Source organism: Pseudarthrobacter sp. RHLT1-30-1 (genome assembly GCF_059383415.1).
The window spans coordinates 452,088-508,105 of sequence record NZ_JBWZCG010000001.1 but is presented as its reverse complement, the minus strand read 5'-3'; the positions used below and the strand labels follow the sequence as shown (position 1 = coordinate 508,105).

Genomic DNA, 56,018 nt, shown 5'->3' with positions numbered 1-56,018 from the left:
ATCGCATCCCTGCTGATCGGGATCTTCGCCACCTGGCTGTTCATGTACGGGCTGGTTCCCGCAATGCAGGGACCCATCGCCGTCGCCCTCGGCGGCTGGGACCTCTCCTGGCTCGCCGGCGGCCTGACCAGCGCCGCAGCCTACGCCATCATGGGACCGCGCTTCCACCGCAAATTCCTGCACCTGACCAGCGCCGATGCGGGCACGGTCCCGGCCCCCGCTGCCGCCCCCGAGGCAACCGCCATTGGGACGGCCCACGTCCCCGCCGTGTCCGCGTCCACCTCAGGTCTCTGACCGGAAGACCAGCCGCCGGCGGGGAATCATCGGATTCCCCGCCGGCCCGGCCCGCACCACCGTCAGCGCCCAACACTCGGCGGCTGCAGCCGCCATTTGTACACTGAACTTAACGAGGAGCACCACCAGCATGGACAAGTCAGTATTTCTGGAAGACATGGATGCTTTCGCCTACCGCGAAGTCCTGGCATCCGGGGACGCGATCGTCCTCATTCCCGTCGGGTCCCTGGAGCAGCACGGTCCGCACCTTCCGCTGGGAACGGACACCATCCTGTCATCCCACTTCGCGGAGGGTGTTGCCCGGCGGCTGGGTGGACTTGTTGCCCAGCCAATCGCGTACGGGTACAAGTCGCAACAGAAGTCCGGCGGCGGCAACCACCTCTCCGGTACGACCAGCCTGGATGGCGCCACCCTTACCGGCGTGGCCCGCAACCTGGTCAAGTCCTTCCTCAACCAGGGCGTCCGGCACGTGGTATTCATCAACGGCCACTTCGAGAACTACCAGTTCCTGTACGAGGGAATCGACCTTGCCCTAGAGGACTTGGGCATCAAACCCGGGGCAGAGCAGAGCGTGCTGCTGCTGTCCTACTGGGACTTCGTCAGCGAGGACACGCTGAAGCAGGTCTATCCGGGTGGCTTCCCGGGCTGGGACATCGAGCACGGCGGGGTCCTGGAAACCTCGCTCATGCTCCACCTTGAAGCGGCCCGGGTGGCCATTGACCGCCTGGTCGACGGTCCTGCCGCGGTCCTCCCGCGCTTCGACAGGCTCCCGGTGGTTCCGGCGCGGACACCCGCCACCGGTTGCCTGTCATCGGCGGCCGGCTCCAGCGCAGCCAAGGGCGGGCTGCTGTACGACCAGGTTGTCAGGGATCTCGTCGTCGATCTCGGAAGTGAACTGGTCCGTGAACCCGCGACGGCGGTTGTATCGGGGTAGGGGTCAGCGATCCCAGAGGGCAACGCGGTTGACCCAGTGAACCGATGGCGCCGCGGGGAGACTTTCCCGCGGCGCCATCCTGTCATGGCACTGCCCGCATCGATACGCCACCGTGCCGCCCAAACGACACCCCCCAACCAAAACCCCAACGCGGAGTCACTTCGCGCCCATCGGCGGCCCCGGCATGGGCGCGAAGTGACTCCGCGTTGCTTGGTTTCCGGACCGCGCGGCCAGGTGCCGGCAGTTGCGGACTACACTCGATTCCGGGCGGCCCAACGGCCCGCTACGGCCCAGCCGGATAACGAAGCTGGCATCAGGCCCGCAACGAGGAGGTCATGATGGCCGGCGGCAGCCGCGAACCCGGCAGGTCGGTGACCTCGAAGGTCCTCGCCATCCTCGAAGCCTTCGAAAAGTCCCGGGGCGCCCTCAGCCTCACCGATATCGCCGAAAAATCCGGGCTGCCCTTGAGCACGGCCCACCGCCTGGTCAACGAACTCACCGACTGGGGCTTCCTCTCGCGCGAACCCAACGGCCGCTATCAGCTCGGCATCCGGCTGTGGGAGCTCGCCCAGAACACCGGGCGGCAGCTTCGCGATGCGGCGCGGCCCTACGTCCAGGACCTGTTCTCACTCACCGGCGAAACCGCGCATCTGGCGGTCCGCGCTGGCCACGAGGTGCTCTACATCGACCGGGTCTACGGCTCCAAGCGGGTGCCCCGCGCCGGCCGGGTCGGCGGCCGGCTGCCAATGCACGCGACCGCCGTGGGAAAGGTCATTCTCGCCTTCGAGGAGGACTGGGTCCGGGACGCGTATCTGAACCGGCAGCTGGAGCGGCACACTGCGCACACCCATGTGGACCCCAAAAAGCTGGCCGCAGAGCTGTCCCAGATCCGCGAACAGGGCTACGCCACCACCCTGGAGGAAGTCCGGCTGGGCTCCTGCTCGATCGCCGTCCCGGTCTTCCATACCGGCAGGATCGGCGCCTCGATCGGCCTTGTGCTGCCCACCAGCCAGGCCGCCACGATGACCCGGCACCTGCCCGTGCTCCGGGGCATCGCCGCCCAGATCGAGCGCGCCACGGCCCGGATCCCACTCCAAACGCTGCTCGGCAGCCACGTCGCCGGCACGGACTGACAGGCACCGCCCCCGCTGTGGTCTAGCAACGCAACGCACTCTGCCGGCTGCCCGGGCTGCCGGCAATCTTGCGTTGCGGCCCGGTGTCGTCCGTTCGGGGGCACTTTGAGGGGCAATAGTCGACGTCGGCGGCTTAGTTGGCGGCGTGTCCGTGTCGAAGTGCCCCCGGACCGCCGCCGGGGCGCCCTGAGCCTGGCCGGACGTTGTCAGGGGGGGTAACCGGGCGATTGGGGCACGGTGGGCGGAGGAGTGGCTGCCGGGCTGCCCGGGCTGCCCGGCAATCTTGTGTTGCGGCCCGGTGTCGTCCGTCCGGGGGCACTTTGGTGCCAATAGTCGACGTCGGCGGCTTAGTTGGCGGCGTGTCCGTGTCGAAGTGCCCCCGGACCGCGGTCAGTGCCCCCGGACCGCGGTCAGCGCGCCCGGACCGCGGTCGCCGGAGGAGGGGCTACCCGGCCCCACTGCAGCCGCGGAAAAAACGGCTTCCGCCCAGTGGAAGCAAACCCTGCGTTCCCGGAGTGATCGGGACCACACTGGTGAGAAGAACCCCGGCATGCACTGGCGCGGCCGGCGGTACCAACACCAAGGAGCTTAGATGTCATCGTCGACGGATACGGCCGGCCGCTGTCCCTTTGGACACGGCGCCGAGGCACCCGCAGGGCACCACGGCTACGAGCCGTTCCAGATGAAGGATCCCTTCCCGGCCTACGCAGAACTCCGGGCCGAGCAGCCGGTCATGTTCGACGAGCGGGTCGGCCTCTACGTCGTCTCCCGCTATGACGACATCAAGGCCGTCTTCGAGGACTGGGAGACCTTCTCCAGCGAAAACGCCCAGGCCCCCGTCCGCGAACGCGGCGCCGCAGCGAAGAAGATCATGGAAGACGGCGGCTTCACCGCGTACTCGGGCCTCTCCGCCCGCCGCCCCCCGGAGCACACCCGCATCCGCGCCGTGGTCCAGAAGGCCTTCACGCCCCGCCGCTACAAGGCACTCGAGCCCTTCATCCGGCAGAACGTCGTCGAGCTGCTCGAAAAGATGCTGGCCCGCCCGGACCGCCACGGCGACATGGTCAAGGATCTCGCCTACGACGTCCCCACCATCACCATCCTCACCCTGATCGGCGCCGACGTGTCCCAGGTGGACACCTTCAAACGCTGGAGCGATTCCCGGGCGGCCATGACCTGGGGCGACCTCAGCGACGAGGAACAGATCCCGCACGCCCACAACCTGGTCGAGTACTGGCAGGAGTGCCTGCGCCTGGTCAAGATGGCCCACGAGGAAGGCGGCGACAACCTCACCGCGGACCTCGTGAAGTCCCAGCAGGAGGGTGCAGAGATCTCCGACCACGAGATCGCCTCCGTCCTCTACAGCCTGCTGTTCGCCGGCCACGAGACCACGACCACGCTGATCTCCAATGCCCTCCGCGAGCTGCTGGCCCGGCCCGAGCAGTGGAAGCAGCTCATCGAGGACCCCAAGAAGATCCCCGCCGCCATCGACGAGGTCCTGCGCTACGCCGGCTCGATCGTCGGCTGGCGCCGCAAGGCCCTCAAGGACACCGAAGTCGGCGGTGTCGCCATTGAGGAGGGCGCGCAGCTGCTGCTCCTGATGGGCTCCGCCAACCGCGACGAGAACAAATTCAGCGCCGGCGAGGACTTCGACATCACCCGCCCCAACGCCCGCGAGCACCTCTCCTTCGGGTTCGGCATCCACTACTGCCTGGGCAACATGCTCGCCAAGCTCCAGGCAAAAATCGCCCTCGAGGAAGTGGCCCGGCTCGCCCCCGGCCTGCAGCTGGAGAACCCGGAAACCATCGGCTTCCGGGAAAACCTCTCCTTCCGCGTCCCCGAGACCGTCCCCGTCAGCTGGAAGGCCTGAGAAATATGCAAAGCAACGAATACATCCAGTTTTTCGACGGCGGCATCGAACCGAAGCTCGAGAACCTCGGCGGCAAGGGCGCCTCCCTGGTCACGATGACCTCCGCCGGTATGCCGGTCCCGCCCGGTTTCGTGGTCACCACGGCGCAGTTCGACGCGTTTATGGAAGAAGCCGGCATCACCCGGCATATCCACCAGCTCCTCGCAGACCTGGACCCCGAGGACATGGGCCAGGTGGACGAGGTGTCCGCCGCCATCCGTGAGGACATCTGCTCCCGCCCGGTGCCGCAGGCGATGCGTGAGCTCACCGTCGGCGCCTACGGTGCCCTGATGTCCCGCTTCGACGCGCCGGTCCCGGTGGCCGTCCGTTCCAGCGCCACCGCGGAAGACCTGCCGGACGCCTCCTTCGCCGGCCAGCAGGACACCTACCTGTGGCTCGCCGGCGTCAAAGCCGTCACCGAGCACATCCGGCAGTGCTGGGCCTCGCTCTTCACCTCCCGCGCCATCATCTACCGGCTCAAAAACAACATCCCCAACGAGGGCCTGTCGATGGCTGTGGTGGTGCAGAAGATGGTCAACGCCCGCGTCTCCGGCGTCGCCATCACCATGGACCCCACCAACGGCGACCGCTCCAAGATCACCATCGACTCCTCCTACGGGGTCGGCGAGATGGTGGTCTCGGGCCAGGTCACCCCGGACAACATCATGCTGGACAAGGTCACCCTCACCGTCATCAACGAACACCTCGGCGACAAGCACGCCGAACTCGTCCCGGACGCCGTTGCCGGGCGGCTGGTGGAGCAGGAGGTCGACGCCGAACGCCGCGGCCGCCGCAGCCTCTCCGACGCCGAACTGACCGCCGTCGCGCAGATGGCCAAGCGCGCGGAAAAGCACTACAAGTGCCCGCAGGACATCGAGTGGGCCCTGGATGCGGACCTGCCCGACGGCGAAAACCTCCTGTTGCTGCAGTCCCGCCCCGAAACCGTGCACTCCTCCAAGCCGGCCGTCCCGTCCACAGCCACCGCCGGCGGCTACTTCAGCGGACTCAGCCCCGCCGCCCCAGCGGCCGCACCTGCTTCCACGACGCCAGCAGGCACAGCGACAGCCGGCCCGACGCCGTCGTCCACCGCCGGCTTCAGCCTCGGCAGCATTACCGCGTCCCTGCTGAAGCCCTCCGTCTAACAAGTTTTGACCCGCTAGTCCGCTCCCTCACCCAGGCTCACCGCCGAGCCCGTATTGAAAGGACCGCCATGTCCCTGAAGTCCTTCCCGAAGCCCTCCGAGCTTGCGGTCCCCGCCGGCGCCGAGGGCTGGGAAAAGATCTACCCGTACTACCTGGTCTTCCAGGACAAGCTCAAGGACCAGGAGGACGCCAAGTTCTGGTTCTGCGACAGCCAGCACTGGCCCACCGTGTTCAAGCCCTTTGAGACCATCGGCGGCGAATTTGCGGTCAAGTGCCTGGGCCAGTACAACGCCCGGCACCTGATGATCCCCAACGCCAACGGCATCGAGTTCCGCGTCCACCTGGGCTACCTCTACATGTCGCCCATCCCGGTGCCAGAGGACCAGATCGCCGCGCGGGTGCCCCTGTTCGAACAGCGGGTGGGCCACTACTTCCAGAACTGGGACGAGCTGCTCAAGCAGTGGCACGTCAAGGTCAAGGGCACCATCGACGAGATGGAAACCATCTCCTTCCCCAAACTCCCGGACGTGGTCCCGATGGAGGACATCCTCTCCGGCAAGGGCAAGGACGGCTCCGAGAAGCTGCTGGAGAGCTACGACCGGCTGATCCAGCTGGCTTACCAGAACTGGCAGTACCACTTCGAGTTCCTCAACCTTGGCTACATCGCCTACCTGGACTTCTTCAACTTCTGCAAGCAGGTGTTCCCGAACATCCCGGACCAGTCCATCGCGACCATGGTGCAGGGCGTGGACATGGAACTCTTCCGCCCGGATGACGAATTGAAGGGGCTGGCCAAGCTGGCCGTCGAACTCCAGCTGCAGCCGCATTTTTCCAACACGGACGACGTCGAGGCCACCCTGGCTGCCATCGCGGCCGCCCCCGGCGGGGACCGCTGGACGGCCCAGTACGAGGCCGCCAAGGACCCGTGGTTCAACTTCACCGTGGGCAACGGCTTCTACGGCCACGACAAGTACTGGAACGAACACCAGGAAATCCCGCTCGGCTACATCGCGGACTACATCCGCCGCGTGGACGAGGGCCAGGAAATCATGCGCCCGGTCGAGGCCCTGATCATCGAACGCGACCGCATCATCGAGGAATACCGGGACCTGCTGGAAGGCGAAAACCAGGGCCTCTTCGACGCCAAGCGCGGACTCGCCGCCACCGCCTACCCGTACGTGGAGAACCACAACTTCTACATCGAGCACTGGACCATGGGTGTCTTCTGGCGCAAGATCCGTGAACTGTCCCGGATGATGCAGGCCGAGGGCTTCTGGACCGAACCGGACGACCTGCTTTACCTGGGCCGCAACGAGGTCCGCGACGCGCTCTTTGACCTGGTTACCGGCTGGGGTGTCGGCGCCAAGCCGATCGGCCCGGACTACTGGCCGGAGGAGATCGAGCGCCGCCGCGGGATCGTGGATGCACTGAAGACCGCCCGGCCGGCCCCGGCGCTGAACACCCCGCCGGAAATCATCACCGAACCCTTCACCCGGATGCTCTGGGGCATCACCACCGAACAGGTCCAGCAGTGGCTGGGCGCCGGCGAAGCGGTCGAGGGCGGCGGCCTGCGCGGCATGGCAGCCTCGCCCGGCGTCGTCGAAGGCCTGGCCCGCGTGATCACTGACGCCGACCAGCTCTCCGAGGTTCAGCAGGGCGAGATCCTGGTTGCCACCGTCACGGCACCGTCCTGGGGTCCGATCTTCGGCAAGATCAAGGCCACGGTCACCGACATCGGCGGCATGATGAGCCACGCGGCGATTGTCTGCCGGGAATACGGCCTTCCGGCCGTGACCGGCACCGGCTCGGCGTCGACCACGATCAAGACCGGGCAGCGGCTGCGCGTGGACGGCACCAAGGGCACGGTCCAGATCCTCGACGCTGAGGAACCCGAGCTCCAGGTCACCGGACCCGGGGCGCACAGCCACAGCCATGTCTGAGCAGCGGAAGACCGAATCAAATATGCCTGTTGCGGAATATGACGACGAAGGCGGGGCCGGCCCGGGGGGCAGGACCGCCCGCACCGTCCTGATCACCGGTGCCGCCGGCGGGCTGGGCCGGGCGTTCGCGCTCGGCTTCGCCCGCCGCGGCTACCGCGTGGCGGTGGCGGACGTGAATCTCGAAGGTGCGGAGGAAACCGCGAAGCTGGTCCGCGACACCGGGGCGGACGCTGCCGCCTTCCACGCGGACGTCACGAGCATCGAGTCCACCGAGGCCCTCGCGAAAAGCTGCGCGGACTTCGGCAACGGAAGCATCGACGTCGTGCTCAATAACGCGGCGGTGTACGCGGGGGTGACCCGCAGCCCGTTCGAGGACATTGACCCGGCCGAATGGGACCTGGTGATGAACGTGAACCTCAAGGGGCCCTGGCTCGTTACCCGGGCGGCCAGCCCGTACCTGCCCGACGGCGGGCGCGTTATCAACCTTTCCAGTGCCACGATCTTCAGCGGCTCGGAGCAGTGGCTGCACTACGTCGCCTCCAAGGGCGGGGTGGTGGCCCTGACCCGGGTGCTGGCCAAGGAACTGGGCCGGCGGGGGATCACGGTCAACGCGATCGCCCCCGGCTTTACCCTCACCGAGGCCAGCTACGGGCTGATGGAGAACGCCGAGAACTACGGCGTGGACCGCGGCGCGATCAAGCGGGCCAGCCAGCCGGAGGACATCGTGGGCGCGGCGCTCTTCCTGGCCGGGCCGGACAGTTCTTACTACACGGGCCAGACCATGGTGGTCGACGGCGGCCGCCAGTTCGTCTGACCCGCTTTATGACTCAATTTTCAGCTTTCAAACCCCAAGGAGGACCAATGCCAACGGTTCATTTCACCGACGCCGAAGGCGCCGTCCGCGATGTCCAGGGCAACCCCGGCGACTCCGTCATGGAAACCGCGGTGCGCAACGGCGTCCCCGGCATCGTGGCCGAATGCGGCGGTTCGCTGTCCTGCGCCACCTGCCACGTCTTTGTCCGCGAGGACTGCCTCCCGCAGCTCCCGCCGATGGAGGACATGGAGGACGAGATGCTGTACGGCACCGCCGTGGACCGCGAGGACAACTCGCGGCTGTCCTGCCAGCTCCGCCTGACGGACGAGCTCGAACTGTTCGTCACCACCCCGGAAACCCAGGTGTAGGAATGGGCACCCATGTTGCCGCGGCCGAGCAGACCTCCGCCGGTGCCGCCGCTCAGCCGGAGAGCGCTACCCGCACCGGCCTGCTGATCATCGGCGCAAGCCAGTCCGGCGTCCAGCTCGCGGTGTCGCTGCGGGCGCTCGGCTTCGCCGAGCACATCACCCTGCTCGGCGACGAGGACCACCGCCCCTACCAGCGGCCGGCCCTGTCCAAGGAGTTCCTGCAGGGCACGGTGGAGAGCGAGTCCTTGATTTTCCGCTCCAACGCGTACTGGGCCGAACACAACGTGGACCTCGTCAAGGGCGAATACATCGCCAGGATCGACAAGGAGGCCGACGGTTCCGGCGTCGCACACTCCTCCTCGGGCAGGCAGTTCCCCTTCAAACGCCTGGCCCTCACCGTGGGCGCCCGCGCCCGGAAGCTGGAGATCGACGGCGGGGACCTCGACGGCGTGCTTTACCTGCGCAACGCCGACGACGCCCTGGCCCTCAAGGACCGGGTGGGGGACGCGCAGGACGTTGTGGTGATCGGCGGCGGTTTCATCGGCCTTGAAGCCGCGTCCAGCCTGCAGAAGATGGGTAAGAACGTCGCCGTGCTGGAATTCGGGCCGCGGCTGGTGGGCCGCGCCGTCGGCGAGGAGACCGCCGAGTACTTCCTGCAGGCCCACCGGGCCCGCGGTCTGGATATCCGGCTGAACACGAGCGCCACACGCTTCACCGCAGGTGACGCCCCGGGTGACGCCCCGGGTGACGGCCGCCGGGCCGTCGCCGGTGTCGAACTCCAGGACGGGACCGTGCTGCCCGCGCAGATTGTGCTGGTCGGCATCGGGGTTATTCCCAACACCCAGCTGGCCGAACAGCTTGGCCTGGCCGTGGAGAATGGGATCGTCGTGGACCGCTTCGCGTTGGCCTCGGATGGCACGACGGTGGCGATTGGCGACTGCGCCAACATGCCCAACCCGGTGCCCGGCTCGGAACCGGGAGAGCGGATCCGGCTCGAAAGCGTCAACAACGCGATCGAACACGCCAAGGTGGCCGCCTACTCACTCACCGGCCGGCGGGAGGAATACGCCGGCATCCCGTGGTTCTGGTCCAACCAGGCCGAGCTCAAACTCCAGATCGCCGGACTCTGCAACGGCTACGACCAGACCGTGCTGCGGCGGGACGAGGAACGCGGAAAATTCAGCGTCCTCTACTACCGCCAGGGCCAGGTCATCGCCGCGGACTGCGTCAACGCCCCGCTGGACTTCATGGCCGTCAAGAACGCTCTCGCCAAGGGCCAGAACATCCCCGCCGACGCCGCCGCGGACCCGGCCACCCCCCTCAAGACGATCACCACGGACAGCTAACTCCACTCAGACAGTGAGTCGGCCCCACCCGAAGGAGCATTATGACCACCCCCAAGACCCCGGTTACCGAGACCGGCACCGCGAACCCGGCTCCCGAAAACCCCGCGGCCATCCACCCCGCGGCTGTTGATTCCGCGACTGTTGATTCCGCCACTGCGGAGTTCGCCGCCGCGTACCCTGTCCGGCCGGTCCCGGCGCAGGGACCGGTGGACACCGCCCCGATCGCCACCACCCCGGCGGCGCTCGAGGAACTCGACCGGCTCTGGCAGGCCGTGGTGCACGAGACCCGCACCCGCGGCAACGACATCCACCTGCCGATCTCGCTCGCCTTCGCCGAGCGGCTCTGCCGGGCCTACCCCGACGCCGACGCCGAACTGGTCCGGGTCGCCACCCTGCTGCACGACACCGGCTGGGCCCACGTGGACGAATCCCGCATCATCTCCGAGGGCTTCGCGGGCGACTGGCGCAAGGCCGCCATCCGCTACGAACACGAGAAACAAGGCTGCGACGTGGCCCGCCGGGTGCTCCCGGACCTGGGCTACTCCGCGGAATTCATCGAGCGGGTCTGCGCGATCATCGACGGGCACGACACCCGCCCGCTCGCCCACTCCCTGGAGGACGCGCTGATGCGCGACGCCGACCGGCTCTGGCGCTTCGACCAGGCCGGAATCGCCCTGGCCTCCACCTGGTTCAAAATGGACCCTGCCACCTACACCGACCGGCTGGCCACGGAAATCGTGCCCGAACTCATCACCCAGGCCGCCCACGACATGGCCACCGCCGACCTGGACCGCTCCACCGCCCTGCTCAAGACGGCCGTGATCCGATGACCGCCGCGACGCACGACGCCCCCGCCCTGGCCGCCCGGGCAGCCCTGAACCTGCCGTACACACACGTGGACGACGTCTTTCTCAACGGCGCGTGGACCCCGGCCCGCGGCACGGCCCGCAACCCGGTCACCGACCCCGCCACCGGCGAGGTCTGGGGCTCCGTCCCGGACGGCAGCGCCGACGACGTGGACGCCGCCGTCGCCTCCGCCCGTCAGGCGTTCGACGACGGCGCGTGGCCGCGGCTGGCGCCCTCCGAACGGGCCGCCTACCTGCTGCGCATCGCCGAGGAAGTGGAGAAGCGGGCCGGGGAACTCTCGCTGACCAACACCCGCGAGAACGGCTCGCCGGTGTCGGAATCCGCCGGGGCCGCGGCCAACGCCGCGGGCATCTTCCGCTACTTCGCCTCCCTCGCCGGCCATCTGGAGCGCGAGGACGTCCGGGCTTTCCCCCGGGGCGGCGGTGAATCCGTGGTCCGGCGCGAACCGATCGGTGTGTGTGCGCTGATCGCGCCCTGGAACTTCCCGATCAACCTTGTGGTCATCAAGCTCGCCCCGGCGCTGCTGGCCGGCTGCACCGTGGTGATGAAACCGGCGTCGCCCACTCCGCTGTCGCTCCGGGTGATCATCGACGCCGTGGCCGCGGCCGGCGTCCCGGCCGGCGTCGTCAACCTGATCACCGGGTCCGGCCGGCTGGGTGATGCACTGGTGAAGCACCCCGGCGTGGACAAGGTCGCCTTCACCGGGTCGACGCCGGTGGGCCGCAAGATCGCCGCGGCCTGCGGCGAACTGCTGCGCCCCGTCACCCTGGAGCTCGGCGGAAAATCCAGCGCCATCGTGCTGCCGGACGCGGACCTGGACGCGATGTCCGAGGTGCTGATCCGTTCCTCGATGCGCAACACGGGGCAGACCTGCTATATCTCGACCCGCATCCTGGCCCCCGCCAGCCGCTACGAGGAAGTTGTGGACATGGTCACCCGCACCATCGCCGCCGGAAAACAGGGCGACCCGCTGGACCCGGACACGGTCTTCGGCCCGTGCGCCACGGAGTCGCAGTACCGGACCGTGCTGGAATACGTGGACTCAGGCCTGGCCGAAGGCGCCCGCGCCACCACCGGCGGACGCGCAGCGTCACTGGGCGGCGGGCTGGAAGGCGGGTACTTCGTTGAGCCCACCGTGTTCGCCGACGTCACGCCGGACATGCGGATTTCCCGTGAGGAGATTTTCGGCCCGGTCATCTGCATCCTGAAGTACAACGACGCCGGCGGCAGCGTCGATGAGGCCGTTGCGCTGGCGAACAACACAGAATTCGGTCTCGGCGGCCTGGTCTTCGGCGCCGACCCTGAGACGGCGCTCGCCGTCGCGGACCGGATGGACACCGGCTCGGTGGGCATCAACTTCTTCGCCTCCAACCACGCCGCTCCGTTCGGCGGCCGGCATGATTCCGGCCTCGGCACCGAGTACGGCGTCGAGGGCCTCAACGCCTACCTGAGCTACAAGTCGATCCACCGGAAACCCTAACAACCCCAACGCGGAGTCACTTCGCGCCCATCCCGGGGTCCCAGACCGGCGCGTAGTGACCCCGCGTTGGTTGGTGGGGGTGGCGCCGTCGGGTAATCCGGCCCTACCGGCCAGACGAATGCCGGGCCGATAATCGGGGGTATCCACCCCTTGCAGACTACGGAGGCGATCGACGTGTCGGTTTATACGCTCGGAATCTGGCTGGTACACCCCGGCCGCGAGAATGATTTTGTGCAGGCTTGGCGGGATCTGGCCCGGAAGACCCAGGAGGACTTCCCGCACGCGAAGGCGGTGCTGATGCATGATCGCGACGTGCGGAACCGGTTCATCAGCACCGGCCCGTGGGAATCCCTGGAACAGGCTGAAGTGTGGCGGGCGTCCGAAATGTTCAAGCAGAGCATGGAGGGCATGCGCGAGATGCTGGAGCATTTTGAGGCTCGCACGCTGGACGAGGCCGCCAGCATCGGCTGGGATTCGCCCTAGCTTGTTTCCGCGCCGGCCAGTGCCGTGAGCACTGCGGGCAGGAGGGCCCCGTTTCGGCCCCAGACCGGGTCGAAGACCTCCACATACCAGGACTCTGCGAGCAGCAGGGCGAGGGATTCGTTGGCCTCCTCGGACCAGTCGCGGAGCTGGTCGTCACCGGCCGGGCTTTCGCTGCTGCCCAGAACGGTCACCACGTCGCCGTCCCGCAGGGTCACGGGAATGGAAGCCTGGCTGGCTTCGCCCGGGGCGTGGGCCACGGTCACCAGCTCGGTCCGGCCGGACAGCTCCAGAAGCGCGGCCGCCGACGCCGCACTGCAGAATCCCGTCACGTAGGCGCGCTGCGAGTGACCTTCGGCGAGCAGGCCGGGCTGTGACTCCTTGGTGAAGAGCCCGTTCCGGTTCAGGGCCGCGAGTTCCCCGGCGATTGCCGTCGTCTCGTCGTCGAAACCGGGGGTGAAAGTTCCCGGCTGGTACTGGCTCCGGCCCTCCAGCCAGCGCGCGGTCAGCTCGCCGGCCGCCGGGATGGTGCCCGCCTGCCGCCAGACCTCGCGGTCCGCCAGCAGCCGCCCGAAGCTGTCCCGTTCGGTGGTGTATCGGTCATCTGCCAACGGATCTAGGCCTTTCTCGTGGTGCTGCCGGCGGCGCTGCCGGCGGGGCCGGCCGCGGAGTGCTGGCGCAGCAGCTGGGCGAGGCGTTCGCTGCTCAGCCGTAGGGCCTCGAGCTCCCGCCGGCTGAACTCGTCGATCGTGCGGTGGATCTGTTCCGGGAGCTCCGCGGCGTCGTCGTCCACCTCGAACTCGTGGTCCAGCGTGACCTCGGAGGATCCTTCCGCCGGGCGGACAGCCCAGCCGCCGCCGAGAGTCATTAGCGGATGTTCCAGGCCGAGCTGCCGGAACTCGGCGCGGTGTCCTGCAGCATCAAAGATCCGGTGGCAGTGGCTGGAGTTCAGTGTCCCGTTCGCCACGACCGAGGTCCGGAGTTCGTGGTCGGTGTCGTCGCCGCTGACCCGCTCGGCGTAGACGGTCAGGCCGTCCAGGTAGGGCCAGTGCGAGGAGTCGCGCAGCATCGCGAAGATGAGGTCGGCCGGGGCCTCGATGGTGAGCCGGTGGGTTGTCCGGCGCGTGGTCAGCGACAAGTCCGACACCTCCTGTGATCTGCGGGCTTTCTATGCAATCTAGGCGAGCCGGGCCGGGCGGCCTAGGTTTTTGTCCCACGGCGTCACGGCAGGAAATCTGGGGTAACACTGGATCCCCGGTGGTTGATTCACCAAGGACCTCCCCACCGCAAACAAACACCAACGCGGGGTCACTTAGCGCCGATCCGGAGGCCCAGGATGGGCGCAAGCTGACCCCGCGTAGCCTGGGGTTTTAGAGCGGGCCGAACTCCCGGTAGCCCACCGGATCCTTCCACACCGGCGACATGGCCTCAAGGGCGCCCCGGAGCTCCGGGTCCGCCAGGATCGCGGCCCGGAAGTCGCGCCGGGCATGCTCCATGAAGTAAGCCGGCAGTGCGAACACACTGCTGGTCGCCACCAGGAACAGGACATACATGGCGACGACGGCGGTCATCCCGCCGGGGCCGTCCGCCAGGAGCAGCGCCGCCGGAAGCAACAGCACGCCCAGCGCCAGGGACAGGAACACGGTGAGGCCGATGCCGGAGCTCAGCTTCCCCGGCGCCCGCGAGGCCATCACCGGCCGCACGCTGGGCACGCGGCGCTTCACCCGCCGCAGCAGCAGTACCCCGGTGGAGACGAGGGCGGCACCGGCAATGAGCAGGCCCAGCAGGACCGCGACGGCGGCCGGGCTGGTGAGCAGCGTCAGTCCCGCCCCGCCCAGACAAGCAGCCCCGACCCCGATGCAGGCGGCGGCGAGCCCCCGAAACTGGCCGTAGTTCCAGGCCATCTCCCGCAGGGCGCTCGGCGTCCGTGCCTGCGCCGACGAGGGGACCTCCCCGGAGATCCAGTAACTGAGCGGAAGCTGCCGGGGGGTGGAAGGGCTGGCGTAGGGCGGGTTGGTCATTCCGGCTGGGCTTTCTGGTGTGCGATCGGGCAGGCCTTCCGCGGACGGGTCCGCGGACGAATCAGAACGTGAGGGCGGACTCGAAGCTCCGGAACGCGTCCGCGGCGTCGATCGCCTCGGTTTTGTCCGCGCCGTCGTCGCCGGTCGCAAGCGTCCAGGACTTGTCCGCCTCCACCTTAAGGTGTGCGGTCAGCGGCGAGCCGGACAGCCGGTAGTGCTTGATCATGGCCGCGGCAGGGTAGCCTTCGGCACCGGATTCAAGGTAGTGCCGGGCAATCTGCAGCCCGAGCTGCAACATTCCCGCGGCCGGATCGACAGGCTGGACCTCGTGGACGCCGTACCGGCTGAGATTGAGCAGGAGCGCGCCCTCCTTGGATCCGGCCGTGAACAGGACGTGGTCCGTTTCCGGGGTGACCAGGGCGACCTCTAGCCACTCGTCGGCAGTGGAGACCACGGCGGCCACAATGGCGCCCTTCTCGACCGGCACGATGTCGTCGCCCGAGACCTCTGCCAGTCCGCGGACCAGGAGAGTGGTAATTCCAGCCTGCTCCAACAACTCGTTGTCCGCAACAGGAGCGAGCCGGAACACCTCCCGGGTGATGCCCGCCGACGGCGTCTGGCTCACGGCAAGGAGGGCAAGCAGTTCGTGATCCGTCAGGCGGAGCGGCGTCTCGTCGTTCATTCTTTCCTCACGTTGTGTCGTCATCATTCCGGAGCCTTGGTGGGTGGCGGGGCTAGCCGCCCAGCCAGCCCCACACCTTCTTGGCACCGTCCGCGACGGCGTCCGCACCGTCCGCTATGACACTACCGACCTTCTGGGCGCCATCCACCACCATCTCGGAAGTGGAACCGTAGCCAAGGTCCTTGGCGAGGAAACCCATGCCCGCCCAGGCGAGACTCGCCCCGGCGAAGAAGGGCCCGACGACGGGGAAGAAACTACCGGCGGCAAGCACGGTGGAGACTCCGCCGTCCCACATGGCATTCGAATCCCCGCTGATCACGCCGTCAGCGAACTGGGCCGTTCCCCCGATAACGCTCAGCACGCCGGCAGCGCGGCCGACCATGGACAGCCCGTTCAGCAGCTGGGTTCCCTTGAGGTACCCCAGACCCGGCGCCTGGCCGTACTGCGCACCGAGCACACTCCACGGCATCTTGGTCAGCAGGCCGGCTTTGTTCATCTGGTTTAACAGCACGTCGGACGCGAGCCCGGCGCCCGAGGCTGCGGCGTTGGCGCCCTGGTAGACCGGATTGCCGTTTGCGTCCAGGACGGGGTCCAGGACCGGGGCCAGCAGGGGGCCCAGCGGAGAACCGGGCGCCGCGCCGCCTCCGCTTCCGGCCCCGGACCCGGTGGAGCCGCCGCCGGAGGAGCCGCTGCTGGTCTTTTCCTGTTCATCCGCGTGCGCCAGGAGGCTCTTCGCCTGGTCGCGCAGCGAGTCGCTCGATTTACGCAGCAGCGGACGCAGGGTGGAGGACCACTCGCTGCGGAACCGTTCGCCGTCGGCGCCTTTCCAGACAGCAGACCCGACGACGCTGTTGACGGTGGCCTCGATGCCCTGCAAAGCATTGCCGGACTGCCCGATGGACTTGGAGAGCGACCTTAGCTGCGCAATGTCAGCGCCGTAGATGCCAGGTGCCATGCGTTTCCCCCAAAGTGATGTGAAGACCGGTTTCCCGAAACACTATCGGCAAACGGGTGCCCGGGCGATGGAGAGTCCTGCCCATCTGGACCTCCACGCATGCCCTCGGCCAGGGCCAGCCACCCCACAACGCGGGGTCACTCTGCGCCCGTCCTGAAGCCGCGGATGGGCGCAGAGTGACCCCGCGTTGGGGTGAGGCTAGAGTTCACAGGGGGTCCACCCCAGGACGACAGTTTCAGCAGCGCCACGGATCCGCGGCGGAGAACCACCCGGGAGTCATCAGTGCGGCACGGAGCCAAGCCCACCATCCGCGACGTCGCGGAGGCCGCCGGGGTGTCCCTGACCACGGTGTCCTACGTGCTATCCGGCCGCCCCGGGGGTAACACCCGGATCAGCCAGCCCACGCAGGACCGCGTCCATGCCGCGGCCAACGAACTGGGCTATGTGCCCAACCGGGCCGCCCGCGGGATGCGTCGAGGGCGCACCGACGTCGTGGCCGTGGCCATCACCGACCTCGACGACGACTGGGACCGTGCGCTGGCCGCCGCCGCCGCCGGTATCCTGCCCCGGCACGGCTACCAGCCGGTCATCCTGGTCGGCGACAGCTGGCGGCCGTTTGTGCTCTCCGGGGGCGCCGACGGCGTTATCCTTGGCTCCGTTCCGGCGGACCGTTCGCCCGAAGAGCTGCAGACCATGGCCGAACTCGTCGAGCGCGGCGTGGCTTTGCTGGTCTTTTCGGACACCCTGCGGCCGGATGGCTTCGATGTGCTGGCACCTGAGACTGCCGCGGCCTCCGGGGCGGACGGTGCCGCGGACGGCGGGGTCGCACCCTTCGAACGCGCGGTTTCCCTGCTGCTCGCCCGGCTTCGGGATTAGGCGCCGGCGTTTACTCGTCCTGCAGCGGACGCCGCGCCAGCCAGGCCGCGACAATTGCGCCGGAAACGTTGTGCCAGAGCGAAAACACGGCCGACGGCAGCGCGGTCAGGGGGCTGAAGTGCGCCGTGGCCAGGGTGGCGGCCAGGCCGGAGTTCTGCATGCCGACCTCGAACGCCAGCGCCCGGCGCGCCTTGTCGTCCAGGCGCCCGAGCTTGCCGGCCAGGTAGCCCAGACCGAGGCCGAAGCCGTTGTGCAGCACCACGGCAAGGAACACGATCCCGCCGGCGGCGACGATCTTGCTGGCGCTGCCGGCCACCACAATCGCCACGATCAGGGAAATGACGACGGCGGAGGCCCAGGGCAGGACCGGAAGCACCCGGGCCACAATCTTTTTGAGGAACAGGCGGGCCAGCAGGCCGGCGATCACGGGGAGCAGCACGGTCTTGACGATGTCCAGCACCATGCCGCCCGCGTCGATCTTCAGGTAGGAGCCGGCCAGGAACAGCACCAGCAGCGGCGTCACGATCGGCGCAATCAGGGTGGACACGGAGGCGACGGCGACCGACAAGGCGACGTCGCCCTTGGCCAGGAATGCCATCACGTTGGACGCGGTGCCCGACGGGGCGCACCCGACGAGGATCAGACCCACGGCCAGTTCCGGCGACAGGTTCAGGCCGACGGCGATCAGCCAGCCGGCACCGGGCATGATGACGTAGTGCGCGACGATGCCCAGGACCACGGCCCAGGGACGCTTGGCCACGGAGGCGAAGTCGGGCGGCGTCAGGGTCAGGCCCATGCAGAACATGATGATGCCCAGCAGGTACGGCACGCTGGGTCCCAGCGGCTTGAAGGCGCCCGGCAACAGGTACCCGGCGACGCCTGCGAGAACGACCAGCAGCGGGAAAACGGTTACCGCAATGCGCGCGATCTTGGCCTCGGCGGCGAGGGCGGGATTTTCCGGGACCGCGCCAGTGCTGGTCTCCGGGACGGACTGTGGGGTTTTGGTTGCCTCAAGCATCCAAGAATGGTGCCATTGCGGGCGCCCTACAGCCAGTTCGTGAACGCTCCGCGGGCAAATATGTCAGATTTATTTGCGGTGTGTGCGGCCCCCGGGCCGTGGCCCGCTCGGCCCCCACGGTAAAGTTGCCCTGCCCGTGCGAGCCGCGGCGCGCCTTCCCGAGATTGAACGGAGCCAGCAATGGCCACCAAAACCACCGGAGCTGTTCCGGTTCTGACCCCGGAACAGCTCCAATCCGTCCGCAGCACCCTGCGGTCCCCGCGCCGACTCAAGACCGAGGTCCTCGGCGGGCTCGTCGTCGCACTGGCGCTTATCCCCGAGGCCATCGCGTTCTCCATTATTGCCGGCGTCGACCCCCGGATCGGGCTCTTCGCCTCCTTCACCATGGCGGTCACGATCGCCGTCGTCGGTGGCCGGCCGGCAATGATTTCGGCCGCCACCGGGGCCGTCGCCCTGGTGATTGCCCCGCTGATGAAATCCCATGGCCTGGATTTTCTGGTTGCGGCGGTGATCCTGGCTGGTATCTTCCAGATCATCCTGGGCCTGTCCGGGGTGGCGAAGCTGATGCGTTTCATCCCGCGCTCGGTGATGGTGGGATTCGTCAATGCCCTGGCCATCCTGGTCTTCCTGTCCCAGGTCCCCGAGCTGATCGGTGTCCCCTGGCTGGTCTATCCGCTCACCGCGGCGGGCCTGCTGATTGTCTTTGGCCTGCCGAAGCTGACCAAGGCCGTGCCCGCGCCGCTGGTGGCGATTGTGGTCCTCACCCTTGTTACGGTGCTGGCCGCCGTCGCCGTTCCCACCGTGGGTGACAAGGGCGCGCTGCCGGATTCGCTGCCCTCACTGTTCCTGCCCAACGTCCCGTTCACGTTCGACACATTGCAGGTCATCTTCCCGTTCGCCCTGGCCATGGCGTTTGTGGGGCTGCTCGAATCCCTCATGACCGCGAAGCTCGTCGACGACATCACGGACACCCGCTCCTCCAAGACCCGTGAGGCCTGGGGCCAGGGCGTCGCGAACATTGTGACCGGGTGCTTCGGCGGCATGGGCGGCTGCGCGATGATCGGGCAGACCATGATCAACGTCAAGGCCTCCGGTGCGCGGACCCGGATCTCGACATTCCTCGCCGGTGTTTTCCTGCTTCTCCTCGTGGTGGTCCTGGGCGACATCGTGTCCCTCATCCCGATGGCTGCCCTGGTTGCCGTGATGATCTTCGTCTCCGTGGCCACCTTCGACTGGCACAGCATCCGGCCGTCCACGCTGAAGGCGCTGCCCAAAAGTGAAACGCTCGTGATGGTGGCGACGGTGGCCGTTGTGGTCGCCACGCACAACCTGGCGATCGGCGTCGGCGTCGGGGTGCTGGTGGCAATGGTGCTGTTCGCCCGCCGGGTGGCGCACTTCGTCACGGTGGACCGCGCCGTGGCCGACGTCGACGGCGGACCGGTCGCCACCTACACGGTCGATGGCGAACTCTTCTTCGCCTCCTCAAATGACCTGTATACCCAGTTCGACTATGCGCTGGATCCGGAACAGGTGGTCATCGACATGCACGCCTCCCACCTGTGGGACGTCTCCACCATCGCCGCGCTGGATGCCATCACCGAGAAGTACCGTCGCCACGGCAAGACCGTGGACGTGGTGGGCCTCAACGAGGCCAGCCTCCTGATGCGCGAACGGCTCGCCGGAAAGCTCGACGCCGGCGAATAGGCCGCGCTCCTGCCCGGTTGCTGTTGTCCGGACACACAAGAGCCCGGCGTGTCCTTGGGAACACGCCGGGCTTTTGAGTTCCAGCGGGGGTGCAACTGGGCGGGAGCGCGGTGGCCCCCGCCCAGGCCAGCTGCCTGTTAGGCGGAAGGCATGGTTGCCGTGGTGGTTGAACCGGTGCGCGCCGCTGCCGTCGCGCCGGGTTCTGCCGGGGTTTCCACCAGCGGGTCGACGAAGGCTTCGGCGGAGGGGTGGGTGTCCTTGACTCCGTGCAGGCCGATCAGGGTGAGCAGGGCCGCGGCGGCTGCGGCAACCGCGCAGACGATGAAGGCCTGAGAGAAGCCGTTGCCCAGGGCCTGCCGGGCGAGCTCGTGGGCCGCGGACCCGGGCGCTCCCGGCGGCAGGCTGTTGAGGGCGATCGGACCGCCGGCCTGGAAGATGACGTTGGCGGGTCCGGCCTGATCGGCGGGCAGGGTGGCGGTCTGCAGCGAAGCGCCGAGGCTGGCGCCCGCGGTGCTCAGAGCCACCGCGCCGGCCAGGACCGGACCGAGAGCGAAGCCCAGGTCACGCAGCAGGTTCGTGGTGGCACTGGCCATGCCGGCCAGGTGCAACGGCACGGTGTTCAGGGCGATTGCGGTCATCGGGCTCAGGGTCAGGGCGAAACCGACGCCCAGCAGCAGGGCTGGGGTGATGAACGGGGTCATGGACATGTTGGTCACGTCCAGGCCGGAGGCCATCAGCGCGCCAACGGCCATCAGCAGGAAACCGGCGGTCAGCAGCCAGCGCCCGGCCACCCTGGTGAGCAGGCGGGAGATCAGCGGCACCAGCACGAACGTGGGGCCCTGGAGCAGCAGGAAGAGCAGCCCGATATTCAGCGGGTTCTGGTGCTGGACCGGACCAAGCCACATGCTCAGCGAAAACAGGCTGCCCAGGAACGCGAACATGCCGACGACGGCGACGATCGAGGAGATGGTGAACCCGCGGTTGCGGAACAGCCGCAGGTCCAGCAGCGGCGACTCAACCCGCGGTTCGATGAGGATGAACGTGCCCAGCAACAGCACCCCGGCGAGGAAGGAGGCGACGACGTGCGGGGCAGCCCAGCCGTCCTCGGGTCCCTGGACCAGGCCGAAAAGGACCAGGATCAGGCCGAGGGCGAACGTGGTCTGGCCCCACCAGTCGGGTTTGCGGCCCTGCGCGGCCTTGTGTTCGGCCGCGACCAGGACGGCCAGGACGACCGTCAGGACACTGAGGCCCGCAACCACACCGTAAGCGCCGCGCCACACGCCCTGGCTGGCGAAAATACCGCCCAGCAGCGGGGACAGCGCCGCACCGACCGACAGGAAGCCCGCCCACATGGCGATGCCCCTGGCCCGTTCCTTGGCGTTGTGGGTGACTGCGGCCACCAGGGCCAGGGAAGCCGGGAAGATCGCACCGGCGCCCAGGCCGTTGAGCGCCGAGCCGATCCACATCATCTCAACGGTCGGGGACAGCGCGCATACCAGCGAACCGAAGGCCAGCAGCAGGGCGCCGCCGATGACGAGCTTTTTGTGGCCGAGCTTGTCGCCCAGCAGGCCGAAGGTCAGTTCGAAAACCACCACCGGGATCATGAACGCCGCCGTGATCCAGGTCAGCTGCGACCCCACGGTGTTGAACGTCTGCTGGAATTCGCCGTTGAGGGAGCCGGGCAATGCGTTGGCGATCTGCGCGACCATCACGGCGGCGGCGGCGGTCGCCAGGGTGCCTTTCACCCGCAGCCGCGGCAGCGCGAGCTGGGCGGCATGGGGTGCGGCAGGCGAGGGCTGTGTGGTCGGGGGCGGAGCGGTGCCTGGATCTGTGCTCATGGGAAACTCCTTCGTTTGATGCGAGCGATCGGGAGGGGCGGTTTCGACGTCGGCCCGTCCGCCGTGGGCTGTCAGCGCCTGGGGACTGTCGAAGTCGTGCGATGTGGCCGGGGCCAGGGCTCCCCGGTGCGGGTCTGGGGAGCAGGGTGTTGTTCACGCCCGGTCCGGACGGGAAGTGTGATGTTGCTAACAGCATAGACAGTCACTATACAGAGTGTCAAGTGAATGAATGCGGCGGAAATCTGCACTAATCTGGGGGCGTGGCAAGCATCCGAGAAGCTCAAAAGCAGATGACCCGACGACTGCTGCTCGAAAAGGGTCTGGAGCTTTTTGCGGAAAAGGGGTTCGCTGCAACGACGGTGGACGACATCGCCGCCGCCGTGGGCACCACGCGGGCCACTTTCTACGCGCATTTTCCGTCCAAGGCCCGGCTCATGCGGTCGCTGGTCGAGCGGTCCAACGAGATGCTGACCGAGGCGGATGTCCCCCCGCTGCATTCGGTGGTGGAATCGGGGGACCGTGAGCTGATCCGGGCCTGGCTCGCCCGCAAATTTGAGCAGTGGGCCGAAATCCGCCCCTACGTGGTGGCGGCGCACCAGGCCGCGGCCAGTGAGCCGGACATCCAGGCGGCACTGGACCAGTGGTTCGACACGGCGATTGACGCCATGCAGGCGGGCCTGGACCGGGCCGGGCGGTTCGACGCTGCCGGCCGCCGCGTGCGGTGCGCGCTGGCCTTCGGCGAGCTGGAGTTCTTTTCCCGGCGCTGGATGCGGCTCGGCTGGACCGTGGACCGCGATGTTTCGCTGGATTTGATGGTCGACAACTGGTGCTTCCTGCTGGCTGAATGAGCAGGCAGCACCAGAGCACGCCCTAAACGCAGCCTCAAACGCCGTCGGCCGTAACGAGCAGATTCCTGAACGTTACGGCCGGCATTGTCTTTCGCCACTGAGCTGGGGTCAGTCCGCCTGCTCCGCCGGCTTGCGCGTGGTGAACGGCAGGAGCAGCCGGGACGGGTGCGCAACGTCGCGGTAGATCTTGTGGGTGACGGGCCGGCCCACCGGGAGGTGGAAGGCATCCGGCGGGAGCAGCGCGTTGTGCTCGTCGGCCAGCGGCTCGCCGTTGGACAGTTCCACCGTCAGCTTGTGACCGGGCTTGAAGGTGTTCGCGAACGGGTAGAGCCGCAGCACGTACTCCTCGATCTTCCCCGGTTCCACCGGCACCACACGGTTGTGCGGGTGGTGCGGGCTACCCTCGGTGCTGCGCTCGTCGAGCTCGCGGTGCGAGGCCTTAAGGTAGCCGCTGGTGATCAGCTGGCGTTTGCCGTTGGGGGCGTAGTCCCACAGGCGCAGGATGAAATTGGTGTCCGGCTGGTCGATCTCGGCGAAGATGTGCGCGGCGCCGGTGCCGATCATCTCGGTGTCCTCCTCGAAGACAGGGGTGGACCAGCTGATGATCTCGACCTTGTCCGTCACCGTCAGCGGCGCCTGGTAGAAGCCGTCCGGGGCTGCGTACTCAGCGCCCATCGGTTCGGGTTCGGTCGAGAGCTTGTGCCGCGGGCGCAGGTAGAGGGCCTTGTGTTCGACGTCCTTCGGCGGCCACGCCTCGCCGGTCACGAGCCCGCGGGAGCCCTCCACAAAGACGCTGACGGCGGGTTCGTCCATCACACCGTTGTCGACGCCCTTGATCCAGTAGTCGTACCACCGGAACATCTTGTCGTGTTCCTCAATGAAGGGGCGGGACTGCATCGGCGGGTAGGGTCCGATGTCCAGCTTCCTGGGGCCCTTCAGCGAATCGAACAGCTCGATCGTGCCGTCCATGGTCCAGCCGCGGCCCTGGTCGATCTGCAGCCACACCGGGATGTCGATGTTCGGGGCCAGCGTGATCGGGTTGCGCTCCTTGTACCAGTCGCCGTCGAGCTCATTCATCACGATGTCGAACCAGGCTTCATGGTTCTTCGGGTAGTTCAGCACGTGCACCAGGTTCGGCCAGGCGGCGACGTCGGGATCCTCGAGCCGCTTGGCGACAAGCTTCTGCAGCTCCCCGGGGGAGTACTTTTCGATCATCCGGGACTTGACGCCGTCGGTGAACGCCCAGCCGGAGTCACCGCCGCGGCCCTCGCGGGCCGCGCGCGGCATGAACCACATGATGCCGCCGTGGTAGGTCGTCTCGTAGAAGTCGTAGTGGCCGCCGGAGACGAAGATCGCCTTCAGCGACGGCGGCCGCTCGGCTGCGGCCAGCACCTGCATGGAGCCGAAGTAGGAGATGCCGACCATGCCGACGTTGCCGTCGCACCACGGCTGCCCGGCGACCCACTCGATGAAGTCGTACGCGTCCTGGCCCAGCGAAACGCCGCCGGCGTTGTAGTTGCCGATGTGCTCGCCGCCGGAATGGCCGGAGCCGCGCAGGTCGCCAATGACGTGGACGTACTCCTCCTTGACAATGCGGGCGATGTCGCCGGCCTCGATGCAGCCGTCCCACATCGGGCTGGGGCGCCGCTGCGGCGGGGTGGTGAGGGCCAGCGCCTGCAGCTCCTTGCCGTACGGGCTCAGCGCCACCAGTGCCGGGCGCGGTTTGTCCTCGGTGCCGTGGTAGGCATCTGCGGCGAGCTCGACGCCGTCGCGCATCGGGACGCGGAGGTCCTTGCGAACGGCGATCTGCTGTCCGCCGGAGTCGATTAGCTGATACTCATCCATGATTGCGAAGCTCCTCTGCTAGGAAGTCTGGTTGAACTGCGTGAGATGACCGTGCAGCGTGATGAAGAACGGCGAAGGCTCCAGCGTGGGGTCCCCCGTGTAGCCGAGCTCCCCGGCCACCGGAGCAAACGGGGAGTACACCGAGTCGGTTTCCTGCAGGCCGCCGCGCAGGTACCGGCGGGCGGCGTCGTCGATCCTGGCCGCAAGGTCCAGGCTCCCCTGCAGGGCATTCCGGGCCGCCTCGCGGTCCAGCTCGACGCCGCAGGGCACGCCGTCCGCGCCGCGGTACGGGTGGCCCAGGTACAGGTGCTCGGGCTGGACCTCGTCGCGCAGGTACTGCAGGCTCGAGCGGTAAGCGGCCGGATCCTCGTAGCCGGGGAAGCCGTTGGCGGCCCCGTGGATCTGCACCGCGTCGCCGACGAAGACCGACTGCTGGCCGTCCACGACGTAGGCCACGGACCCGGCCGTGTGGCCCGGGATGTGGTGCACGGACACGGTGACGTCCCCGCCCAGGGAAAGTTCCTCGCCGCCCTTCACCAGCATGGTCGGCTCCATCTCGCCGGAGATGACATGGTTCGCTGCCGCCAGCTGCTCCTCGACGGCGTTCGGATTGTCGATGTACTGCTGGCGCACGTCCACGTACTGGTCAACGTGCGCGCGCCGGGAACGCAGCAGGTGGGCGTCGGCCTCATGGATCACGACTTTGGCGCGGCGGCCGGTAAGCTCCCACAGCGCGTGCGCGCCGCCGAGGTGGTCGATGTGGCCGTGGGTCAGCAGGATCCAGCGCACGTCCTCGATGTTGCGGCCGAGCTTCTCAAGCGCGGGGATCATGCCTTCGGCGGGCGACGAGGCGATCCCAGTGTCGACGATGGCCGGTTCGGGAGCGTCGATAAGGAAGCTGTAGAGGCCGAATCGGCCCCAGGGCGACACCAGCGGATGGATAGCGACTGGCTCGGTCATTGTGAAGCCCTCGCGTTCAGGAACTCCGCCGTCTCCTGGAAGGCCCGGTGGAACTCCGGGATCCAGCCGAAGTTCTGAACGAAGCCGTGGTTGGCTCCGGCGTAGCGGCTGACCGTCGTCTTGACGCCGGCCTCCGTCAGGCGCTGGCCGTAGCGTTCGCCCTCGTCGCGCAGCGGGTCGTGCTCGGCCGTGATGACCAGGGCGGGCGGCAGCCCGGCGAGGTCCCCGCGCTTGATCGGCGAGACGAGGGGATCCGCCGGATCCGCCCCGCTCTCAAGGTAGAAGGAGTTGAACGGCAGCAGGCCCGCCGTCTCCAGCCCGTAGCCTTCAGCGTTCTCCCGCATCGAGGCGTAGCGGTCGACGTCGAAGTCCAGGTCCAGGGACGGGTAGAACAGGACCTGGTGCGTGACCGCAACGAACCCGTCGTCGTGGGCCTTCGCGGCGACGGCGGCGACGAAGTTGCCGCCCGAGCTGTCGCCGGCGAGGGCAAGGTTCTTCCCGTCCCATTTGAGGGACTCACCCTGCTCGGCGGCCCAGCGGACCACCCCGTAGCAGTCCTCGAGGCCGGCCGGGAAGGCGGCCTCGGGGGCCAGCCGGTAGCCGACCGAGATGACCTTGTGGCCGGTTTCCTTGGCCAGCGACCGGGCGACGTGGTCATGGCTGTCCAGGCTGCCCATGAAGAACGCGCCGCCGTGGAAGTACACCAGCACGCCGTACGTGTCCTCCTCGACCGGGGTGTAGATCCGCACCGGAACGTCGCCGGCTGGCGTCGCCGCTGTCAGGTCTTCGACCGCGTGCAGCGGCAGCCGGTCCTCGGGCGGGGGGACCTGCGCGGCCTCGCCGGCGCGCATGGCCGCCGGATCCAGCGGCGAACCGTCCGGTGCCGGCAGGGTGCGGAGGATCTCGGCGATCTGCGGGTGAATAGTCATCGTGGGACCTCCTTACTGGTGGGCCGGGAAGGCTGAGTCCACGGCGTCGGCGTGCCAGCCCTGGCGCGACACCCGCTGCAGCTCATCCGTGAGCGGTTTGCGGGTGGCCTCGTAGATCGCGAGGGCGTCCTTCACGGAGTCGCCCTGCAGAAGCGCGTCGGCGAGGCCGCCGGCGTCGAGGATCGCCGAGTTCGCGCCCTGGCCCTGGTGGTGGAGCATCGCGTGGGCGGCATCGCCGAGCAGTGCGACCGAGTCGGTGTGCCACGAGTCGATGGAATCGATGTCGAAGACCGAACGGCTGGTCACCTGGCTCAGGTCAAGTTCCTTGGCGACCTGGACGATCCGCTCGTCGAAGCCGGCCAGGATCTTCACCAGATACTCGGTCGAGATCTCCGGCGCCCACGAGCCGTCCTCGGACGGGGCCGTGATGTCGAAGGAAAGCTGCCCGCGGTGGCGCAGCGGCAGGTTGTAGGCGATCGTGCCGTTCTGGCCCATGTAGAAGCGCGGGTTGTCGTCGGTCACGAGTCCGTGGGCGTCGTCGATCGAAATGACCGCGCGGTAGGCGTGCTCGCCGGAGAAGACCGGCTCCTTCTGGGAGAACAGCTGGTTGCGCACCGTTGAGCGGATACCGTCGGCGCCGATGACGAGGTCGGCGGTGACGACCTCGCCGTTCCCGAAGGTCACCGTCGCGTGGTTGCCGTTGTCCTCGATGGTTTCCAGCTTGTAGCCGAGATGCACCATGCCCTCAGGGAGCACGCCCAGCAGGGCGTCGATGAAGTCCCCGCGGTGGATCATGCGGTTGTGGTTGACCTGCTCGTAGGCGTGCAGGAAGGGCCACTCCTCGTTTGCGAGGACGTGCTGGCCGTCCGCACTGAGGATCTCGAGGTGGTCGCTGGGCGAGCTCACCGCGGCGATCGCGTCGAAGATGCCCCACCGGCGGAACAGCTCGACCGACGGCGGCCGCAGCCCGATCCCGGCGCCGACCTGGGCGAGGGCGGACGCCTGCTCGTAGACGTGGACGTTTTCTGCCCCGATGCTCTGCAGGGCCTTGGCCAGGGAGGCCCCGCCGTAGCCGCCGCCGATGATGGCAATCCTGAGGTTCTTGATCTCTGAAGTCTTCATTAGGTGGTTCGCTTTCTTGACCCAGGGCGGACCTGGAAAATTTGTGGGTGGGGTTGACGTGGATCAGGCGCTGAGCGACAGGAAGTCGGCCGGGTTGTCCTCAAGCAGGAGTTTGAGGGTGGCGTCGTCGATGCCCGCCGCGCGCATGTCGGGGATCATGTCCTCGAAGATGTAGTTGATGGTGTGGCCCTTCACGCCCGGCCAGCCCAGCGGGCTGCAGTTGGCGTCGGCCGAGACGAGGAGCTTGTCCGCGTAGCCCTTGTTCACCAGGTTGACGAAGTGCGCCATGCGTTCGGCGCGCTTGCGGCCCCAGAACGGCGGATCGGGCAGTTCGAGATCGTAGCCGAAGGTGTCGAAGCCGATCCGGCCGCCCTGCTCGTAGATCCAGTCGTGCGGGGTGATCGGAGCGTTCAGGCCGTCGTCGGCGTGGCCGAAAAGCACACGGTCCAGCGAGAGGCCCTCTTCGTTGAAGATGCTCACGGCCGGTTCGGGATCGATGGCCAGGTGGGTCAGGATCGGCGCTCCGGTGACGACGGCGGCGCGGGCCGCGGCCCGGTAGATGCGCTTGTCCAGGTCCGTCATGCGTCCGCCGCGGCTCACGCCGACCTTGATGACGCCGGCCTTGGCGCCCGTGTTGCCGATGCCGACGGTGATCTCGTGGATGAACACCTTCGTGAGGTAGTCCACGGTGGCGCGGGAGAAGTGCGGCAGGGCGGTGTCGCCGCCGACGAAGCCGGTGCAGGCAACGATGTGCACGCCCGTCTTCCGGGACAGCGATTTGTAGTAGTCGACGTCGCGGCCGTTGCAGATGCCCGTGGCGTCCACGAACGTCCCGCCGCCGTATTCGCGGAATTTCCGCAGTTTCGGCACGGTTTCCTCGTAGGCCTGCTCAGGGGTCTTCCACCACCTGGTGTCCAGTTCGGACCCGGGCATGCCGTACCCGATGTGTTCGTGGACCGCCACGATTTCCAGTTCTTCGGCCGGGATGGTTCCCAGCACGGTGTTAACTTTTGTCATTCGTTCACCTCAGGGGTTCGAAAGCTTGTTGTGTGGGCCGACGCGTGCTTAGCGCACGGTCAGCAGGTTGCGCGGGTTGTCCACGAGGATGCACCGGGCGTCTTCTTCGCTCAGGCCGCGGGCCTTGAGGAAGGGCACGAACGTGGACACGACGTAGCTGAAAGGCAGGTCGTAGTCCGGCTGTCCCTTGGCGACGCCGATCGAGTTGCCCGAAAGGATGATCTTGTCGGCATGGCCGGCCTCGACCAGCTCGAGCACGAGGTCGGCGCGGTCATGGTCGGTGAGATACCCGGCGTCGTCGTTCAGGCCCACGTGGTCCAGGCCGACGAAGGCTCCCCGGCCGGCCACCATGAGGGCGGCGCCGGCGGCGTCCTTGCGGTCGAGCCCGCCGACGAGCACCCGGTCGCCCGGGAGCTTCTCGTCCAGGACGATGTCGAGGTCGTGCAGCGCGTCGGCTCCATAACGGATGGACAGCGGGGCGCCGGTGTTCAGGGCGGCCCGAGCTGCGCCCCGGAACAGGCTCTCCTCGGTAGGCGTCATGCCGGCCCGGTCGGCCGTGGTGGTCACCAGACCCGCGGCGGCGCGGCGTTCGACGCGCGGTACCACCATGCCTTCCGTGACCTCCTTGGAGAAAAGGTCGGCGAACTTCTCCGCGGGCCACGGCGTCGGCGGGTTGGTTTGCGGAGTCAGGAAGTAGCCGCCGAGTGTTTCCTCGGGTCCCATGCCCGTCGAGGCGACGATGTTCACGCCGGTGGAGCGCGACAGTGCCTCATACAGTTTTAGGTCGCGGCCGTGGAACATGCCCGTGCTGTCCACGATCGTCTGTCCGCCATGGTCGCGGAAGTCGTTCAGCTTTCCGGCCAGGATCTCGAAGATCTCTGCGCGGTCCATGCTGATGTCGGGGGCATACTGGGCGCCGGGTACCACCGAGAGCAGTGCCTCGTGGACGGCAACCACACCCAGTTCAGAAGCGGGGATGGGGCCAAGGACCGTATTGACGGTCTTGCTGGCGACAGTCGTTGTAGCCGTCATTGGCACAACCTTTCGTCGGCGTCACGCCATCGTTGGCGCAGCGCGGTGGAAGGATCATGCACCGCGCGACCTCTGGATAGATTCCTCGCCGAACTCGGTGCAGGCGGTGGTAACCAATGAAGCCATGCGCCGGGGAGCCTGACGTCCGCCCGTGGGCCGTAGTGCACTGCCCGTGCATGTGACCTTGATTACCTGTCTACTAGATTTACACGTTGTATAGCCAAAGTCAAGGATTCCAGAATGATGGCTGTCGCGGTGGGCTCCCGGCGCGGCGGCGGCTGGAGTGCGCGCTCCTGCCCAGTTGCTTCAGTCCGGACCTACGAATGCCTGCCGCGTCCCCTGGATCCGCCGGGCTTTTTCGGCTGCGGCCGGAAGAGCCCGGGCCTGGACCCGGGAGCAACTGGGCTGAAACGCGGCCGGTGCGTGCTGCCGGCGGAAGGACTACGCTCGGGAACATGACGCAGACCTGGGATCCGGGCCAGCCGGGAGTCCTTGAGTTTCCGTCCGGCCGGCTCATCCGCGGCCGCGCGCTGCTCCGGCCGGTTCCCGCCGGCCAGCGGCCTGAATTTGGCCTGTACCTGTTGGGGCGGCGCCCCGCACCGACGCCCTGGGATTCGCGCTGGGTCCGCTGGCGGGACCTGCGGATACCGGCCGACGACGCCGACACTCTGGACGCACTCCGGGAAGCCTGGCGGCGTGCCGAGACCGAGCGGGTTGAAGTCGCCTGCTGGGCCGGCCGCGGCCGGACCGGGACCGCCCTGGCGTGCATGGCGGTCCTGGACGGTGTGCCGCCTGCCGAGGCCGTGGCCTTCGTCCGAGCCCGCTACCGACGCGGCGCCGTTGAGACACCGTGGCAGCGGAAGTACGTCGCCCGGTTCCAAAACCCGGACGCCTGAGCGGGCGTTGGGTAGTCTCGAGTGCTAGAACGTATTCCCTGACCCAGGAGAACCTCCGCATGGCTGCTGAAAGTCCGACCATCCTTGCCACTTCCGGGGGCTACAAGCCCGGCGCGAGGACACGTCTGGAATTCAACAAACTGGTCCATCACGCCGTGGACTTGTCCGGTATCACCGGGCGGGCGCCCAGGGTCGCCCACCTTGGTACCGCCAGCGGCGATCAGCGCTGGTTCAACAACGAGATCAGCGAAGCAGGAAACGTCGCCGGCTTCCAGCTGACGCACCTGAACTTGTTCACCATGCCCAACGTCGTCAACGTCGAGGAATACCTGCTCGGCCAGGACGTCGTCTGGGTCAATGGCGGGTCCGTGGTCAACCTGCTCGCCGTCTGGCGCGCCCATGAGCTGGACGAGATCTTCCGGCGGGTCTGGGAGGCAGGAGTGGTGCTGGCCGGAGTTTCGGCCGGTTCGATCTGCTGGTTCAAGGGCGGAACGACCGATTCGTTCGGCCCCGAGCTTCGCGCCGTGGGCAACGGACTCGGGCTGCTGCCCTTCGACAACGGGGTGCATTACGACTCCGAAGCCGCACGCCGGCCGCTCGTGCACCGTCTGGTCGGAGAAGGAACGCTGGGCGAGACCCACTGCACCGACGACGGCGTGGGCCTGCTCTACCGGGGGACCGAACTGGTCGAAGCGGTAACCGAAACACCCGGCAAGGCCGCCTACCGGGTTAGCCTGGGCTCGCCCGACCGCTCAGACCCTAAAGTGATCGAGGAGCGGCTCGAGCCGATTGAACTCTAGGGTCGCCGGCCCACCCGCCCGGCGGCGTCCGTGGTCCCGGTGACCCCGCGCCTTGACCGGACGAAGGCAGCCACCGCAGCGGAAATGCCGAGGACACAAAGGCCCGTGGCCGCAAGCTGGGACTCCGGGTACTTGTCCGTGGCAATTCCCAGGGCAATGGTCAGCGGAAACCAGATGATGATCCAGCCGGCAACTCCCGCGATGGTCCGGGGCAGGGATCCTTCACCGTGCCCTATCCAAAGGCCAAGGCCCATGGCCGCGGTTGTCAGGCCGCCAATGATCATGGCCGCAAGACCCAGCCGCGCCAGCCCGGGGTCGACGACGGGTTCGACGGCGTAGATCCGAACGGCCTCCAGAATGCCGGTCAGCAGCGAGAACAGCCCCACCGCCGTCAGCAACGCATCCATGATCGTCGTCCGCGTAGCCGGGGTCATAGTCCCAGAGCCTAGCCCTGGGACAGCCGATAGCGCTCGATCTGCTTGAGCCGCCGCTGGAGGCTGTCGCGCCGCGGGTGCGGGACGGCGTCGGCCGGTTCGGCGGTGAGGTCGATGTGTTTGGTGCCGTACTGCCAGAGCAGCAGGTCATCGAGCAGCCGGTCCGGGCCGGGGGAGTAGCGGTGGTCCAGGGCCTGGCGCACCTCGGTGATCCGGTTGGCGCTGAGCAGCCCGGCGAGCTGCACGGTCTGGTTCAGGCCGTGGGCGGCCATCAGCTCCGCGGCCCAGCCCCAGTCGTCGTCGACCTTCCGGTCAACGTGCGGCAGGAGCGTTCGCCAGACGTCGCGGATCCGATTCGGGGTCAGCTGCGCGGCGCCCTCGCCGTCCATGTCCCAGTAGCTGCGGACCTCTTCGTAGCGTTCGTGCAGGTCAGCGAACGCCCCCTCCACGGTTTCCAGCATCGCGGCGGTGGCGGTGAACTGCCGGTCGAAGTGCGGGGTCCAGGCGCGCGGGTCTTCGGCCTTGAAGCGGATGTCGTGCTCGATCTCGCTCCAGGCGTGCGCGAACACGGTGCGGATCTGGCATTCGAAGAAGTAGCTGCCGTTCGGCGGGACCTCCGGGTTAAAGGTCTGCTGGTACTCCTTGACAGCCTCATTCTGGATCGTCCGCAGAATCAGATGGCGGCTGGAATAGCCGTAGGTCCCCGACTCGATGGAACCGATGTCCTTCTCGCGGTCACCACGGCAGTCGAAGAGCTGGCGCTGGCGCTTGATCAGGTTGGCCACCACCGCGTTTTCCGTCGGCAGCTTCGTAATCACCCGGATGCCCACCATGTCGTTCAGCGTCCGGAACGGATCCGGGAACTTCAGCACCGGTGCACCGCCCGGTTCCAGCGGTTCCTCCGTGCGGGAGATCTTCTCGCGGAAGGACTCGACCGTTTTGGTACGGCCCGTGACGAACAGCGGAGTTACCTCCGTTCCCTTGAGCATGGTCCGCAGCGTCAGCAGGACCTCGCGGGTAACCAGCTTCAGGGCAGGGCGCACCCGCTCGTAGAGTTCCACGTTTTCCTGCACGGATTCGCGCAGGTTCGGGTCCAGTCGATCCCAGTTGCTCGCCATGCGTCCAGCTTACGGCCGGGGTACGACGGCGGCGGGGCTGACACCCCCGCGGTGGCCGGCCACACTGGTTCCAGCCGAATCAGCCGCGTCCTGAATCAGCCGCGTCCTGAATCAGCCGGGCTCGGATTCACCTGGGCTCGGAAACACCGGGCACGGTCCGGATCGGTCAGTCAACGCGGGCACGCGCCGCGTTACCCGGCGCCGCGCGGTGCTCAAGGTAGGCTCGGCACATGGCTGATGCGCGGCGTCGCGCTGTGATCGCGGCCGCAACGGCGGTGACTCCGGGGGCAGTCTCCACCCGTTCACCTGGCCCCAAGGAGGACAGCGTGAAGCGGCATAAGTACAGCTACGGCGATGACCCCAGCCAGTGGGGGGAGCTTTTCCTGCCGGAGACCGCCGCAATCAAGGGTGTGGTCGTGGTGATCCACGGCGGCTACTGGCGCTCGCAGTACGGCGCGGAACTCGGCGAACCCCTGGCCAAGGACCTCGCAGCGCACGGCATGGCCGCCTGGAACCTGGAGTACCGCCGTGCCGGCAACGGCGGCGGCTGGCCCCATACGTTCGCGGATGTGCTGGCCGGCATCGACATGCTCCGCGAGGTTTCCGGCGAACACGGGTTCGGCCTGGAACGGGTTGTGGCGCTGGGACACTCGGCCGGCGGGCACCTGGCGGTGTGGGCGGCGGGACGGAGCCGCCTCGCCCAGCTCGGCGCCCCTGACGCTGACCGCCAGCTGCTCCGGAAAAACGGCGAGCATGCGGTGCACCTGACCGGCGTCGTCAGCCAGTCCGGCCTGCTCAACCTCGCGGAGGCCGAACGGCTCAACCTCAGCAACGGCGCGGTCAGCAACCTGCTCGGCGGGTCCTCGGAGAAGTACCCGAAACGGCATAAATACGCGGACCCGATGAGCGCAGTGCCGCTGCAGATTCCCGTCTTTGCCGTTCATGGCACCGACGATGACACGGTTCCCCTGAGCCAGTCCGACTCCTACGCCGCGGCGGCCAAGTCCGCCGGCGCCCCCGTTCAGCTCCTCAAGGTCCCGGCTGATCATTTCGCCCTGATCGATCCGAAGGCCGCCGCCTACCGGAAGTGCCGCGAACTGGTGCAAATCCTGCTCGGCTGAGGCTTCTCCGGCGCGGCCGAATCCCGGTGGTAGCGTGGCCCCTATGCAAGTCGAAGTCCCCGACGTTCTGCGCCCCTTGGCCGCGGGCTTCGCCAAATTCTTCCGGGCGTTTGCGCCGCGCCACCCGGCCCAGGTGATCGTCCTGGGCTTCGCCGCCGCTGTCGCCGCAGGCACCGGACTGCTGCTGCTCCCGGTGGCCACGGCAAGCGGGGGCGGTGCCAGCGTGCTGGAGGCGTTGTTCACCGCGACCTCCGCGGTCTGCGTAACCGGGCTGATCACCGTGGACACGCCGGTGTTCTGGAGCGGTTTCGGGCAGGTGGTCATCCTGGTCCTGATCCAGATCGGCGGCTTCGGGGTGATGTCCTTCGGCACGCTGCTCGGGGTCCTGACCGCGCGGCGGCTGGGCCTGAGGTCACGGATTTCCGCCGCCGCCGAGACCAAGAGCGGTTTTGGTGACGTCCGCCGGGTGCTGATTGGAGTTCTGCTCATCAGCCTCCGTGTGGAGGCTGCACTGGCGTTGGTTCTCACGGTCCACTTCATGGCCGGATACGGCTATCCGCTGGGCGAGGCTGCCTGGCACGGGGTGTTCCACTCCATCTCATCCTTTAACAACGCAGGCTTTGCCCTGTATTCGGACAACCTGATCGGGTTCGTTGGTGACCCCTGGATCTGCCTGCCGATCGCCGCCGCCGTGATCATCGGTGGCCTCGGGTTCCCGGTCCTCTTCGAACTTGGCAGGCAATACCGGCGGCCGATCCACTGGAGCATGAACACGAAACTCGTCCTCGTCGGCTCCGCCGTCCTCCTCGCCGGCGGCACCGTATTCCTCACCGCCGTCGAATGGGCCAACCCGGCAACGCTCGGCGGACTCCATCCAGCTGAGCGGGTGCTGGCCGGCTTCTTCCAGTCCGTCATTACCCGCACCGCGGGCTTCAACAGCATCGACATTGCCCAGATGAACCCGGTGTCCTGGCTGGGCATGGACATCCTGATGTTCATCGGCGGCGGCCCGGCCGGTACCGCCGGCGGCCTGAAAATCACCACGTTCGCGGTGCTCTTCTTCATCCTCAGCACCGAGCTGCAGGGGGGAACCGCAGTCAATATCTTCGGCAAGCGCCTGTCCCGTGCCGTGCACCGGCAGGCCATCACCGTGGTGCTCCTGGCAATCGCCCTGGTTACCGGCTCGACAATGTTCCTGATGCTGATCACGGACTTCGGGCAGGAGCGGATCCTGCTCGAGGTCATTTCGGCCTTCGCCACGGTTGGCCTGTCCACCGGCATCACGGCCGCGATGCCGCCGGCCGGACAGTTCGTCCTCATTTTTCTGATGTTCGTCGGGAGGCTGGGCCCGGTCACGCTCGGCGCGGCCCTGGCCCTGCGTGAACGACCCCCGCTCTACGAATACCCCAAGGAAAGGCCCCTCATTGGCTAGGAACATCTTCTCTTCCCATTCCGCTTCCGCCAGCGCCAAGCCGTCCTCGGTCGTGGTGATCGGGCTGGGCCGTTTCGGCGGTTCGCTCGCCCTGGAGCTGGAAGCGCAGGGCACCGAGGTGCTCGGTATTGACGCCAATGAGGAAATCGTCCAGTCCTACAATGGGCGCCTCACCCATGTGGTCCGGGCGGACTCGACCAAGGAAGAGGTGCTGCGCCAGCTTTCGGTCCACGAATTCGACCGGGCGGTGGTCGGGATCGGCTCGGATATCGAAGCCAGCATCCTGACAACATCGCGGATCCTGAAATTCCAGCGCCCCCAGATCTGGGCGAAGGCCATCAGTGAGCCGCACGCCGAGATCCTTGGCCAGCTCGGCGTCGAGCACGTCATCCGGCCGGAACACGACATGGGCAAGCGCGTCGCGCACCTTGTGCTCGGGTCGATTCTTGACTATGTGGAGTTCGAGGACGACTTCGTCATGATCCGGACCAGTCCGCCAACCGTCGCCCGCGACCGGCCCCTGGGGGTCCTCGGCCTCCGGGACAAATATGACATCACGATCGTCGCCGTCAAACGCCCCGGCGGAAAATGGGGCCACACGACGGTTCAAACGGTGCTTTACGACGACGACCAGATCATCGTCCAGGGCACCAAGGCCAAGGCCGAACGGTTCAGCACAATGTCCTGACCCACTAGACTGGATGGCAGGTGCGCCGGGAAGTCTGGTCGGCATAGTTCTGTCGACCCAACTTTTAGGACTCCCGCATGAGCCCCACACCACCTCCCGCCCCGCCGCGACTGACCATTTTTGGCCGCGGCAGCTACGCCGAGTCCCTCCGGATCGGCGAGATCCTCCGCAAGGAGACGGTCGGCGGCGCCCTGCTCGTTGCCGCCGCGGTGATCGCCCTGATCTGGGCCAACTCGCCGGTTTCCGAGAGCTACTTCGCCCTGAGGGACTTCAAATTCGGCTACGAACCGTGGCACCTGGATTTGAGTCTGGGGACCTGGGCGGCCGACGGGCTGCTGGCGATTTTCTTCTTCCTCGTCGGCCTCGAACTCAAACGTGAGTTCATCGCCGGGGACCTGCGCCAGCTGGACAAGTCGATCGTTCCGGTCGCCGCGGCCGTCGGCGGGGTCGCCATCCCGGCGATGATCTACGCCCTCGTCAACCTCGCGAGTCCGGAGACCCTGCGCGGCTGGGCCATCCCCACTGCCACCGACATCGCCTTCGCCGTCGCCGTCCTGGCCATCATCGGCTCGCACCTTCCCAGCGCCCTGCGGATCTTTCTGCTGACCCTGGCCGTGGTCGACGACCTGATCGCCATCACGATCATCGCCGTCTTCTACACCAGTGACCTCCAATGGATGCCGCTGCTGCTGGCCCTCATTCCGCTGGCCCTTTACACCTACCTGGCACACAAATACCGGCGCTTCTTCGGGATGAAGGCTCCTGCTGCGTGGCTGATCCTCCTCCCGCTCGGTGCCGTCACCTGGGCTCTGGTCCATGCCTCGGGCATCCATGCGACGGTGGCGGGCGTGCTGCTCGGGATCGCCATCCCGGTCCTCCGCTCCCAGGCCAGCGGCGGCCCGGCGGCCGGCCCGGGCCTCGCGGAGATCTTCGAGCACCGGTTCCGCCCCATCTCCGCCGGAGTCGCCGTCCCGATCTTCGCGTTCTTTTCCGCGGGCGTCGCCGTGGGCGGGGGAGCAGGGCTCGGCTCCGCGCTCACCGGGCCGGTGGCCGTCGGCATCATCATGGCGCTGGTTCTCGGCAAGCCGCTCGGCATCATGGGCACCACCTGGCTGCTTACGAAGGTCACCAAGGCCCGGCTGGACACCAGTTTCAAATGGATCGACGTCTTTGGGGTGTCCCTGCTGGCAGGAATCGGGTTCACCGTCTCGCTCTTGGTGGCCGAGCTGAGTTTCGGCCACGGCAGCATCCACGACGACCACGCCAAGGTGGGCATCCTCGCCGCCTCCATGCTCGCCGCCCTGCTCGCCACGCTGGTGCTGAGGACCCGGAACCGACAGTACCGGCAGGCCGAAGAGGCGGAGAAGGTCGACTCGGACCACGACGGGATTCCGGACGTGTACCAGCAGGACCCCACCGCCCGGTAGGCCGCTGGCGACCTGCCAGACGGGGGGGCGCCAGGCGGCGGGGCCGGCAGACCGCCGTCGACGTCGGAAAGCCGCCGTCGTCGGCGGTATCCCGCAGCAATCCAGGCTTGCGTTCATACCCTGGGGGGTTTGATCATGGAGGTACGCATCCCGGCGGCCATCCGGTCGAGGCCGCGACGCAAGCCAGGAGGAAGCCGTGGACGTTATCGTCATCGAGACCACTCAGCTCGGGGACCGCAGCTACCTCGTCCATGACGGCTCCGCCGCGCTGGTCATTGACCCGCAGCGGGACACGGACCGCGTCGAGGCGGCCGCCCGAGCTGCCGGAGTGACCATCACGCACGTCGCCGAGACCCACATCCACAACGACTACCTCACCGGCGGGCTGGAACTGGCGAGGGCGCACAGGGCGAGCTACCTCGTGAACGCCGCGGACCCGGTGAAGTTCGAGCGGCAGCCGATCACGGACGGGCAGACCGTCCAGGTCGGCTCGCTGACGGTCAGGGCGGTCGCCACGCCCGGCCACACCCACACCCACCTGTCGTTCATCGTCGACGACGGCGCGCAGCAGGCCGTCTTCTCCGGCGGAAGCCTGCTCTACGGCTCGGTCGGACGCACGGATCTTGTGGCCGCCGGGGACACGCTTGGCCTCACGCATGACCAGTACGCCTCCGTGCGCCGCCTCGTCGGGGAGGCCGCGCCCGACGCCGCCCTGTTCCCGACCCACGGCTTCGGATCGTTCTGCTCCTCCGGTCCGGCCAGCGGCGCCGGATCCTCGACCATCCGGGAACAGCTCGCCAGCAACCACGCCCTGACGGACCCGGACGAGGACCACTTCGTCCAGGAGCTCATCGCCAACCTGACGGCCCATCCCTCCTATTACGCCCACATGGGCGTCGCCAACGCCACCGGTCCCGGTCCCGCGGACCTGGCCGTGCCGGAATCGCTCGACCCCGCGGAACTCACTCGGCGCCTCGCGGACGGCGAGTGGGTCGTGGACCTCCGCCGCCGTGTGGCCTTCGCCAGCAACCACCTGCTGGGCAGCGTGAGCTTCGAATACGGCACCAGCTTCAGCACCTACCTGGGCTGGATCCTGCCCTGGGGCGAGCAGCTGACCCTGGTGGGGTCCCGCGACGACGTGGAAAAGGCCATCCGCGACCTTTCCCGGATCGGCATCGAATCCCCGGACGCCGCGCTCGGGACGGACCCGCACACCCTCGCGCCCCGCGCCGCCCTCGCCTCGTACCCCCGCGTCGGCTGGGACGGGATGCTCGCCGGCCGGGCTCCCGGGGACACCATCGTCGACGTTCGCCGTGCCGACGAATACGCCGCCTCGCGGGTCGCCGGAGCGGTCAACATCCCGCTGCATGAACTGCTGCGGCAGCTGGATGCCGTCCCCGCGGGAAAGCTGTGGGTGCACTGCACCTCCGGTTACCGGGCCGGAATCGCTGCGAGCCTGTTCCAGCGGGCCGGCAGGGATGTGGTCCACGTCGACGCCAAATTCGCCGACGCCGGGCCTGCCGGAATTCCGGTGGACAGTTCCCGGCTCGCCCCGGCCGCCCCGGCTGCCCCGGCTTGACCAGGCGCTCCCGCTCGAATCGCAGGGGCGCCGGGCCGCGTTCTCTGGCAGAGTATGAGCATGCTCACAGTTATTGGCGAGGGCCTGGTCGACGTGGTCCAGCGCTCCTCCGGTGTCCAGGCCCACGTCGGCGGCAGTCCGCTCAACGTTGCCGTCGGGCTGGCCCGGCTGGACCATCCGGTGCAGTTCATCGGCCGCTACGGCCGCGACGCCTACGGTGAAGCGGTGGCGGCCCACCTGAAGTCCAGTTCGGTGCTGCTCCCTGTTGGCCCGGACGAGCTCCCCACCTCCGTGGCCACCGCCCTGATCGACGACGACGGCGCCGCCAGCTACACTTTCGAGCTCGCCTGGGAGCTGCCCGGGCTCGCGGAGCGGTTGCCGTTCATGCTGCAGGCCACGACACTGCTGCACACCGGCTCGATCGCCACGATGCTGGCTCCGGGGGCCGCCGAAGTGCTCAACGTCGTCGAACATGCCCATCCCATGGCGACCATCAGTTTCGACCCCAACTGCAGGCCGAGCCTCATCACCGATGTGGACTACGCCCGCCGGCAGACGGAAAAGTTCGTCACCCTGGCCGACGTGGTCAAGGCCTCGGACGAGGACCTGGAGTGGCTGTATCCCGGAGTCGATCCGCTGGATTCGGCCCGGCGCTGGCTCTCGCTCGGCGGTTCGGAGGGCCCCGCCATGGTGGTGGTCACCCGCGGCGCGCAGGGTCCCTGGGGCGTCAACGCCGCCGGCGAGGCGCACTTCCCGGCCCCGGCCGTGAGGGTGGCGGATACAGTCGGCGCCGGGGATTCCTTCATGGCGGCGCTCCTGTCCGCAGTCGTGGACCTGGGCTTGGACGGGGCACAAAACCGCAAGGATCTGCGGGAACTCTCCGCCGAAACCCTCCGCGCACTTCTCGCGCATGCTGCCTGGGCCGCCGCGGTCACCGTTTCCCGGGCCGGCGCGAACCCGCCCAGCCGGGCGGAACTGAACCGGATGGAGCTGGGGTCACCGCCACCGCACCCCGGGGACACCGTGGGCAGTGATCCTGAAAGCGCAGAACTCCCCAGCAACTGAAAGGCAGCCATGGCACACCACGATGTCCCGTCGTTCCGCGTCAGCAGTGAGTCAATCCAGGACGGCCAGACCCTGCCGCCGGCCCAGCGCGGCGCCTCCACCGGGGCCGGGGCCAAGGACGAGTCCCCGCAGCTGAGCTGGAGCGGCGCCCCGGCCGGGACCCTGAGCTACGCCGTCACCATGTTCGACCCGGATGCCCCCGGCCGCGGCGGCTTCTGGCACTGGGCTGTGCTCGACGTGCCCGCGGACGTCACGTCCCTGCCGGCCGGGGCTGGATCGCGCCAGGCCGGGCACCTGCCGACGGGTGCCTTCCAGCTGAAGAACGACGGCGGCAGCAGCGGCTATATGGGTGCGGCGCCGCCCAAGGGCCACGGTCCGCACCGGTACGTCGTCACCGTCCACGCCCTCGACGTCGCCCCTTCGGGACTCGACGCCGGAGCCCACCCGGCGAAACTCGAAGCGCACCTCGCCCCGCACACACTGGCCAAAGCAAGCCTGACCGGCATCTACGAGCGCCACTAAACTCGGGCCCTTAACCGCGCGCCGCTCCTGAAAGCGCCGCGGCAGGCCCCGCGCCCGCCGCCTCCCGCCGCCTCGCGTCGAGATCGCGGGAAACCCTTTGAACTCGCCGTTTCGTTTCAGCTACCCGAGCACGTTTCGGCGATTTCGACGAAGATCCGGCGTCCTGCACAGGCCCGGAACGCGCCGTCCTGCACGGCTCCCGCTACCTCGACCCGGCCGTCCTGACCGGCCCGCTACGGCGGCCGGTCCGGAACGCGTCACCGCACCGCCAACGTAGACTGGCAGCATGCGGTTGGTAGCAAGTGATATTGATGGAACGATCCTCGGCCACGACGGCAAAATCAGTGACCGGACCGTCCGCGCGTTCCACGCCTGCCGGGACGCCGGCGTCGAACTCGTCTTCGTCACGGGACGCCCGCCGCGCTGGTTGCACCCCCTCCAGGAGCAGCTGGGCCACACCGGCACCGTAATCTGCTCCAACGGCGCCGTCGTCTGGGACCTTGAAGCGGACCGCCTGATCTCCGCCCGGGGCCTGCAGCTTGACGCCGTGTTCGAAGCCCGCCGCATCATCCAGCGGCTGCGCCCGTCCGCGCTCTTTGCCGCCGAGACGTTGACCGGCTTCCACCTGGAACCCGGGTTTATCGAGGACGGCTCCAGCAGGCTCCTCGCCGAGTACGCCCCCGCGCCGCTGCACACCACGCTCACCGCGGCGGATTCCGTGGTGAAGTTCCTCGCCATAGTCCGGGAAGGCACGGCCGACGATTTCCTGGCCGAAGTCACTCCCGCCGTCGCCCACCTCGCGGCGGCAACCCACTCCGCGCCGAACATGGCGCTCCTGGAACTCTCCCTACCCGGGGTCAACAAGGCCGTCACTCTCGCCGAATACGCGGCCGCCCTGGGCGTCGACTCCGCCGATGTGGTGGCCTTTGGTGACATGCCCAACGACATCGAAATGCTGCGCTGGGCCGGTGACGGCTACGCGATGGCGAGCGGCCACCCCGAGGCCATCCTCGCCGCCGGGCAGCAGGCGCCGCACTTCGACGACGACGGCGTCGCGCAGATCCTCGAGGCCAAGCTCGCGGCCCTCGGCATCCGGCTGCCCTAACTGGCCTTTGGGTGTCGCTGACCAGCGCGCAGGAAGCCGCACCGCACTGACACCGGACTCCCAGCTGACAGTCAACTAATGTTCACCTTCGCGCCCTACGCTGGAACTTCACGACGGAACAGCTGACTGACGGTGGGAAAATCATGGCTAAGTACCGCACGGAGAAGACGGACGACGCCCCGCTGCGCCGGGTGGCGCCGGACGAGCACTGGAAGAGCCTGCGGCAGGGCGACCGGGTCAGCGTCAGGCTGGCGCCCGGCTATGAAACTGAGGGACTGGTGGACGCCATCACGGCGGACCACAGCGCCGTGTGGGTGAATCTCGACGGCGGCCGTGGCCGCACGCTGTTGCACTGCAGTGACGGTGTGGAGATCCTCCCGCCCGCGAACTGAGCCGACCTCCGCTGCATGGCGGCGTCCGGTCACCCGAGCGTTCGCCAGCGTTTGTTCAGCGCAGCCCGTTAGCCGCAGCCCGTTTGCCGCAGCCTGCCCCGCCCGCGGACCCCGGCTCCGATAGGCTTCAGGTGTGAGCACCCAGCACCCCTTCTTTGCCGCCGGCGACGGCCCGGTGCATCCCGTGGCGATGGCACACCGGGGCTTTTCCCGGGATGGCCGGGAGAACTCGATGGCCGCTTTCCGCGCCGCCGTCGACCTGGGGTTCCGCCATCTGGAGACCGACGTGCACACCACCGCCGACGGCGTGCTGCTGCTGTTCCACGACGAAACCCTCGACCGGATCACGGACAGCCGCGGCCGGATCTCGGAACTCCGGGCTGAGACCGTGGCGCTGGCGCGGATCGGCGGCACGGAGCCCATCCCGCTGTTCGAGGAACTGGCTACCGCCTTCCCGGACGTCCGGCTGAACCTCGACGTCAAGGACTGGAACTCGGTGGACACCCTGGCCGCGGCGATCGAACGGTATGGCCTGCACGACCGTGTACTGATCGCCAGCTTCTCGGACCGCCGTCGCCGGGCCGTGCTGAATCGGCTGAGCCGCCCCACGGCGAGCTCGGCCGGAATCGTATCCAACGCCCTTTTTGTCCTGCTGGGCCCCGTTCTCCCGGCGCCCCTGCTGCGTCTCACGGCGGGCCGGGCGCTCCGCGGCGTCGACGCCCTGCAGGTACCGGTCAGGTACGGAGCCGTGCCCGTCGTGACGCCCGGCTTCGTCCGGCGGGCCCACCGGCACGGGCTGCAGGTGCACGTTTGGACCGTCAATGATCCCGCGGAAATGCACCGCCTGCTGGATCTGGGGGTGGACGGGATCGTCACCGACCGCGCCGACCTGCTCAAGGAAGTCCTGCAGCAGCGCGGCGGCTGGCCCGGCTGATTCCCCACCCGGGTGGGGGTCAGGAACCGAGTTCCATCATCAGCGGCGGCAGCTCCTCCGTGAGTTCGCGGGCGAGATAGCCGAGGCCGCCCAACCGGCTCGCGAGCCGGTCGCCGGCGCTCGCATGCAGGTGGGTGCCCCAGCAGACGGCTTGGGCGTCGGTGGTTCCCCGGGCCCGCAACCCGGCGATTGTCCCGGACAGCACATCACCGGATCCCGAAGTGCCGAGCCCGCTGTGTCCGGTGGTGATTTTCCACAGCGAGTCCCCGGATCCGGCGTCGTCCGCCTCGCCGGCTGCCCTGCGCGGGCGCGCGATCACCCCCTGACAGGTCACCACGGCACCGTACTTCTCTGCGAGCTCGGGAACGTCCCGGTCCAGCTGCCCGGCGTCATGCCCCAGCAGGATGCCCGCCTCGGTGACGTTCGGGGTGAGGATCAACCGTTGCGCCCATGGGTCCAGCTCGTTGGCCAGCTCGGGCAAGCTGCCCAGGGCGAACGCATCCAGGATGATGGCAGGCGGCTTGTTTCCCGGCGGCCTGTTTCCCCGCTCCTCGCTGAGAAGTTCTCGGAGCAAAGCGGTGGCCTCGTCCTTGTCGTCGAGGCCCGGCCCAATGAGGATGGCATCCGCGGCCTCGAGGAGCGAAGCGAGCTTTGATGCCGCCCCGGCACCCTTGACTGAACCCGACGCGGTTTCCGGCAGCCCAAGCACACCTGCTTCCGGCAGCGCGACGGCCAACTGCACCGCCACCGAGTCCGCCACGGCCAGGGTGAGGCGTCCCGCGCCGGCGCGCAGGGCGGCCACCCCGGCCAGCAGCGCGGCCCCCGGGGTCATCCGGGCCCCGCCAATCACCAGCACCGATCCCCGGTCATTCTTGCCGGAGCCGCCGCCGGGCAACGGCCAGTCGCGCAACAGCGACGGTGTGACCGCCTCCGGGCGGACAGGCTCGTCAACAGGCCCAGAGCCCTCGGGTTCACCGCGGGCGGACATTGGTATCTCCTGCGTGTTCGGTTACCGGGACCCCTTCGCTCATCAGGTGGTCTGCCATGTTGAAACTCTCCAGCTGCCACGGGCCGCTGCCGCCGGGCCGGACGAAGCGGCTCACGGAGGCATTGAGAATCGCGGAGCCCGCGGCGATGTCCAGTAGCTCGCGCTCGGTCAGTCCTTCCAGGATGTAGCGGAACAGCAGGATGACGGCGTCGTGGCAGACCAGCAGCACGCGCTGGCCGGAGTGCAGGCGGTCCAGATCGGCCAGCAGGGTCCGCAGCCGCAGCACCACGTCCGCCCACGATTCGCCGCCGGGCGGCCGGTAATAGAACTTGCCCAGCCAGCGCCGGCGCTCCGCTTCCTGCGGGAGCCTCGCTTCCACACCGGCGGAGGTGAGCATGTCCAGGATGCCGAGCTCGCGGTCACGCAGCCGCTCATCCGGCAGGGGCTGCGTCTGCCAGCCTCCGGCGTGGACGGCCAGCTCCGCCGTCTGCCAGGCCCGGAGATAGGGCGAAGTCCAGACCGCGGCACGCCGGTCCTCCGGGAATCCGGCCAGCAAGCGGCCGAGCGCCAGCGCCTGCTCCCGGCCGGTTTCGGAAAGCTCGACGTCGGCATCGCGGGCCGGAACGTTGATGACGTGCGCCCCGGACTGGTGCGCCAGCGTGGCCGCCACGTTCCCCTGGCTCTCGCCATGCCGGACGAGCAATAGCTCGGTGATGCCGGGCGGACCGTTCAGGCCGGTCGGATTGTTCGTGCCAGGCCGCGCGGTCACGCCCTGGCGGGTCTTTCCGTTTTCCTCCACCGTTACCCCCTGAGGCCGGTTCGATTCCGTGTGGGTGCCACGATACGCTCGAAGCCCGTGCCTGTCGCCGACGCCCTGGCATGGGAGCCGGCGCCGCGGCTGGCAGGATGGGACCATGCGCATTCTGATCGCCCCGGACAAGTTCAAAGGCTCCCTGACCGCCGCCGAAGCCGCTTCCGCCATCGCCGAAGGTGCCTTGCGGGTCTATCCCGACGCCGAGGCCATCCATTTTCCGGTGGCCGACGGCGGTGAAGGAACCCTCGAGGCGGCTGTCGCCGCCGGGTACGAGGAGCGGCTGAACGCCGTCGTCGGACCGATCCTGGCGCCTGTCGGTGCCGCCTGGGCGATCCGGAAAGACGCTTTCGGCGGTGCCACCGCCGTGATCGAAACCGCGCAGGCCTCCGGCCTGGCCCACATGGAACCCACCCCGGCCAACGCCCTGCGGGCGCACAGCTACGGCTGCGGCCAGCTGATCGCGGCCGCCCTCGACGCCGGCGCGACGGAGATCGTGCTGGGCCTGGGCGGCTCGGCAATGAGCGACGGCGGCAGCGGCGCCCTGCGCGCGCTGGGCCTGAAGCCGCTGGACGCCGCGGGCAACGTGGTGCCGCTCGGCGGCGGTTCGCTCGCTGAGGTGATCCAGCTCGATGTCAGCGGCCTGGATCCGAGGCTGGGCGCGGTGACCTTCCGGATCGCCGTCGACGTGCAGAACCCGCTGGTTGGCAGCGACGGCGCAGCCCATGTGTTCGGACCGCAGAAAGGCGCCGACGAGGACGCCGTGGAGCTGCTCGACGCCGGGCTCCGCAACTGGGCCTCGGTGCTGCGCCAGGCCACCGGACGGGACGTCAACGTTCCTGGCGCCGGGGCGGCCGGCGGATTCCCGGCGTCGTTCCTGGCATTCAGCAACGCAGCACTGGAAAGCGGCTTCGAGCTGGTCGCCGGGCTCACCGGGCTGGCTGGCAAGCTCGCGCAGGCGGACCTGGTGATCACCGGCGAGGGCTCACTCGATGCCCAGTCGCTGACCGGCAAGGCACCCATTGCGCTCGCCGACGCCGCCCACAGCCTCGGAATACCCGTGATTGTCGTGGCAGGACGCATCCTAGTCAGCCCGGAAGAGCTTGCCCAGCACGGTGTGGTGGCCGCGGCGCAGCTGCTGGATGTGGCCGGTAGCCCGGACGACGCCGTCGCAAACGCCGCGAAGTACCTGACCTGGGCCACCAGCCAGGTGCTTGAGGGGGCCTGAGCACTCAGGTGCCGGTCTCATAGTGCGGCTCCGCGACCGGCTTGGATTCGGGGGAGCCCCGCTCGCGGAGGTACACCGACGCGCCGACCAGGACGGCGACGGCCAGGAATTCGCTTTGCCAGTTCTGGAAGGATTCAAACCAGAAGCGGCTCGTCGCCAGATACTCCAGGACGGTCACGGGCGGCTGGCCGTGGCTCTGCTGCTCGGAACTGTATTCCTGGCTGCCCCCGACCGCGTGGAGAGCCATCGACGCCACGAACAGCAGCAGGAACATGATCGACAGTGAGTGTTCATAGAGCTTGAGGACCCAGCCGCCGCGCCGCACCGGCCGCGGGGTGGATTTTTTCAGGGCGGCGTCCCGGGGATCCTGGTCCTGCGGGGCATCCCGGTCCATGGGCTTGGACTCCGACGATCCCTTCTGGAAAAGAAACACCGTCAGGATGACGTACATGCCCATCTGCAGGAACTCGGACTCCCAGTTCTCAAAGGTAGCTTCCAGGAAGGCGCCGGTTCCGAGGTACTGCAGCACTGTCACGGCGGGCCCGCCGTGGGCCAGCTGGTCCTCGCTGTAGTCGGCGGCGCCGCTGAAGACCATGCCGCCGAAGAACACAAGGAACAGGCCGATGTTGGCCAGCATCAATCCGTGTTCCTTGACCCACCCGCTGTTCTTTCGTGGTTGTGTGCTGCGTTGATTGCTCGCGGGGTTCGTCATGTCTATATCCCTTTTGCGGCCTGCCGACGGAGCCTGCTCGGTACGTAAACGAGCAGGAAAAGCAGCAACGCCAACAGCATCGCCGCGGCGGTCAACCCAGCCGTCCGGCCCGCCGCCACGTCGAACACCAGCGTCGACGTCCCTACGCTGAGGAGCCCGATGCCGGCGAGGGCAACCTTTGCGATCCGGTCCGCGCTTGCCACCAGGGCCGCCCTGAGATGCATGCGAAACAGGCGGCGGTGCACGCTGACCGGGAGCAGGATCAGCGCTGTGGTCAGTGCCGCCAATGCCACGTTGGTGAGGTAAAGGTTGGTCTGGAAATCGTCAAGGGACTCGAATCTCGACTGGAACGGCAGGGTCAGCAGGAAGCCTGCCAGGATCTGTACCCCGGTCTGCAGCACCCGCAGCTCCTGCAGCAGTTCCATCCAGTTGCGGTCCAGCTTCTCGATGGCCGACTCGTTCCGCAGGTCCGAATTGACCCCCACGTGAGCTGACCCGCTCTGAGCTGACCCGTGCGGGACGGACGCGTTTTGAACAGACTCGGGCGGGGCGGGCTCGGTTCCAACGAACTCCGGCTCTGGGTTGGACACTGTTCTCCTCCGGGAGACTTCGGATCAAACTGCGGGGCAGCTAACACTCAACCTAGGCTTGAGCATTACCAAATACAAGAACTACTAAGTCTGCTGATGAATTTCCGGTAGGGTGGAATTGTTTACGTCACGGGGGCAGCTTTCGACGGCCGACAGCGCCTACGGCCGAAAAGTCGCCCTTGGATAACCGACACGCAGGCAAGTGCGTCTGAGCCGACCGCAATCTAAAGAGTTCGAATTCCAGCGTCAATCTCAAGCACGGGAGGAACGTCATGACTGAAGAGAAGCAGCAGGATCCGATCGAGGAGGCCGGCGGCTACGGTACGCCGACAGCCGAGCAGGAAATGCCCGGCGGCGACACGAAAAAGTTCGCCCAGCCCCGCGAAGAGGAAGCGTTCGACTCCGCCGGACTCAGCCAGGACAGTCCGGACGGGGAAACCTACCCGGCCGGCGCCCCAGACCTGAGCCAGTTTGGCTCTGAAGACCAAGACAGTGCAGGAGAACCCGGAGCGGGACGCTTCGGAGGAACGGAGGAACAAATGAGTTCAGAAAACGCCAGCACCACGCCCGGTTACGACGCCGAGGCTTCAGAGAATTCCGAGGTAGCCATGCCCTCCTCGGAAGCGGAGATGGACGAATCCAACACCGAAGAGCCCGACGCCGGGCGACCCTTCTCGTCGGAGCCCGGCCAGGACGCTGCCGGTCTGCCTGACGGATCTGGAACAGACTTGCCCGATGACAAAGCCCCCAAGGACCGCGACGCCGACGATGAGGAAGCCTTCGACGCTGGCTAGGCTGGGCGTGAGTAAGGCCCCATAGCGGGCGGTCAGGATGCGCGCACCGTCTGGTGCCGGTCCTGGCCTTCCTGCTGCTGAAGCTTTGTGCCAGCAACTTTCGAAGTGCGCGGACTTAGACGGCATGCAACCGTGTTTGTCAGGCGCTTTGGGAAAGCGAGGATAGCGTTTGGGGGTAGGCAGTTGGCTGCAGCCGGTCGTCACTGTCCCCGGCGCGGAGCGAGTGCTCAGACGCAAAGCGGTCCCAATCCGGCAAGTGATCGGCGGGCAGTTCCTGTTCCGAATCGGGGTCCGTGCCCATCGCAGCATCCATGTCGTCATTCATGTCTGCTTCCATATCCGGTACCACTTCCGTGTCCAGGATTCCGGGTGGCCAGTGGGGTGGTTCCCAGTCCTGTTGTTCTGACGCGTAGTGCCTTCCGGTCGGGGAGGTCCAGCCGGGCGGGGCGTCTTTGCTGGCCCCGGCCGGTGTCCAGGCGGAGCTGTGTTTCAGGCCGTGGTGTTTGCGGCAGGGCCCGCCGAGGTTGGTGATCCCGGTGGTGCCGCCGTCGGCCCAGGCCAGGAGATGGTCCGCGTCGTTGTCCAGGGAGTGGTTGTTACAGCCCGGGAACGGGCACTTCCCGTCGCGGAGCCGGAGCCAGTGCCGGATCGCCTTGGTGAGGCGGTAGCTGGTGCGGCCGATTTCCAGTGGGGCCCCGTCCCGCGGGTCGACCAGGACCCGGTAGAAGGAGTCGGCGCCGTCGGCGATCAGGCGGCGGGCCATCGAGGGCGGGATCGGCCCGTACCCGTCCAGCATCGCCGGTTCCTCGGTCGCGCCCAGCAGGGACATCACCGGGACGGTGATCAGGACCTGCGCCCGAGGCGACGGCACACCCCCGCCCGTGCCCGGGCAGGTGCAGGACCCGCCGTTCACCCCATCAGTGCCGGTGGTGCCGGTGCAGCCAGGGCCGCTGCTGAGCAGCCAGGTCGCGGCGATGTCGGCGCGGAGCTGGGTCAGGGTGCGTGCCTCGGCGGGGCCCTGCAGGGCGCGGGCGGCCGCGGTGCTCCGGTCCCAGATCCCCGCCGCGGTGTCCGCCGGCAGATACGCGGAGAACCAGGCCATCCCGTCGGTGTCCGGGCGGAATTCGACCCGCCGGTCCGCGACGCCCTTGGTGTGGCGGGCCTCGATGCTCTCCGCGTGGTGGCGTTCCCGCCAGGTCCGGGCCTTGACCCGCAACCGGCCCGGGACGAGTTCCCCGGCCGGGCAGCCCCGTGCCGGGTCCGGCGCGTCGGGGTCCAGGAAGTGCGCCTCCAGCGCCGCCGCCCCGGTCGGGTCCAGGTTCGTGGTTTCGTCCACCATGACCCTCGCGTGCGCCCAGGAAATCGTCCCCGCACTCAGCGCCGCCATCGTCAGTGGCAAGTTTTTGGTCAGGGCCACGCATTCGCCCAGGAACGCCCCCGCGGTCGCCTCGCTCACGGTCAGGACACACGCGATCTCCGCTGTCAGCGCGAGTTCAAGGCGCCTCCCATGGAGCTGTGTATCCGCCGGGGCCGCCATGGCTTCGGCGGCCCGCAGATAGGTTGCCGCCAACCGCACCTTCCGCGCTGCGGCCCGCGCCTCCCACCGGTCCATATCGGCCAGGGCATCCAGGCAATCATCCGCGAGAGCCCTCAACGGATCGTCCCACAACGGGCCAGCCGCGGACGGACCCCCATGATCAGTGTCGGACGGGCCAGCCCGTCCGGCGCTCACCGGGGTGACGGAATCCAGCGCAGCGGTCAACGCCGCGACAGCAGCCAGTGCCTCCTGACCCTCCGCAATCCAGTCCGCACATTCCATAAACCCAGAATATCGAGGGTCCGCGGCCCCCAGTTGACCGGAACGAGGCTATGTGGATAACTCGACCGCGCAGTTTGCGGAGGCCTGTCCCAGCGCCGGTAAGAGCATCCCCAGTAGGTCCAGCGGACGGACTGAGTCTTAGCGGCGCTTCTTCGGGGCCCGTTTCATGGCAGCGGTGGCGGCGGCCACGGGGCCTTCGGTTTCCGGCTCGGCAACCGTTCCGCGGGCCTTCGCGATCGCTTTCATGCCGTGGTAGATCACCAGGGCAGCAGCTGAGCCGAGGGCGATGCCGGTGAACTTCAGGTCCCCGATGGTCCAGGTGTAGTCCGCGATACCAATGATCAGCGCCACGGCCGCCGTCGTCAGGTTGATCGGGTTTGAGAAGTTCACCTTGTTCTGGACCCAGATCTTGACGCCCAGGACGCCGATCATGCCGTAGAGCATCGTCGCCGCGCCGCCCAGCACGCCGGCAGGGACGGTGGCGATCACTTCGCCGAATTTCGGCGAGAAGCTCAGCACCACGGCGAAGATACCGGCCACCCAGTAGGCCGCCGTCGAATAGACCTTCGTAGCCGCCATCACGCCGATGTTTTCCGCGTAGGTCGTGGTCCCGGATCCGCCGCCCATACCGGCCAGCACCGTGGCGGCGCCGTCGGCCATCAGCGCGCGCCCGGAGACGCCGTCGAGGTTCTGCCCGGTCATGGCGGACACGGACTTCACATGGCCGATGTTCTCCGCCACCAGCACCAGCACCACCGGCACGAACAGGCCTACGACGCCGAGGTGGAACTCAGGGGTCTGGAAGAACGGCAGTCCCAGCCAGGCCGCGGTGTCCACCTTGGCGAAGTCCACTTCGCCGCGGATCATTGCGACCACGTAGCCCACCACGACGCCGACGAGGATGCTGAGTCGGCCGAGGATGCCGCGGAAGAAGACGCTGACGACGATGATCGTGGCCAGGGTGATGAGGGCCGTGACCGGGGCGGCGTCGAAGTTGTTCTTCGCTGCGGGGGCCAGGTTGAGGCCGATGAGTCCCACGATTGCGCCGGTCACGATGGGCGGCATCAGGCGGTTGATCCACCCGGCCCCGAACTTCTGCACCACCGCGCCGATGACTGCCAGCCCGACGCCGGCCAGCACCACGCCGCCCAGCGCGCCGGCGACGCCGTACTGCTGCTGCGAGGCCATGATCGGCGCGATGAACGCGAAACTGGACCCGAGGTAGCTCGGCACCTGGCCCTTGGTGATCACCAGGAACAGCAGCGTGCCGATGCCTGAGAAGAAAAGCGTCGTTGCCGGCGGCATGCCGGTGATGATCGGGACCAGGAAAGTGGCGCCGAACATGGCGACAACGTGCTGCATTCCGACGCCAATAGTCAGGGGCCAGGCAAGGCGCTCATCCGGCTTCACGACCTCGCCGGGGCGGATGGACTTGCCGTTGCCGTGGAGCTTCCATTTGGTACCGAGCATGCTCATTGCCGGAGGCCTTTCAAAGAAATGTATGGCGGGGCGGGAAGGAATCTTCCGGAGCAACTTTACCGCGCCGGTGTTTCCGGCATGCTTCCCCGGAAGCGGTGCTGTGCCGGACGTCACGGGGAGTTACGGGAAGCATGAGACGTAGGTTGAAGTTGCAATGATTGAGAGCAGTGAGTGGCCGCCGCCCAGGCGGACACATCCAGCGAAAGGGATGCCCATGACCATCGCCCATGACGAAGCAGTAATCGACGCCGCCGCAGTGGACGCCATCTTTGCGGAGGCCCGCACCGCCAACACCTTCACCGGCGAGGTCACCGACGAGCAGGCCCGGGCCATCTACGAACTCACCAAGTTCGGTCCCACCGCCTTCAACTCGCAGCCGCTGCGCGTAACCTACGTCCGGTCTGCGGAAGCCCGCGCCACGTTGGTCGAAACCCTCTCCAACGGCAACCGCGCCAAGACTGCCACTGCGCCGCTCGTTGCAGTGCTCAGCTATGACACCTCCTGGCAGGAGCGGTGGGACAACTTCCTGCCCGGCTATAACGCACCCAAGGCCATGTACGACGCCGCCCCGGACCTCGCCGCTGCCACCGGCAACAACAACGCGCACCTGCAGGCCGGGTACTTCATCCTCGCAGTCAGGTCCCTGGGCTTCGCCGCCGGACCGATGACGGGCGCGGACTTCACCGCGATTGACCAGGCTTTCTTCCCCGACGGCGACCAGAAGAGCTTCCTCGTGGTCAACATCGGCCAGCCGGCAGCTGACGCCTGGGGTGCCGCGAAGCCTAAGTTCGCTTATGAGGACGTCGTCCGCACGGTCTGACAGCAAGGCCCACGCGGCCGCGCCCCGGCGTCGGGCCGGCACAGAAGTTCCCCCGGCGCCGGGCTGACGCGGAAGTGCCCTGAACTAGCGACGCGGAAGTGCCCCCGGCACCATGGGGGACAGGCCGGAGGCACTCGGGATGCAATTCTGCGGTTGAACGCAAGGCCGCATCCGGGGCCGCTTCCCAGTTTAGTCCGCATCGGGGCGTAACCACAGGGCCTCCGGTTGGCTTGGTGCTGGAGACTGTGGTGCTGCACCACGGGACGCCCCGCGGTCCAAAAGGTCACATCGGAGACGGTGATCACATATCGTGCTGCGGGGTGCAATACTGAGGGCACCTGCGGCGCGGAGTCGGCGCAAATCGGGCAATTGCGAGCGGACCGGGGGGCCACTACATGATGCTGGACACCGCAACCCTGCGGGTCGCCTTGGCGGTAGTCGATCTGACCCTGCTGCTGCTTTTTTACTTCATCACTTTCCGCCGGACACGCTCGGCCTACAGCGGCTGGTGGTGCCTGGCGCTGCTGTTGTTCCTGTCCGGCAACGCGGCCTATCTCCTGGACGGTACGCCATACCAAATCTGGGGCAACCCGCTCGGGAACGTGCTCCTCGTCGCGGGCGCGGCCAGTATCTGGGCGGGGGCGCGGTCGCTTCGGACGAGGGTTCCCAGTCTCTGGTACCTCGCGGCCGGCCCGGCAGTCACGGCACTGGCCTCGGCCCTGGACCAGCCGGCCACCAATGTGTGGTCCGGTGCGCCCGCCTATCTGGGCTTTATGGGCCTGCTCATCGGCCTCGGCTGCCGGGAACTGATCCTGTTGGACCGGCAATTTTCGCGTGTGCACCTCACCTTGGCGGTGGGTTCCGGCATTCTGGCGACGTTCTACCTGGGCCGCCTGGCTGTCTTTCTGGCGGAGGGCCAGGACGGACCGCTGTTCCAGTCCGTCTTCGGCTCCGTGGCGATGACGGTATTTTCCATCGTGATCATGGTCGTGGCGTCCTTCACGATGGCGGAGTTGAGTTACGAGCAGCAGACCCGGGACCTCCGGGCCCGCGCGACAGTGGACGGGCTCACCGGGCTGCTGAACCGCACGGCATTTCTGGACCTCGCGAGGGACGAGCTGCGGCGCCTCAACCGGGGCCGGACCTCTGCGTCGCTGATCCTGGCGGATCTGGACCATTTCAAGGCCATCAACGACGAGTATGGCCACTCGGCGGGTGACACTGCGCTGCAGGTGTTCGCGGATGCCTGCACGGCGACGGTCCGTTCCACCGATCTCGTGGGCCGCTATGGCGGCGAGGAATTCATCATGCTTCTGCCGGGCGTGACGCCGGAACGGGCCGGCGAAATCGCCGGCGACATCAGCGCCCGGCTGCATGCCGCGGCGTCGCCGGTGATCCCGCGGCTTCCCACGTCGAGTTACGGCATCACGTCCACCGCGCCGGGCCGGGTCGACCTTGATGCCCTCATCGCATCCGCGGATGCCGCGCTTTACCGTGCCAAGACGCTGGGTAGGGACCGTTCGGTGCTGGCCGGCAGCCTCGAGGAAGATTCGGCCTGAGCGACCCGGCCGGGGACCCCGCCCGCTTGTGGCGAGGCTGCCCGGCTGGGGCAGCGGGGGTTAGGAGATGACCCCGTCCACCAGCGCTTTGGCCTCGGCCTGGACCTGCTTGAGGTGCTCTGCCCCCTTGAAGGACTCGGCGTAGATCTTGTAGACATCCTCGGTGCCGGAAGGCCGTGCCGCGAACCAGGCGTTCTCGGTGACCACCTTGAGGCCGCCGATCGAGGCCCCGTTGCCCGGAGCTTCCGTCAGCTTGGCGGTAATGGTTTCACCTGCGAGTTCCGTGGCGGTGACGTCCGACGAGGAGAGCTTGCCGAGGGCCGCTTTCTGCTCCCGGGTGGCAGCGGCGTCGATCCGGGCGTAGACCGGGTCGCCGAACTGGTCCGTGAGTCCCTTGTACAGCTGCGACGGCGACTTGCCCGTGACCGCAGTGATCTCTGACGCCAGCAGGGCCAGCAGGATGCCGTCCTTGTCCGTGGTCCAGACGCTGCCGTCCATCTTGTTGAAGGAGGCGCCGGCGGATTCCTCCCCGCCGAAGGCCCCTTCGCCGGAGAGCAGCCCGGGGACGAACCACTTGAAGCCCACGGGGACTTCCACGAGTTTGCGGCCCAGGCTCTCGGCCACGCGGTCGATGATCGAGGACGACACGAGGGTCTTGCCGATCACAGACTGCGGGTTCCAGCCGGTCCGGTGCCGGTAGAGGTAGTCGATTGCGACGGCGAGGTAGTGGTTCGGGTTCATCAGCCCGCCGTCCGGTGTCACGATCCCGTGCCGGTCGGCGTCGGCGTCATTGCCGGTGGCGATATCGAACGCCGTTGTGCCGGAACCGGCCTCCGCCATCCTGTTGATCAGCGAGGCCATCGCCGACGGCGAGGAGCAGTCCATCCGGATCTTCTCGTCCCAGTCGAGGGTCATGAAGGCCCACTGCGGGTCGACAGTGGGGTTGACCACCGTGAGGTTCAGGTGGTGGCGCTCGCCGATCTCGCCCCAGTAGTCCACCGACGCGCCGCCCATCGGGTCGGCGCCGATCCGGACCCCGGCGTCGCGGATCGCGTTGAGGTCCAGGACCGAGGGGAGGTCGTCCACGTAGCTGCTGAGGAAGTCGAACTTGCCCGTGGTGCCGGCGCTGAGGGCCTCCGCGATGGGAATCCGCTTCAGCCCGCGCAGGCCGTTTTCCAGCAGTTCGTTGGCGCGGTTGGCGATCCAGCCGGTGGCGTCCGTGTCGGCGGGTCCGCCGTGCGGGGGGTTGTACTTGAAGCCGCCGTCGCCGGGCGGGTTGTGGCTGGGGGTCACCACAATGCCGTCCGCTTGCGGAGCGCCGGAGGGGGAGTTGTTGTTATGCGTCAGGATGGCATGGCTGAGCGACGGCGTGGGCGTATAGCCGTGGCGGGCGTCGATCAGGACATTGACGCCGTTGGCCGCGAGGACTTCCAGGGCGGAGTTCTGCGCCGGCTCGCTCAGGGCATGGGTGTCCTTCGCGAGGTACAGCGGGCCGGTGATGCCCTGACCTGCCCGGTACTCCACAATCGCCTGGGTGATGGCGAGAATATGGGGTTCGTTGAAGGACGCCTTCAAACTCGAACCACGGTGTCCGGAGGTGCCGAACGCCACCCGTTGCCCGGGGTCACCCAGATCCGGGGAAACGTCATAGTACGCATCCAGGAGCGCAGTGAGATCAACAAGGTCTTGGGGTTGGGCAACAGTGCCCGCGCGGCTAGCCATGGCACCAGCATGCCAGAAGGGCGCGAACCACGACATGATTACGGCCCCTGTGACGCCGAAATATCCTGCGCAGCACAACGCGACGGCGGTAGGCTGAAATCCAGAGACGTCCAAAGGGGGAAAACCGTGACTGACCAGCCGAAACCCGACCAAGACGGGACGCCGGAGGGCTACCAGCCGCCGTCGTACATTCCCGGGCAGGAGTCCGACGCCCCGGCGCCGCCTGAGGCGAAGAAGTTTGACACGATGAAAATCGAGCAGCCGGGCTACGGTCAGCAGCCGTACGGGACTCCGGGGCAGTCCGGGGAGCAGTATGGCCAGCCGGCTTCCGGCTACAGCCAGCCGACCGACCCGTATGGCACGCCTTACGGTGCGGCGCCCCAGCAGCCGTTCGGCCAGCAGCCCTACGGCCAGCAGCCTCCCCTCCAG

At 67.7% G+C, this 56,018-nt stretch carries 54 protein-coding genes (2 of these 54 cut by a window edge); 32 read left to right on the top strand and 22 right to left on the bottom strand.

All coding sequences use genetic code 11. The annotated features are described in order from the left end of the window. The 12 genes from AC50YM_RS02415 to AC50YM_RS02360 all read left to right on the top strand — a co-directional run. Positions 1-294, top strand: partial view of a purine-cytosine permease family protein gene (locus AC50YM_RS02415; RefSeq protein WP_494955403.1) — the 3' portion only. The gene continues 1,266 nt to the left of window position 1, outside the view; only the last 294 of its 1,560 coding nucleotides appear in the window; its start codon lies beyond the left edge, outside the window; its stop codon occupies positions 292-294. A 130-nt stretch (positions 295-424) separates the two neighbouring features. Beyond that, positions 425-1,228, top strand: coding sequence for a creatininase (locus AC50YM_RS02410; protein ID WP_494955402.1), 804 nt, complete (start codon positions 425-427; stop codon positions 1,226-1,228). A 338-nt stretch (positions 1,229-1,566) separates the two neighbouring features. Further along, a complete protein-coding gene (locus tag AC50YM_RS02405; RefSeq protein WP_494955401.1) occupies positions 1,567-2,361 on the top strand; it encodes an IclR family transcriptional regulator in 795 nt (264 codons plus the stop codon). Positions 2,362-2,953: 592 nt separating this feature from the next. Further along, entirely contained in the window at positions 2,954-4,231 is a 1,278-nt protein-coding gene (locus AC50YM_RS02400; RefSeq protein WP_494955400.1) for a cytochrome P450, read from the top strand. Positions 4,232-4,236: 5 nt separating this feature from the next. Next, positions 4,237-5,412: a PEP/pyruvate-binding domain-containing protein gene (locus tag AC50YM_RS02395; RefSeq protein ID WP_494955399.1), complete on the top strand. Its 1,176-nt coding sequence runs from the start codon at positions 4,237-4,239 to the stop codon at positions 5,410-5,412. A 68-nt stretch (positions 5,413-5,480) separates the two neighbouring features. Continuing rightward, positions 5,481-7,352, top strand: coding sequence for a PEP-utilizing enzyme (locus AC50YM_RS02390; RefSeq protein WP_494955398.1), 1,872 nt, complete (start codon positions 5,481-5,483; stop codon positions 7,350-7,352). Beyond that, positions 7,345-8,166, top strand: a complete 822-nt coding sequence (locus tag AC50YM_RS02385) for an SDR family NAD(P)-dependent oxidoreductase (protein WP_494955397.1) — start codon at positions 7,345-7,347, stop codon at positions 8,164-8,166. Before AC50YM_RS02390 ends, AC50YM_RS02385 begins: the two co-directional genes overlap by 8 nt. Positions 8,167-8,213: 47 nt before the next feature. Further along, complete coding sequence (locus AC50YM_RS02380; RefSeq protein WP_024367748.1) at positions 8,214-8,534, top strand: 2Fe-2S iron-sulfur cluster-binding protein; 321 nt, start codon at positions 8,214-8,216, stop codon at positions 8,532-8,534. Between the two features lie 2 nt (positions 8,535-8,536). Next, positions 8,537-9,880 (top strand): NAD(P)/FAD-dependent oxidoreductase, encoded by a 1,344-nt coding sequence (locus tag AC50YM_RS02375; protein WP_494955396.1) that lies wholly within the window; start codon positions 8,537-8,539, stop codon positions 9,878-9,880. 41 nt (positions 9,881-9,921) lie between these two features. Then, positions 9,922-10,710 (top strand): HD domain-containing protein, encoded by a 789-nt coding sequence (locus tag AC50YM_RS02370; protein ID WP_494955395.1) that lies wholly within the window; start codon positions 9,922-9,924, stop codon positions 10,708-10,710. Continuing rightward, the gene (locus AC50YM_RS02365; protein WP_494955394.1) at positions 10,707-12,227 is read left to right on the top strand and encodes an aldehyde dehydrogenase family protein; all 1,521 of its coding nucleotides are present in this window, start codon (positions 10,707-10,709) and stop codon (positions 12,225-12,227) included. The genes AC50YM_RS02370 and AC50YM_RS02365 overlap by 4 nt, the downstream gene beginning before the upstream one ends. 174 nt (positions 12,228-12,401) lie before the next feature. Then, positions 12,402-12,710: an antibiotic biosynthesis monooxygenase family protein gene (locus AC50YM_RS02360; RefSeq protein WP_494889985.1), complete on the top strand. Its 309-nt coding sequence runs from the start codon at positions 12,402-12,404 to the stop codon at positions 12,708-12,710. Here AC50YM_RS02360 and AC50YM_RS02355 read toward each other — a convergent pair. From AC50YM_RS02355 to AC50YM_RS02335, 5 genes are all read right to left on the bottom strand, one after another. Continuing rightward, positions 12,707-13,318 (bottom strand): DUF6919 domain-containing protein, encoded by a 612-nt coding sequence (locus tag AC50YM_RS02355; RefSeq protein WP_494955393.1) that lies wholly within the window; start codon positions 13,316-13,318, stop codon positions 12,707-12,709. The genes AC50YM_RS02360 and AC50YM_RS02355 overlap by 4 nt on opposite strands. Positions 13,319-13,323: 5 nt before the next feature. Further along, complete coding sequence (locus AC50YM_RS02350; RefSeq protein ID WP_494955392.1) at positions 13,324-13,845, bottom strand: SRPBCC family protein; 522 nt, start codon at positions 13,843-13,845, stop codon at positions 13,324-13,326. A 232-nt stretch (positions 13,846-14,077) separates the two neighbouring features. Next, positions 14,078-14,728, bottom strand: coding sequence for a hypothetical protein (locus tag AC50YM_RS02345; RefSeq protein WP_494955391.1), 651 nt, complete (start codon positions 14,726-14,728; stop codon positions 14,078-14,080). A gap of 61 nt (positions 14,729-14,789) precedes the next feature. After that, positions 14,790-15,410 (bottom strand): hypothetical protein, encoded by a 621-nt coding sequence (locus AC50YM_RS02340; protein WP_494955390.1) that lies wholly within the window; start codon positions 15,408-15,410, stop codon positions 14,790-14,792. A 52-nt stretch (positions 15,411-15,462) separates the two neighbouring features. Further along, complete coding sequence (locus AC50YM_RS02335; protein ID WP_494955389.1) at positions 15,463-16,365, bottom strand: WXG100 family type VII secretion target; 903 nt, start codon at positions 16,363-16,365, stop codon at positions 15,463-15,465. Between the two features lie 282 nt (positions 16,366-16,647). Between AC50YM_RS02335 and AC50YM_RS02330 the strand changes: the two genes are divergently transcribed. After that, complete coding sequence (locus tag AC50YM_RS02330) at positions 16,648-17,241, top strand: LacI family DNA-binding transcriptional regulator (RefSeq protein WP_494955388.1); 594 nt, start codon at positions 16,648-16,650, stop codon at positions 17,239-17,241. 10 nt (positions 17,242-17,251) lie between these two features. On the opposite strand, the gene AC50YM_RS02325 is transcribed toward AC50YM_RS02330, so the two are convergent. Further along, a complete protein-coding gene (locus AC50YM_RS02325) occupies positions 17,252-18,259 on the bottom strand; it encodes a bile acid:sodium symporter family protein (RefSeq protein WP_494955387.1) in 1,008 nt (335 codons plus the stop codon). Positions 18,260-18,439: 180 nt separating this feature from the next. On the opposite strand from AC50YM_RS02325, the gene AC50YM_RS02320 reads away from it, so the two are divergent. Beyond that, positions 18,440-19,963, top strand: coding sequence for a SulP family inorganic anion transporter (locus tag AC50YM_RS02320; RefSeq protein WP_494955386.1), 1,524 nt, complete (start codon positions 18,440-18,442; stop codon positions 19,961-19,963). A 137-nt stretch (positions 19,964-20,100) separates the two neighbouring features. Here AC50YM_RS02320 and AC50YM_RS02315 read toward each other — a convergent pair whose 3' ends face one another. Next, the gene (locus AC50YM_RS02315; protein WP_494955385.1) at positions 20,101-21,801 is read right to left on the bottom strand and encodes an MFS transporter; all 1,701 of its coding nucleotides are present in this window, start codon (positions 21,799-21,801) and stop codon (positions 20,101-20,103) included. A 260-nt stretch (positions 21,802-22,061) separates the two neighbouring features. Between AC50YM_RS02315 and AC50YM_RS02310 the strand changes: the two genes are divergently transcribed. Further along, on the top strand, positions 22,062-22,649 hold the full coding sequence (locus AC50YM_RS02310; protein ID WP_494955384.1) for a TetR/AcrR family transcriptional regulator: 588 nt from the start codon (positions 22,062-22,064) through the stop codon (positions 22,647-22,649). 108 nt (positions 22,650-22,757) lie between these two features. On the opposite strand, the gene AC50YM_RS02305 is transcribed toward AC50YM_RS02310, so the two are convergent. The 6 genes from AC50YM_RS02305 to AC50YM_RS02280 form a co-directional block, all read right to left on the bottom strand. Then, entirely contained in the window at positions 22,758-24,494 is a 1,737-nt protein-coding gene (locus AC50YM_RS02305) for a CocE/NonD family hydrolase (protein WP_494955383.1), read from the bottom strand. A gap of 18 nt (positions 24,495-24,512) precedes the next feature. Continuing rightward, on the bottom strand, positions 24,513-25,454 hold the full coding sequence (locus AC50YM_RS02300) for an MBL fold metallo-hydrolase (RefSeq protein ID WP_494955382.1): 942 nt from the start codon (positions 25,452-25,454) through the stop codon (positions 24,513-24,515). Beyond that, positions 25,451-26,383, bottom strand: a complete 933-nt coding sequence (locus AC50YM_RS02295) for an alpha/beta hydrolase (RefSeq protein WP_494955381.1) — start codon at positions 26,381-26,383, stop codon at positions 25,451-25,453. The genes AC50YM_RS02300 and AC50YM_RS02295 overlap by 4 nt, the downstream gene beginning before the upstream one ends. A gap of 12 nt (positions 26,384-26,395) precedes the next feature. Further along, positions 26,396-27,505 carry an FAD-dependent oxidoreductase gene (locus AC50YM_RS02290; protein ID WP_494955380.1) on the bottom strand — a complete coding sequence of 370 codons (1,110 nt, stop codon included), beginning with the start codon at positions 27,503-27,505 and terminating at the stop codon, positions 26,396-26,398. 63 nt (positions 27,506-27,568) lie between these two features. Then, entirely contained in the window at positions 27,569-28,522 is a 954-nt protein-coding gene (locus AC50YM_RS02285; protein WP_494955379.1) for a phosphotriesterase family protein, read from the bottom strand. Positions 28,523-28,570: 48 nt separating this feature from the next. Then, positions 28,571-29,554, bottom strand: a complete 984-nt coding sequence (locus tag AC50YM_RS02280) for a phosphotriesterase family protein (RefSeq protein WP_494955378.1) — start codon at positions 29,552-29,554, stop codon at positions 28,571-28,573. A gap of 455 nt (positions 29,555-30,009) precedes the next feature. On the opposite strand from AC50YM_RS02280, the gene AC50YM_RS02275 reads away from it, so the two are divergent. Together AC50YM_RS02275 and AC50YM_RS02270 are read left to right on the top strand one after the other, a co-directional pair. Next, the gene (locus tag AC50YM_RS02275) at positions 30,010-30,450 is read left to right on the top strand and encodes a protein-tyrosine phosphatase family protein (RefSeq protein ID WP_494955377.1); all 441 of its coding nucleotides are present in this window, start codon (positions 30,010-30,012) and stop codon (positions 30,448-30,450) included. A gap of 59 nt (positions 30,451-30,509) precedes the next feature. Further along, positions 30,510-31,250 carry a Type 1 glutamine amidotransferase-like domain-containing protein gene (locus AC50YM_RS02270; RefSeq protein ID WP_494955376.1) on the top strand — a complete coding sequence of 247 codons (741 nt, stop codon included), beginning with the start codon at positions 30,510-30,512 and terminating at the stop codon, positions 31,248-31,250. Here AC50YM_RS02270 and AC50YM_RS02265 read toward each other — a convergent pair. Both AC50YM_RS02265 and AC50YM_RS02260 read right to left on the bottom strand, forming a co-directional pair. Further along, complete coding sequence (locus AC50YM_RS02265) at positions 31,247-31,684, bottom strand: hypothetical protein (protein ID WP_494955375.1); 438 nt, start codon at positions 31,682-31,684, stop codon at positions 31,247-31,249. The two genes, AC50YM_RS02270 and AC50YM_RS02265, sit on opposite strands and share 4 nt — an antisense overlap. A gap of 11 nt (positions 31,685-31,695) precedes the next feature. Beyond that, on the bottom strand, positions 31,696-32,802 hold the full coding sequence (locus AC50YM_RS02260) for a GTP pyrophosphokinase (protein WP_494955374.1): 1,107 nt from the start codon (positions 32,800-32,802) through the stop codon (positions 31,696-31,698). A gap of 326 nt (positions 32,803-33,128) precedes the next feature. Here AC50YM_RS02260 and AC50YM_RS02255 point away from each other — a divergent pair, with 326 nt between their 5' ends. The 10 genes from AC50YM_RS02255 (at position 33,129) to AC50YM_RS02210 (ending at position 43,067) form a co-directional block, all read left to right on the top strand. Next, the gene (locus AC50YM_RS02255) at positions 33,129-33,923 is read left to right on the top strand and encodes an alpha/beta hydrolase (RefSeq protein ID WP_494955373.1); all 795 of its coding nucleotides are present in this window, start codon (positions 33,129-33,131) and stop codon (positions 33,921-33,923) included. A 43-nt stretch (positions 33,924-33,966) separates the two neighbouring features. After that, positions 33,967-35,355, top strand: coding sequence for a TrkH family potassium uptake protein (locus AC50YM_RS02250; protein WP_494955372.1), 1,389 nt, complete (start codon positions 33,967-33,969; stop codon positions 35,353-35,355). After that, on the top strand, positions 35,348-36,043 hold the full coding sequence (locus AC50YM_RS02245; protein WP_494955371.1) for a potassium channel family protein: 696 nt from the start codon (positions 35,348-35,350) through the stop codon (positions 36,041-36,043). Before AC50YM_RS02250 ends, AC50YM_RS02245 begins: the two co-directional genes overlap by 8 nt. 77 nt (positions 36,044-36,120) lie before the next feature. After that, positions 36,121-37,470 (top strand): Na+/H+ antiporter NhaA, encoded by a 1,350-nt coding sequence (gene nhaA / locus AC50YM_RS02240; RefSeq protein ID WP_494955370.1) that lies wholly within the window; start codon positions 36,121-36,123, stop codon positions 37,468-37,470. A 196-nt stretch (positions 37,471-37,666) separates the two neighbouring features. Beyond that, positions 37,667-39,049 (top strand): MBL fold metallo-hydrolase, encoded by a 1,383-nt coding sequence (locus AC50YM_RS02235; RefSeq protein ID WP_494955369.1) that lies wholly within the window; start codon positions 37,667-37,669, stop codon positions 39,047-39,049. 60 nt (positions 39,050-39,109) lie between these two features. Then, positions 39,110-40,114 carry a carbohydrate kinase family protein gene (locus AC50YM_RS02230; RefSeq protein WP_494955368.1) on the top strand — a complete coding sequence of 335 codons (1,005 nt, stop codon included), beginning with the start codon at positions 39,110-39,112 and terminating at the stop codon, positions 40,112-40,114. 9 nt (positions 40,115-40,123) lie between these two features. Next, positions 40,124-40,636: a YbhB/YbcL family Raf kinase inhibitor-like protein gene (locus AC50YM_RS02225; RefSeq protein WP_494955367.1), complete on the top strand. Its 513-nt coding sequence runs from the start codon at positions 40,124-40,126 to the stop codon at positions 40,634-40,636. A gap of 286 nt (positions 40,637-40,922) precedes the next feature. Further along, the gene (locus AC50YM_RS02220) at positions 40,923-41,741 is read left to right on the top strand and encodes an HAD family hydrolase (RefSeq protein ID WP_494955366.1); all 819 of its coding nucleotides are present in this window, start codon (positions 40,923-40,925) and stop codon (positions 41,739-41,741) included. Between the two features lie 143 nt (positions 41,742-41,884). Next, on the top strand, positions 41,885-42,133 hold the full coding sequence (locus tag AC50YM_RS02215; RefSeq protein WP_494955365.1) for a hypothetical protein: 249 nt from the start codon (positions 41,885-41,887) through the stop codon (positions 42,131-42,133). Between the two features lie 190 nt (positions 42,134-42,323). Continuing rightward, positions 42,324-43,067 (top strand): glycerophosphodiester phosphodiesterase family protein, encoded by a 744-nt coding sequence (locus AC50YM_RS02210; RefSeq protein WP_494955424.1) that lies wholly within the window; start codon positions 42,324-42,326, stop codon positions 43,065-43,067. Between the two features lie 19 nt (positions 43,068-43,086). Here the strand turns inward: AC50YM_RS02210 and AC50YM_RS02205 are convergent, their stop codons facing one another. Continuing rightward, on the bottom strand, positions 43,087-44,055 hold the full coding sequence (locus tag AC50YM_RS02205; RefSeq protein WP_494955364.1) for an NAD(P)H-hydrate dehydratase: 969 nt from the start codon (positions 44,053-44,055) through the stop codon (positions 43,087-43,089). After that, positions 44,039-44,788, bottom strand: a complete 750-nt coding sequence (locus AC50YM_RS02200; RefSeq protein ID WP_494955423.1) for a histidine phosphatase family protein — start codon at positions 44,786-44,788, stop codon at positions 44,039-44,041. Before AC50YM_RS02200 ends, AC50YM_RS02205 begins: the two co-directional genes overlap by 17 nt. A gap of 181 nt (positions 44,789-44,969) precedes the next feature. On the opposite strand from AC50YM_RS02200, the gene AC50YM_RS02195 reads away from it, so the two are divergent. Continuing rightward, positions 44,970-46,094 carry a glycerate kinase gene (locus AC50YM_RS02195; protein ID WP_494955363.1) on the top strand — a complete coding sequence of 375 codons (1,125 nt, stop codon included), beginning with the start codon at positions 44,970-44,972 and terminating at the stop codon, positions 46,092-46,094. 4 nt (positions 46,095-46,098) lie between these two features. Here AC50YM_RS02195 and AC50YM_RS02190 read toward each other — a convergent pair whose 3' ends face one another. Both AC50YM_RS02190 and AC50YM_RS02185 read right to left on the bottom strand, forming a co-directional pair. Then, positions 46,099-46,806, bottom strand: coding sequence for a DUF6766 family protein (locus AC50YM_RS02190; protein WP_494955362.1), 708 nt, complete (start codon positions 46,804-46,806; stop codon positions 46,099-46,101). A 2-nt stretch (positions 46,807-46,808) separates the two neighbouring features. Continuing rightward, positions 46,809-47,291, bottom strand: coding sequence for a DUF6328 family protein (locus tag AC50YM_RS02185; RefSeq protein WP_494955361.1), 483 nt, complete (start codon positions 47,289-47,291; stop codon positions 46,809-46,811). 377 nt (positions 47,292-47,668) lie between these two features. Here AC50YM_RS02185 and AC50YM_RS02180 point away from each other — a divergent pair, with 377 nt between their 5' ends. After that, positions 47,669-48,190: a hypothetical protein gene (locus AC50YM_RS02180; RefSeq protein WP_494955360.1), complete on the top strand. Its 522-nt coding sequence runs from the start codon at positions 47,669-47,671 to the stop codon at positions 48,188-48,190. Positions 48,191-48,329: 139 nt separating this feature from the next. Here AC50YM_RS02180 and AC50YM_RS02175 read toward each other — a convergent pair whose 3' ends face one another. Both AC50YM_RS02175 and AC50YM_RS02170 read right to left on the bottom strand, forming a co-directional pair. Further along, entirely contained in the window at positions 48,330-50,009 is a 1,680-nt protein-coding gene (locus AC50YM_RS02175) for an HNH endonuclease signature motif containing protein (protein ID WP_494955359.1), read from the bottom strand. A gap of 138 nt (positions 50,010-50,147) precedes the next feature. Continuing rightward, positions 50,148-51,485, bottom strand: coding sequence for a uracil-xanthine permease family protein (locus tag AC50YM_RS02170; RefSeq protein ID WP_494955358.1), 1,338 nt, complete (start codon positions 51,483-51,485; stop codon positions 50,148-50,150). Positions 51,486-51,702: 217 nt separating this feature from the next. Between AC50YM_RS02170 and AC50YM_RS02165 the strand changes: the two genes are divergently transcribed. Together AC50YM_RS02165 and AC50YM_RS02160 are read left to right on the top strand one after the other, a co-directional pair. Next, the gene (locus AC50YM_RS02165) at positions 51,703-52,308 is read left to right on the top strand and encodes a malonic semialdehyde reductase (protein ID WP_494955357.1); all 606 of its coding nucleotides are present in this window, start codon (positions 51,703-51,705) and stop codon (positions 52,306-52,308) included. 395 nt (positions 52,309-52,703) lie between these two features. After that, positions 52,704-53,867, top strand: a complete 1,164-nt coding sequence (locus AC50YM_RS02160) for a GGDEF domain-containing protein (RefSeq protein ID WP_494955356.1) — start codon at positions 52,704-52,706, stop codon at positions 53,865-53,867. A 60-nt stretch (positions 53,868-53,927) separates the two neighbouring features. Here the strand turns inward: AC50YM_RS02160 and pgm are convergent, their stop codons facing one another. Then, positions 53,928-55,589: a phosphoglucomutase (alpha-D-glucose-1,6-bisphosphate-dependent) gene (pgm, locus tag AC50YM_RS02155; protein ID WP_494955355.1), complete on the bottom strand. Its 1,662-nt coding sequence runs from the start codon at positions 55,587-55,589 to the stop codon at positions 53,928-53,930. 126 nt (positions 55,590-55,715) lie between these two features. On the opposite strand from pgm, the gene AC50YM_RS02150 reads away from it, so the two are divergent. Further along, on the top strand, positions 55,716-56,018 hold the start of the coding sequence (locus AC50YM_RS02150) for a DUF4190 domain-containing protein (RefSeq protein ID WP_494955354.1). The gene runs 360 nt beyond the window's last position; only the first 303 of its 663 coding nucleotides appear in the window; the start codon lies at positions 55,716-55,718; the stop codon falls past the right edge of the window.

What these genes read in the sequence shown, in the direction of transcription:
- AC50YM_RS02410 (WP_494955402.1), top strand. Translation starts at nt 425, where the DNA reads ATGGACAAGTCAGTATTTCTGGAAGACATGGATGCTTTCGCCTACCGC.
- AC50YM_RS02305 (WP_494955383.1), bottom strand. Translation starts at nt 24,494, where the DNA reads ATGGATGAGTATCAGCTAATCGACTCCGGCGGACAGCAGATCGCCGTT.
- AC50YM_RS02400 (WP_494955400.1), top strand. Translation starts at nt 2,954, where the DNA reads ATGTCATCGTCGACGGATACGGCCGGCCGCTGTCCCTTTGGACACGGC.
- AC50YM_RS02195 (WP_494955363.1), top strand. Translation starts at nt 44,970, where the DNA reads ATGCGCATTCTGATCGCCCCGGACAAGTTCAAAGGCTCCCTGACCGCC.
- AC50YM_RS02340 (WP_494955390.1), bottom strand. Translation starts at nt 15,410, where the DNA reads ATGAACGACGAGACGCCGCTCCGCCTGACGGATCACGAACTGCTTGCC.
- AC50YM_RS02160 (WP_494955356.1), top strand. Translation starts at nt 52,704, where the DNA reads ATGATGCTGGACACCGCAACCCTGCGGGTCGCCTTGGCGGTAGTCGAT.
- AC50YM_RS02315 (WP_494955385.1), bottom strand. Translation starts at nt 21,801, where the DNA reads ATGAGCACAGATCCAGGCACCGCTCCGCCCCCGACCACACAGCCCTCG.
- AC50YM_RS02380 (WP_024367748.1), top strand. Translation starts at nt 8,214, where the DNA reads ATGCCAACGGTTCATTTCACCGACGCCGAAGGCGCCGTCCGCGATGTC.
- AC50YM_RS02285 (WP_494955379.1), bottom strand. Translation starts at nt 28,522, where the DNA reads ATGACAAAAGTTAACACCGTGCTGGGAACCATCCCGGCCGAAGAACTG.
- AC50YM_RS02215 (WP_494955365.1), top strand. Translation starts at nt 41,885, where the DNA reads ATGGCTAAGTACCGCACGGAGAAGACGGACGACGCCCCGCTGCGCCGG.
- AC50YM_RS02280 (WP_494955378.1), bottom strand. Translation starts at nt 29,554, where the DNA reads ATGACGGCTACAACGACTGTCGCCAGCAAGACCGTCAATACGGTCCTT.
- nhaA (WP_494955370.1), top strand. Translation starts at nt 36,121, where the DNA reads ATGAGCCCCACACCACCTCCCGCCCCGCCGCGACTGACCATTTTTGGC.
- AC50YM_RS02345 (WP_494955391.1), bottom strand. Translation starts at nt 14,728, where the DNA reads ATGACCAACCCGCCCTACGCCAGCCCTTCCACCCCCCGGCAGCTTCCG.
- AC50YM_RS02250 (WP_494955372.1), top strand. Translation starts at nt 33,967, where the DNA reads ATGCAAGTCGAAGTCCCCGACGTTCTGCGCCCCTTGGCCGCGGGCTTC.
- AC50YM_RS02230 (WP_494955368.1), top strand. Translation starts at nt 39,110, where the DNA reads ATGCTCACAGTTATTGGCGAGGGCCTGGTCGACGTGGTCCAGCGCTCC.
- pgm (WP_494955355.1), bottom strand. Translation starts at nt 55,589, where the DNA reads ATGGCTAGCCGCGCGGGCACTGTTGCCCAACCCCAAGACCTTGTTGAT.
- AC50YM_RS02225 (WP_494955367.1), top strand. Translation starts at nt 40,124, where the DNA reads ATGGCACACCACGATGTCCCGTCGTTCCGCGTCAGCAGTGAGTCAATC.
- AC50YM_RS02335 (WP_494955389.1), bottom strand. Translation starts at nt 16,365, where the DNA reads ATGGCACCTGGCATCTACGGCGCTGACATTGCGCAGCTAAGGTCGCTC.
- AC50YM_RS02175 (WP_494955359.1), bottom strand. Translation starts at nt 50,009, where the DNA reads ATGGAATGTGCGGACTGGATTGCGGAGGGTCAGGAGGCACTGGCTGCT.
- AC50YM_RS02170 (WP_494955358.1), bottom strand. Translation starts at nt 51,485, where the DNA reads ATGAGCATGCTCGGTACCAAATGGAAGCTCCACGGCAACGGCAAGTCC.
- AC50YM_RS02375 (WP_494955396.1), top strand. Translation starts at nt 8,537, where the DNA reads ATGGGCACCCATGTTGCCGCGGCCGAGCAGACCTCCGCCGGTGCCGCC.
- AC50YM_RS02320 (WP_494955386.1), top strand. Translation starts at nt 18,440, where the DNA reads ATGGCCACCAAAACCACCGGAGCTGTTCCGGTTCTGACCCCGGAACAG.
- AC50YM_RS02295 (WP_494955381.1), bottom strand. Translation starts at nt 26,383, where the DNA reads ATGACTATTCACCCGCAGATCGCCGAGATCCTCCGCACCCTGCCGGCA.
- AC50YM_RS02365 (WP_494955394.1), top strand. Translation starts at nt 10,707, where the DNA reads ATGACCGCCGCGACGCACGACGCCCCCGCCCTGGCCGCCCGGGCAGCC.
- AC50YM_RS02165 (WP_494955357.1), top strand. Translation starts at nt 51,703, where the DNA reads ATGACCATCGCCCATGACGAAGCAGTAATCGACGCCGCCGCAGTGGAC.
- AC50YM_RS02190 (WP_494955362.1), bottom strand. Translation starts at nt 46,806, where the DNA reads ATGACGAACCCCGCGAGCAATCAACGCAGCACACAACCACGAAAGAAC.
- AC50YM_RS02390 (WP_494955398.1), top strand. Translation starts at nt 5,481, where the DNA reads ATGTCCCTGAAGTCCTTCCCGAAGCCCTCCGAGCTTGCGGTCCCCGCC.
- AC50YM_RS02370 (WP_494955395.1), top strand. Translation starts at nt 9,922, where the DNA reads ATGACCACCCCCAAGACCCCGGTTACCGAGACCGGCACCGCGAACCCG.
- AC50YM_RS02210 (WP_494955424.1), top strand. Translation starts at nt 42,324, where the DNA reads ATGGCACACCGGGGCTTTTCCCGGGATGGCCGGGAGAACTCGATGGCC.
- AC50YM_RS02260 (WP_494955374.1), bottom strand. Translation starts at nt 32,802, where the DNA reads ATGGCGAGCAACTGGGATCGACTGGACCCGAACCTGCGCGAATCCGTG.
- AC50YM_RS02325 (WP_494955387.1), bottom strand. Translation starts at nt 18,259, where the DNA reads ATGCTTGAGGCAACCAAAACCCCACAGTCCGTCCCGGAGACCAGCACT.
- AC50YM_RS02265 (WP_494955375.1), bottom strand. Translation starts at nt 31,684, where the DNA reads ATGACCCCGGCTACGCGGACGACGATCATGGATGCGTTGCTGACGGCG.
- AC50YM_RS02290 (WP_494955380.1), bottom strand. Translation starts at nt 27,505, where the DNA reads ATGAAGACTTCAGAGATCAAGAACCTCAGGATTGCCATCATCGGCGGC.
- AC50YM_RS02205 (WP_494955364.1), bottom strand. Translation starts at nt 44,055, where the DNA reads ATGTCCGCCCGCGGTGAACCCGAGGGCTCTGGGCCTGTTGACGAGCCT.
- AC50YM_RS02385 (WP_494955397.1), top strand. Translation starts at nt 7,345, where the DNA reads ATGTCTGAGCAGCGGAAGACCGAATCAAATATGCCTGTTGCGGAATAT.
- AC50YM_RS02270 (WP_494955376.1), top strand. Translation starts at nt 30,510, where the DNA reads ATGGCTGCTGAAAGTCCGACCATCCTTGCCACTTCCGGGGGCTACAAG.
- AC50YM_RS02180 (WP_494955360.1), top strand. Translation starts at nt 47,669, where the DNA reads ATGACTGAAGAGAAGCAGCAGGATCCGATCGAGGAGGCCGGCGGCTAC.
- AC50YM_RS02395 (WP_494955399.1), top strand. Translation starts at nt 4,237, where the DNA reads ATGCAAAGCAACGAATACATCCAGTTTTTCGACGGCGGCATCGAACCG.
- AC50YM_RS02220 (WP_494955366.1), top strand. Translation starts at nt 40,923, where the DNA reads ATGCGGTTGGTAGCAAGTGATATTGATGGAACGATCCTCGGCCACGAC.
- AC50YM_RS02300 (WP_494955382.1), bottom strand. Translation starts at nt 25,454, where the DNA reads ATGACCGAGCCAGTCGCTATCCATCCGCTGGTGTCGCCCTGGGGCCGA.
- AC50YM_RS02405 (WP_494955401.1), top strand. Translation starts at nt 1,567, where the DNA reads ATGGCCGGCGGCAGCCGCGAACCCGGCAGGTCGGTGACCTCGAAGGTC.
- AC50YM_RS02275 (WP_494955377.1), top strand. Translation starts at nt 30,010, where the DNA reads ATGACGCAGACCTGGGATCCGGGCCAGCCGGGAGTCCTTGAGTTTCCG.